Here is a 41178-nt window from a genome sequence, read left to right as displayed (position 1 = left end):
ATAAATATCAAGAACCGTGGGACGCACGGTCTTAAAGCTCAATTAATGTCCTCATAGAGGAGTCGTTGAGAAGCCCACACTCACCTGAAAGGGAGTGTGTGGAGTATGTCACGTCAATCTAGGTTAACAGGTGGATAGTTCATAATAGAGAAGGGCAAAGAGAATAAAATTCCCTAAATATTGTTGTGACCTTATCTGCTCAAACGCTACCACTGGTGAAAGATCCAGAACGACTGGAAAATCGCCTCGCCGAAATTCCACCGGAACCGGGGGTTTATTTGATGCGGGACAATTGCGATCGCATTATGTATATAGGTAAATCGCGAAAATTGCGATCGCGTGTTCGTTCCTATTTCCGAGACGCGCACAATAAAACAGAACGCATCAAAACAATGGTCAAGCTGGTGAGTGAAATTGAATTCATCGTCACCGATACCGAATCTGAAGCCTTGGCCCTAGAAGCTAATTTAATCAAACAACACCAGCCATATTTCAACGTCCTACTCAAGGATGATAAAAAATATCCCTATCTCTGCATCAGTTGGTCAGAAGATTATCCGCGAATTTTCATCACCCGTAAACGCCAATTTGGCAAAGAAAAGGATAAATTTTACGGGCCATATACCGATTCTGGTCTATTGCGAGAAATAGTAGGCTTATGCAAGCGCATCTTCCCCTTGCGACAACGACCTAAACCACTATTTCAAGACCGTCCTTGCTTAAATTATGATTTAGGCATGTGTCCGGGTGTCTGTCAAAAATTGATTTCCCCAGCAGAATATCGCCAAATCGTCCAAAAAGTGGCGATGGTGTTCCAAGGTAGAACTCAGGAACTAATTGATATTTTGACAGAACAAATGCAAACAGCCGCAGAATCCCTCAATTTCGAGTCAGCGGCGCGAATTCGCGATCAAATTTCTGGGTTAAAGTCCCTGACAGCAAATCAAAAAGTTTCCCTACCAGATGACACAGTGTCACGGGATACAGTAGCACTCGCCGCTAACGAACAAAACGCCTGTATTCAATTATTCCAGATTCGCGCTGGACAATTAGTTGGACGCTTGGCATTTGTAGCGGATGCTCAAGCCGAACCTGGAGCTATTTTACAACGAGTTTTAGAAGAACATTACCAAACCGCCGACGGGGTGGAAATTCCCACAGAGATTTTAGTGCAGCATGAGTTACCAGATGGGGAGATATTGGCAGATATCTTAACTCAACGCAAAGGTAGAAAAGTGACAATTCTCACTCCCCAACGCCAAACTAAGGCAGAATTAATCGAGATGGTGGAGCGAAATGCCGAGTATGAATTGCAGAGAATGGAGAAATTAGGCAATGTCTGCGACGGGCTACGCCAACGCAATCTCCAAGCAATGGAAGATTTAACCGCCATTCTCGATTTACCCGACTCACCCCACCGCATCGAAGGTTACGATATTTCTCACATCCAAGGTGCAAATGCAGTAGCTTCTCAAGTCGTGTTTATTGATGGTTTACCCGCAAAGCAACACTATCGCCACTACAAAATCAAAAATCCCACAGTCACAGCCGGACATTCTGATGATTTTGCGAGTTTAGCGGAAGTTATCCAGCGGCGTTTTCGCAAGTATGCAGAAGATCCACAATTAACAAGGGTGGGTAATTCTGACTGGCCTGATTTAATTATGATTGATGGCGGCAAAGGTCAGTTATCCTCAGTTGTTGGTGTTTTGCAAGAGATGAATTTATTAGAAGACTTACGCGTCGTCAGTTTGGCGAAGCAGCGAGAAGAGATTTTTTTACCGGGAGAATCTCAACCTTTAGAGACAGATGCAGAACAACCAGGAGTGCAGTTGTTGCGGCGGTTGCGGGATGAAGCACACCGATTTGCTGTGAGTTTTCATCGTCAGCAACGCAGTGATCAATTAAAGCGATCGCGTTTAGATGAAATTCCCGGTTTAGGACACCATCGCCAAAAGCAGCTTTTAGGGCATTTTCGCTCAGTCGATTATATTCGCCAAGCCACACCAACACAACTAGCTGAGGTAGCAGGAATTGGCCCACATTTAGCTCAAGAAATTTATGACTATTTTCATCCCTCTTGAGGTAGAAAGAGCCATGGCGCTCAATTTTTTTGTTTAAACCCGGTGTTGTTTCGTTTGAGCAAGGCCTGGGTAGCTGCTTGTCTGCGAAGGGTGTCATATAGGCTAACTCCCTGGCGTAAAGTAGCAGACTGACTTGACATCCGGTGTTTTGGCGCCTGGGCGTCAATCCAATCGCGCTGTGCGATCGCCGCTTCTTCCACAGCCTTTAGACGAGACTCGTCGCCAATCTCTTGGGCATAGTGCAGGGCGGCATACAAAGCATGGTAAGCCGTTTCGTAATGTGCCTCCTCAATAGCCTCTTGGCTAATCGCCATCAACTTTGAGTAAATATCGTCATCTTTTTGAGCTTCTTTGACAAAATCTGGCAAATTAATCATTGTTCATCCTTAAAGTAGCAATAGCTAACGTTCTAGCTGAGACAAAATTTGCTATCTCTGATTTATCTATGAGGTGACTCAGCACGGGCTACGCTAACAGCACCCATGAAACTACTCCCACGGGGATAGCTATATGGTGGAAATTTATCTTTTCTGCCAAGTTTTTTTATCCATCTAAGGAAGGTTTTTTTCCAATCCCCAATCCCAGCCCGCATCAGTTTTGTCTAAATTAAATCTGGACTAGCTGATCAAGGGTCATTAAATATTAATTAAACCTTAAGATAAATATTTTGTTACTTAAATTACAGTTTTTCTCAGCTTTTGGCTATTGAATACAGAAGTAAGTATTGTTTGAAGATAGTTATAAACAAGGTTATCTCAAAGGGTTAATTACAGGGATCAGTCTAAATCTAAGCGATATTCATTGCTAGGATGAATTTATATCTCTAAAGTATGATATTAATTTACCCTAGGTGCTACTATCATAAGTAAGTGAAAAACAAAAAATTTTCAATGCTTAAAGTTTTTACAACATAATTAGTAGCTCATCTTGTGACTTGTTGTTAAAGTTTTGCAAACCAGAATATTTGCTGGTTAAATTTAAAGTTTCAATTTAAAGTTTTTTTCCAAAACAATCATTACAACCAGGGGATTTAAAATGCAAGTAATACAAAAGGTTTGCTGTCCAAACTGTGGCAGTGCAGCTGAACGTCACTACATTTCTGATAATCAATTAACCCGGACACAGTGCCCAACTTGTGACTACTTAATGATCACCTGCACCCTTACTGGAAAAGTGATTGAGGCTTATGCCCCAGGTATTTACGCCAAAAGGTAAATTAGTGCTGACGCGATTTGCATTTGAACAGGCCATATTGTAGAAATGACAAATCAATCGTCTCTACAATGGTTTTAATTACCAATATCTAGCCCATTCAAAGAATGTAGGACAGGCATCTTGCCTGTCATTAACTCATTAATATTAATTAAAACCTCAAAACTCAGATTTGCTTGTTCTTAGTTGTCCACAAGCAGCGTCAGCTTCTAAACCGCGGGAGTAGCGGACACTAACGGCAGTGTTTTGTTGCTGGAGGATTTTCACGAAGGCATCAATGCGATCGCGGTTAGGGCGTTTATAGTCTACTTCCTGGATGGGATTGTAGGGAATCAAATTTACATGACTTTGAAATCCCCGCAGACATTTTGCCAGTTGTAAAGCGTGTTCTGGCAAATCGTTTACCCCAGCCAGGAGGACGTATTCAAAGCTAACACGGCGTCCAGTAATTTCCACATATTCCCGACATTCAGCCAGCAAATCTTCTAGAGGATAGGGTTTAGCGCTGGGGATCAGTTTTTCTCGTAAGGCTTGGTTAGGTGCGTGCAGACTAACAGCGAGAGTGACTTGCAAATTATGTTGCGCTAACTGACGGATGCGATCGGGAATACCCACAGTAGAAACAGTAAGCGATCGCTGTCCTATGCCCACATCTTGATTCAGGGATCTAAGAGATGCCAGGACACTCTCCGTATTCAACAACGGTTCACCCATCCCCATAAACACGACATGACTCACCCGTTGCTGAAAATCTTCTTGGACAGTCAACACCTGATCTACAATCTCCGAGCGGGTAAGGTTGCGTTTGTAGCCACCCTTACCAGTAGCGCAGAAATCACAGGCCATTGGACAACCCACCTGAGTAGAGACGCATACCGTTAAACGCTTATCGCTGGGGATACCAACAGTTTCCACAATTAGCCCATCTGCAAGTTGCAGCAGATACTTAACAGTGCCATCGGGGGCAACTGAGCGGTAATGTAGAGTAGAGCGCCCGATGGGGACTGCTGCCACTTCTGCCCGCCAATTTTTAGAAAAGACAGAAATATCAGCAAGCGATCGCACCCCCTTTTGATAAATCCACTCATGCAATTGCTTTCCTCTATAAGCTGGTTGTCCCTGCTGCTGCACCCAAGCGGTTAACTCCGCAACAGAAGCACCTAGTAGGGGAGGAATGAGTTCTGATTTTTTGGGGATGGGTGAGTTAACCTGAGACACAAGCGGCGTAGCAGACATAAAAAATCACGAGTTGATGCTGGATCTCTATCCTACACCCGCCATATCAACTTGTCTTGGCTGTGGTGCTGTATTCCATAGGAATTTCCATCACAAACTCTGCCCCCTGTCCTGGTTCAGAAATGCAATCTATCCTACCTTGATGTTTATCCACAACAATTTGATAGCTGATAGATAATCCTAAACCAGTGCCTTCTCCCACAGGTTTAGTAGTAAAAAAAGGATCAAATATTCGTTGCTTAACCGCTTCAGTCATCCCACATCCATTATCTTTAATAGAAATTCTTACCCAATCACTATTGATAACTTGAGTGTGAATTGTAATTGTGCTCAAATAATTTTTTCTTTCTGCTGGCGACAATTCCTTGTTATGCTTGCGCAAAGCATCAATCGCATTATTAAGGACATTCATAAACACTTGATTCAGTTGAGAAGCATAACAATTTACCAAGGGTAAATGAGCATATTCTTTAATAACTACAATTTTTAAATCTCCTGATTTATCTTTTAACCGCGGCTGTAAAAGCATTACTGTATTTTCTATACCCTCGTGGATATCTACAGCCTTTAAATCAGCTTCATCAAGGCGTGAGAAATTCCGTAAACCCAGAACAATTTGGCGTATTCGCGCTGCTCCCAACTGCATAGAACGGATAATTTTGTTCAAGTCTTTTCCCAGAAAATCTAGGTCTATTTGTTCTGTAACTTGCTGAACTATAGGCGTAGATTCAGGGTATTCTTGCTGATAGACATCTATCAAATGCAGTAAAGATTCAATAGAATTTTTAGCAGGTTCAATATTTGCGTAAATGAAATTTATAGGATTATTTATTTCGTGAGCAATACCTGCAACCATCTGCCCAAGACTAGACATTTTCTCTGTTTGAACCAGTTGAGTTTGGGTAACTTTGAGTTCATGTAGTGTTTGTTGTAATCGTAAATTTTTATCATTTAATTCCTGAGTTCTTGCAGCTACTTTACCTTCTAAATTGGCATAGAGTTGGGCATTTTCTAGAGAGATAGCCGCTTGGGAAGATAGGAGCTTTAATATTTGCAACCTCTCAGCAGTAAAAGCTCCAACAGTCAGGGTATTTTCTAAATAAAAAATACCAATGAGTTTACCTTGATTAAGTATAGGTGTACATAATATAGATTTAGGCTGATATTGAATAACATAAGTATCGGCAGCAAAATTTGTTTCAGTGGTAGCATCATTAAGCAGTAGATATTCTCTAGTATGGGCAACATAATTAATTAAGCTAACTGGAATATCTTGACTACTAGTAACCGGGGTAGATTGCAACTCACACTGTTGCTTATCTTGGGATTGAGCTACAAGTATTAAATTCTCGTCTTGTTGTAGAATCAATGAAGCTTTTTCGGCTCCTACATTCTCTAAAATCACTTGCATCAGAGTATGCAGTAATTTATCAACTTGAATTTCTGAAGAAATCGCTAAAGATGCCTTAGTAACAGTTTCCAAATCCAACATAGCCAAAATATCTGTACTGCTGGAGTCATTTACAACAGTACTGATTAAAGCAACCGAATCACTTTCATAATTACCGATTATTGTTGGATTAAGGATTGGTGCAAGTAACTGAGCATAGCATTCTTCTAAATCTTCAACTTTTGCCTTAGCTCCCCAATGACTATAACAATAGTAAGCATCAATCAAGTAGATTTGAGCAATTTTTTGTTTACCGCAGACAATATAAAACTCAGCAGCAAGTTCATTTGCCAGGGCTTCTTCTTGAATGTATTTATTTTCTTTAGCTCCTCTAATTGCTTGGTCATAAAGCTCAATAGCCTCCCAATTATTCCCTAAAACCCTGGCTTTTTCAGCTTCTATTAAATCCAACTTATGTTGATAATTATTGGGCGCATTAACAGCCCAATAATTCATTATTTCTTGATTTTCAACAACTTGTTTTAAATATTGTTCTTGCTTACTGCTATCCTGGTTATTATATTCAGCCAAAAGAGCAAGAGAATAGTAAAAATTGTGTTGACTGACAACTATTTGTCCACTAACAGAATCTATATATTGTTTTGCCAAACTAGCACTGTCAACCGCACTCTTTCTTTGTTTAAACAAGTAAAAAAGTATAGTTTTAACTAGATACACAGAAAATAAAATGTTATAATTATTTGTTTCTATCAAGCTTGGTATCGCTTGAGACTGGTTGAAGTAACTTCCATTTAATTCGTATTTATCAGCAGTAACTTCCAACAAATTAAATACCATCTGCTTCCATAAGCTCTGAACATTAATAGTCCATTGTTGCTTCAGATTATGCATTAAAATACTATACTGATCTATATCTTTAAATACAGATACTAAATTGTCTCCAGTAAACAGAATATTATAGATATGATTAACAGAACAATAGCCAACATATTCTATATCGCCAACTTCTAAGCCACATCGGATATTTTCTCGTAAAGGTTCTATTGATTGTCTAATGTGCAGTTTCCAACATTTAATACTAGAATTCCAAAAAATCAGTACCCTGAATTTGATTTCTGGCGCCACCAATTTATCTAATAACTTCAAAGCAAGTTTGCCGTAGCGATATCCAGAATCAATATCAGAAAGCAAACCGCACAGCAGCATACCGTAGAAAACATACCCGTAAGCAGAAGCCGAAGAATTTCCATATTTAATAGATAGATTTATCATTGTAACTACGATCGGCATCAATAAGGCTGGATTTGCAAAATATGCCGCAGAAGATATGCTAATTAAAACCCGCATAGCGGCAATTTTATCAGGAGCCGTCATTGTGGATAAATAGATTAAATCATCAATATTCAAATCTTGAGGAAGTGCTTGCTCTAAGCTAACTCCCAACATATCCAGTAATTTCAGCCCTGTATCAATAGCCAATTGCATCTGGACTTGAGCTATATAAATCTGTATTTCAGCTTCATAAACCTTCACCTGGTCAATTAAAGTTCTTGCTTGTTGCTGAACTATTTTTATGTAGGTTATTGCTTGTTCAAAGTTAATGTTTAAGTATTCTGCTTCCACTAATTCTACATAAATATTAAGTGTCAGGTAATACTCTTGCTGCCAACTATCTGCTGCTAGCAGCCCTAAACCCAAATTCAAATACCTGACAGCAGCATCATAAGCTGTAGCTAATTTGGCTTTTTGACCTGCAAGCAAATTGAGTTTAGCCAGTTGATATTTTTCTGACTGACTGATGATTAAATCAACCCCGATATTCAACTGGTTAACTATCTCAAAAATATTTTCTTCCAGTTCTGCTGAAGTGGTATTTTGTAAAATCAGCCGACCAATTTTCAAATGAGTCGCTTGTTTATCGACTGCTGGAATCAGATAATAGGCTGCCTGCTGTACTCGATCATGGATAAATTTGTAGTTAACTGTCAGTTGTTTATTATCTGTTATCCAGCGTTGATCATCTTTACTTACTGACTCATTTTGATAAAGCTTGTAAACTTCATCTTTTGGTAAAATCAGCCCTTTTTGTAATGCTTTCCACAAATCAGATGCTGTTTCTACTTCTGATTTTTGACAGACGATTGACAAGGTATGTAAATCAAATTCGTTACCAATACAAGCTGCTATCTTTAAGGTGTTCTGGATACTCTCTGCTAATTTTTGCAATTGTATTGCTAGTAATTCGACAACATTATTTTTGATATAAATATTTTGTTCTTCGCTAATATTATACTGCCAATATCTAGCATCCAAATTAAAGGTTATTAACCCATCATCACGCAAAAATTTTAGTAACTGACTAGTAAAAAATGGGTTTCCTTGAGTTTTAGATAACACCAATTTAGTTAAAGATACTGCTTCATATTCTGGACAATTAAGAGTATCAGCTATTAAACGATTTAGATTAACTTCATCCAGCGGCTTTAGGGTAATTTGATTGACTGTTACCTGAGATTGAAGAAGATCATCTAGAGTTATTTTGAAAGGATGTCCGGGATTAACTTCATTATCCCGATAAGCGCCGATTAACAACAAATACTTGACATCTGCTTCAGTCATTAGCAATTGAATTAACTTCAAAGAAGCGGAGTCTGCCCATTGTAAGTCATCCAAGAAAATTACTAGTGGATGTTCTTTTGTTGCCAATACCTGGATGAATTTGCTAAAAAGCAGATTGAAGCGATTTTGGGAAGCACTACTTGTGAGTTCTACTACTTCTGGTTGCTTGCCAATAATCAGTTCTAATTTGGGGATGATATCAATCATCACCCTTCCTTGTTCTCCTAATGCTGATAAAATCTTAGCTTTCCAATCTAGCAACTCGGCTGTACTTTCCGTTAGTAATTGCTCCATGAGACTGTGGAAGGCTTGCACTAATGCCGAAAACGGTATGTCCCGCTGAAATTGGTCAAATTTACCAGAGATGAAATAACCTTTTTGTCGAACAATTGGTTTATGAACTTCATTGACAACAGCGGTTTTACCAATGCCAGAAAAACCAGCAATTAACATGAATTCTATGTTGCCAGTACTGACGCGATCAAAGGCATTTAATAATGTGGCAACTTCTTCTTCTCTACCATAAAGCTTTTCTGGAATCAGGAAGCGATCGCATATATCTCTTTTTCCTAATTCAAAGGATTTAATCTCACCTTGATTTAACAACATCTGCTGACAAACTTCTAAATCATATCTAATACCACTAGCTGTTTGATATCTCTTTTCAGCCGTTTTCGCCATTAACTTCATGATGATTTTAGCCACATTTTGGGGAATCTGGGGATTAATTTCCCTCGGACTAATAGGTTCCTTGGCAAGATGGCAATGCACTAACTCTAGAGGATTAGTACTCTTAAACGGTAATTGTCCTGTGAGTAGTTCATAAAAAGTCACACCGAGGGAATAAAAGTCGGTGCGGTAGTCAATCCCTCGATTCATTCTTCCCGTTTGTTCTGGAGACATATAGGCCAGTGTGCCTGATAAAACATTCGGGTTTTTAATCTCGGCATTTTCTTTAGGCAAAATGGAAGAAATACTAAAATCTATCAGCTTAATTTGCTTGCTTAGTGGATTGATTAATATATTTCTAGGTTTGATATCTTGATGAATAATTCTATTTTGATAGAGAAATTCTAGGGCATCAGTAATAGCAATAGCAATGGAGAAAAACTCCTCTAATTCGAGAGGTTGGAAGTTGGCATATTGACTCAAAAAGATGCCCCCAAAGTCTTCTAAAATTAATGCATAACTGTTGCCGTATGGTTCTAGGCTGTAGCATTTTATAATATTGGCATGGTCAATGTGCTGGGCAATCGCAAACTGATTTCTAAACAAAATCAGGTCACGAAATTGGGGATACTCTGCGTTAAGAATTTTAATGATGACTGGCATCTGCGTCTTCTCTTGGTAAGCGCGATAAACAGTGGTTCTCGCACCAACATAGATCAGTTCAGTAATTCTATACCCAGGAATCGCGATCGCAGAGATGGAATTATTAATCATAAGGCTACTTGACTGATTTTTTTTGGATCTACATAAGTAGTATTCCCAGTAACATAACTAATATAACAGTCACTGATCTAGTTAAGTAGAATTTCAGGCATGGGATGTTAAATCCAGTTCCCTTATGTGTAATCAAAGAACCCCACCCATTAATCAACGTATTTCAGACACCATCTCTGCTTTCTACCTACTTTTGTTGGTTAAATATCTGCCGATTGCTTCTGGTAAAGAGGGATCTGAATTAAAAACTCTGCCCCCTGTCCAGGTTCAGAGACACATTCTATCTTGCCACCATGTTTTTCCACCACAATATGATAGCTGATTGATAATCCTAACCCTGTGCCTTTACCTACAGGCTTAGTAGTAAAAAATGGGTCAAACAATCTTGACCTAACTTCCTCTGTTATTCCGGGCCCATTATCTTTAATACTAATTTTTGCCCACTGCTCATTTTCTAGTTCAGTACAGATGAAAATCTGACCATTTTTTTTAGTAATTTCTTCTTTTAAGCCGGACTGAAGCGGCGATTGTAAAGCATCAATTGCATTACTAAGGATATTCATAAATACCTGATTCAATTGCCCCATATAACATTGAATCAAAGGCAAATCGCCATATTTTTTGATAATTTCAATTGACGGAGTATTAAGTTTATCCTGGAGACGATGCTGTAAAATCAACAGTGTGCTATCAATACCTTGATGAATATCAACGAATTTCATTGCTGTTTCATCAATGCGTGAAAAATTCTGCAAAGTTCGCACAATTTCACGGATGCGATTAGAACCAAGTTCTATCGAAGATAAGATTTTTGGTAAATCCTTGATGATAAATTCTAGGTCATTCTTCTTGAGTAGTTCTTCGATTTGTGGGTGAGGTTGAGAATTATGCTTCTGGTACAAGTCGATTAAACTCAGTAAATACTGAGCGTATTCTCTAATATATTTGATGTTGCCATAAATGAAGTTAATCGGGTTATTAATTTCGTGGGCAACACCAGCGACTAATTGACCCAGACTAGACATTTTTTCAGTTTGAATTAATTGAGATTGGGTATGCTGCAACTCCTTGAGAGTATGTTCTAACTTTTTGGCTTGTGCTTCAGCAGTGTTAGCGAGATTTTTTTGAACTGCTAAGGCTTCTTGTAACTGTGCCTGTTTCTGAGTCAGTTCATTTGTTAAATTTTGAATATCCTCCAAAGCTGTATTTTTTCCTTGTTGTAAAAAAATTAAGTCAACAGTCTGGTCGTGAATTGCAAAGTCGTTTAGTTTCAAACCATAGGAAGCTAGACTAGTTGTATCTTGTACCCAAACAGAGCAAAGAAAAAACATAATGTCTTGCTCCTGCTTATATATCATTTGTCCTTTAAAATTCATCCCATTATGCAGGCATTTAAACAGAAACAAAGAGTTTATCCGTTTAGTGATGGCTGTAAATTCAATCTGAATTTTGGGACGTAGAATCTGGAAGTGTTGCTCAATTAAACTGCCTACTAAAGGATGTGGGTGAATACGTTGTAAAACCTCTCCAACTTGTACAATCGTTCTGTCTCGATTAAACACAATATGAAATGGAAAGGCTTTGACAAATGACTGTGGTGGAAGATTAAACTGTGGGGAAGTCATGAGGTGGTCAGTTAGGTTTATACTCGATCACAAAAGCATCATGTTCGGCGCCCTCTTCTCGATTTTGAGTCTGGGTAATCTTAACTGCTGTATTAAACCTTGTCCCTAAACCCTTAATCAGTCCCGTAACCATTGGAGCTAGTCCCTGACGCTGTGAATGGTAGTGCAATTTCAAGGAGTTATCCTCTACTTGATTACACTCAAAGGAAGGGGGATTGTATTGTGGGAAAATTACACCCAAACGAGTATGAATATCATCTAAATTATCCAAAAAATCGGGCAGCGTATCACCGCCCATGTCCATGATTTCACCATACCCTGCCTTGCCAGTATACTGTATCCAATACTCTCCAAAGGCTTCCATAACTTCCACTGTCGATAAGCCCACAATTTCACTTGTGACCTTGACTAATCTGTGAGTCAGGTCATCAGGATATTTTTCCATCCTTAAAAAGGAATCTACTTGAACTTCAGCCTTTTGTTTAATTGCCTGCCAAGTTTCTTTACCAAAGCGTTCGCATACCATATCCTGAATAGCTTTGTTTATTAAGCCGTACATCTGTGTATCCTATAAGTTATGTAGCTTTCATTTCATAGTACCCTGTCGGTCTATTCAATAAACATTTTTTATTGAGAGATTATGTCAAATTAACAATAAAATAAAGTCAACTACCCACAGAGAGATTTACCTCGCTAAAAAATCAAACCTAGAATGTTTGAAATATCTAACAATATCGACTATGGACTTTAATTATTTTCGGTCAGTGCGTAGGTCTTACTCACTTAAACCATATTTATTTTTGTTGGTTGGTTTTGCTGAATGGGAATCTCAATCACAAACTCTGCTCCTTGTCCTAGGGTCGAAACACACTTGATTTTTCCGCCATGCTGATTCACGACGATCTGATAGCTGATAGATAATCCCAATCCTGTGCCTTTGCCTACAGTCTTAGTAGTAAAGAAGGGGTCAAACAATCGCGACTTGACGAATTCTGTCATTCCGGAACCATTATCTTTAATTTTGATTGTCACCCATTGTTGGTTGTTTAGTTGTGTGCTGATAGTAATGACGCTTTTGTGTTTTAGCCTTTCTTGTTTTGAGCGTTGCTGATCCTGCTGTTCCAAAGCATCAATTGCATTACTGAGGATATTCATAAACACCTGATTTAATTGTCCTGCATAACACTCAATCAGAGGCAATTTGCCATATTGTTTGATAACTTCAATTGATGGATAGTGAAGTTTATCCTGGAGACGATGATTTAAAATCAAGAGTGTGCTATCAATGCCCTGATGGATATCAACAGGTTTCATATCTGCTTCATCAAGCCGCGAAAAATTACGCAAAGTTAGCACAATTTCGCGAATCCGAACAGCACCAACTTTGATAGAAGACAAGGTTTTAGGTAAATCCTCAATGAGAAAGTTAAGTTGGATATTTTCAATCCAGTCTTGAATTTCTCTGTTGGTCTGAGGATAGTTTTGCTGATATAAATTGACTAAAGTTAGTAAATCCTGAGTATAGTGATCAACGTGGCTGAGGTTCCCATAAATAAAACTAACTGGGTTGTTAATCTCATGAGCAACACCAGCAACTATTTGACCTAGACTAGACATTTTTTCAGTTTGAATTAATTGAGATTGGGTAATTTTTAAATTCTGCAAAGCGACTTTTAGCTGCTGTGCTTGTGCAGTAGCCGTGACTGCGAGTTCTTCCTGATTTCGCAAGGCTTGTTGGAGTTGTACCTCTGCCTGTTTGCGCTCAGTCACGTCTCGCAAGATGACAATATATTGTTTGAGAAACTGCTGGCGGTGTTGGGAAATTGTCGCTTCGATGGTGCGTAAGCTTTGACGCCATTCTAAGGTTTGTTCACTGCGGTTTTGCCAGGTTGCGGGATTTTCTGGCAGTCCTGGCAGAAAATTGTTCAGTCTTTGCCCCAACAGAGTGTATTTGTTGATGCCCAAGAGTAACTCAGCTGCTGGATTTGCCTGATTAATTACTCCGTCTTCATCAACTACCAAAATAGTATCCAAAACGGTGTCAAGGGCTGTGATAAAAAGATTTTCTGCTTTTTGGCGAGCTTCATCAATAGCCGCAACCTGTGGCAAGCTAGTCCAGCAAGCAACCGCCACACTCACAAAAGCGATCGCGATCAGCAAGACAACAAATAGATCCTTGCTAGCACGACTGAGGGTCTCATCTAATATACCCTTGACTACCCAAGTGACGGTGACAGCAGTACAGACAAGCAGCAGTAGGACTACCACCTGAGTTGCTACAAAATCTTTTTTAGGATTATGGGCTTGTATGCGATCGCGTTCTATCCACCAATTGGGATGGAAGGGCGCCCAGGGAAGACGACGAATCGCAACATCTACAAATATAATCACTATGGGCAAAAGCATCCCTACAGTCCAATCTTGCCAGCCCCAAGCCCAGCCACCCACAACTAATACAACAGCCTCCATCAAAAAAATACCCAGTGACCACCAGGGAGCTAGTGCTTCTGGGTGTCGCCGGCGCAGCCACATTCCTAGATGGATTGCCATCATCGCCACCACGTAGCTAGTACCAGCCACCATCACTATGCGAGATACATCGCCCCAAGCTAAACAGATGAGGCTGAGTAAAAGGGTAAACACCAGACTGGGTACAAGTACACCCCGATGAGACAAAACTGCAAACACAGGGGACAAGTAGCCGTCAATCGCCAGTTGGTAAAATATTCGGGGAGAGTTAGATACTGCTGTCGCTGAACTCAGGAATGCTCCACAGACGATCAGAAAAGTCACCAAAACTGAAGCCGACTCACCCCAAAATGGCATAGCTGCTGCTAACAGGTTGGAGAAAGTATCGTCTCCAAGTTGTAAACCCGTATTTAAACGCATCATCACCCAAGAGCCACCCAAATAAACGATGGGGATGAGACTTGCTGTCAACTTCAGAAAACGCAAAGTTTCCCCAGGCTTTTTGCTATCGGCGATAAATGAGGAAGCAGATTCCCCAGCGTAGGTTCCATAGATAGCGATGAAAAACCACTTCGCCCAATCTACAAAATGCAGAGATGTTGGATTGAACATCTCTAAGGGTGGGAAAAAACCAGGACTGGCTGGAGAGTATGCTAACCAGCCCAAACCTTGAACGCAAAAAACTACTAAAAAGCCGATTGCCGGCAGAACAAAAAATAAGTGCAGGATGCTTGAGGCGCGAATACTGCTAAAAGCTAAAATAAAGGGGATTAATGTAAAACCAATTTTCAGTAAAGTCTCTGGACAAGCAATATTTAAAGATGCTAGCTGAATCTTGATTAAATTAGTTAATATAATAGCGTTGATTGGTGGTACAGATACCCAACCCATCAAATAGCCGATTGCTCCATAAGTAGCTAAATATGGATAGTCTTTCAGCAATTTAGTGATATAGTTGGGCGTACCTCCAGCCGTGTCTGGATAATGTATTCCCAAGCGGTATACCTGTAGGTTCAGCAGCATAGACACTATTGCAGCTGGCAACCAGACCAACATAGCTTGAGTCCCAAGGGCTATGTGGATACTGGGTGCAACTCCCAACCACAACAGCAAGCCACTCAGACTAAATCCTCCTGTTTCCAGCGCACTTAAAGTTCTCTCTAGCCTCAATGGCTGCTGATTTCTCCGCTCGCTCAAACTAAAATGACGATGTTCTGAAGTATTCCCATTCATCAGCGATATTTCAGCTAAATAAACTACAATTCAACTAAGTAAAAATCCGTCTACTTAATTTAAGTAATAAGCCAGATATATACCTGATGAATGTATTAATCACAATTCCTTACACAGAATTATTATTTTCAAACAAATTAATCATCATACCTTCATATAACTGTTAGTTTCAAACAGGATTCATCTAGGGTTATCTTAAGCTGCCAGTATTTTGTGTAACTATTTGAAACACTAGCACTGGCGATTGTGTAAGGCAATTTTCTAGAGAAATTAACCAAACGTTGTGCCGTTCCAACCCCACATCGCACCCTTGGCATCTGCAAACTCTATGTAAATGCGATTTTTGGGTACACCTAGCGCCTGGTTAATCTGTTGGCAGAAGTCCTGACTCATAGCCTGGGTTTGCTCTGGTTTCATAGTGCCGATGCTCTTAATTTCTATATAGCAAACTGGGTCAGTAGTGCCAGCAAAGGTCATCGGGATTTCCGGTTCAAAAGCTGTCATGACATAAGATTCTGGTTTGCCTGTATGCTTGGCTAACTTGGCTGATAGGCTTTTGAGCATAGCCTCAACCTCAGCTTTTTCAGGAGCAGATACAGAAGTTTGCACTTTAACTAATGGCATAATAATAAATTCAAAATTGCTAACTTTGATGGTGGTAATCACTATGTTAAGTTTATCGAATTACGGCGGTAAGTAGGCGAGAATAAATAAAAATCAATTAGCTCGTAGTGAGGACTTTAGTCCTCAAGACAGGACTAAAGTCCTTACTACAAACTTTTAATTATTGACGTTGCACTACTTACAGAGGGGGAGATGAAGCCTTAAAAATTAAGTATTTATCTCCCACTTCTCCAATTTTTACTGATGAGACGAACGAAACAGATGACTATGTTCGGGATGATATAAACGCGATCGCGTCCCTTTTGCTGGCAAGAGTGCTGGACTAATTACATAAAGTGTAGTCCGATGCAGTTGTTCTTCATGAGTACAATCTGCCAATTGGTTGAGAGGAACAACCCTGATTTTTTCATCGGGCCAACCGATGCGAAAGCAAATCGCCACTTGGGTTTCGGCTGGATAGTGTTCCAGTAATTTAGCTTGGGCATCTTCGACGTGACGCGCACTCAGATATAAGCAAAGACTAGCTTGGTGTGCTGCTAAAGAAGCTAATTCTTCCCTTGGGGGGACTTCTGTGCGGCCACTGATTCGCGTCAAAATAATAGTTTGGACTAAACCGGGGACAGTCAGTTCTATTTTGAGTTTAGCAGCTGCAGCTTGAAAGGCACTGATACCGGGTATGACTTCAAAGGGAATGTCTGCCTCTGCCAAGAGGTGCATTTGCTCGTGGATAGCACTGTAGAGACTAGGATCGCCAGAATGGAGACGAACTACAGATTTATGCGATCGCACCCCTTCAATCATGATCGGCAAAATCTCCTCTAAAGTCTTATTCGCAGTCTGAATTATCTGGGCATCTTGGCGACAGAGATCCAAAATCTCTTCTGGTACTAAAGAATCAGCAAACAAAATCACATCGGCAACAGCCAGCAGTTTCTGCGCCTTGACTGTTAATAAATCTGGATCTCCCGGGCCTGCGCCCACAATATACACCCCTGGGTTGACAGGATTTAGATAGCTCCTATCACAGAAAATATCCGTATTTACACTCATGAACGCCTACACAGCAACTCTGCAAAAAAAAACTTTTTGGCATTTTGTCAGTATCTTTCCGGATTTACCCCCATTGCCCAGTAGATAGAAATGGTAGATGCACCCTGGTTAAGCCCTAGAGAAAACTCTGGGGCATTTTTTATTTTTGGTAATGGGTAATTGGTAATGGGTAATTGGTAATGGGTAATTGGTAATGGGTAATGGGTAATTGGTAATGGGTAATTGGTAATGGGTAATGGGTAATGGGTAATGGGTAATGGGTAATGGGTAAGAGTTTTTCCCAATCCCCAGTTCCCAGTAAAGAGTCCCCAGTAAAGAGTCCCCGTCACTCCAGCGCCCCATCCCCTTTTAAGGGAGATACTACATCAGGCAAAGGGCGTCTTAGTAAGTACAGCCAAGCTAACCCGGCTAATCCCAAGCTAATTCCCATTAAACTCACTACCTGTGCCATGCGCAGTGGCCCCAACATCAAGCTGTCTGTGCGAAAGCCTTCGATCCAAAAGCGTCCTAAACTGTAGGCTACCCAGTAAACTAGAAACAAAGTACCTAACTTTAGGCGTGGCCTACCGGATAAAGCACGAAAAAACAAAACGATTAGCAGGGCAAACACCATTAAATCCCACAAAGATTCGTAGAGAAAAGTGGGATGGAAATACTCAAAATTAGCCAAGTTAGGGGGACGACGTTCCCAGGGAATATAAAGCTTCCACGGTAAATTGGTGGGACGGCCAAAAGCTTCAGAATTAAAGAAATTCCCCCAACGTCCGATCGCTTGTCCTAAAATCAGCGAAGGAGCAACTAAATCTGTTAGTTGCCAAAAAGAAATTTGCTTGAGTTTGGCAAAGATTAACGCTGCCACAACCCCACCGAGAATTGCTCCGTGAATGGCAATGCCTCCTTGCCATATAGCAATGATCCGCTCTGGATGCTGGGCGTATTCCGACCACTGAAACAAAACGTAATATAGCCGCGCTGCGGGAATCGCCCCAATCACGAGCCAAATTGACAAATCACTCAGCAACTCCGGATTAACGTGACGACGCTTTGCCAAGTACTGGGAAAGGCTGACGCCAATTAACACGGCTGAGGCAATTAACAAGCCATACCAGCGGATAATTATTGGCCCTATTTTCACCAGAATCGGTCCTGGAGAAGTAAATTGAAACGCCAAGGGCAAGGCGGGAAAATCCAGTGCCATGGAAAATTACCTAGAAGAATTGAAGGAACCAACGCCCCATTAGAGATACGACATCTCCAATGTCCATGCTAGTTCCTAATGCGCCGTTGAGCATAACTTATACCACTACAACAATTGAACTTAGCACCCTTGAACAGGAGCGGGAGATGTTAAATTTGAGTAAGTTAAAATAAAGTGCTTTGGATATAATCACGGAAAATAAGTTTGATCTATCTAAAATTGTGATTGCTATTTATCCCGGTAGCTTCGACCCCATCACCTTGGGACACCTTGACATCATTCAGCGCGGCTGTCGGCTGTTTGACCAGGTGATAGTCGCAGTACTGCGAAATCCTAACAAAATGCCACTGTTTACAGTCCAGCAACGGCTAGAACAGATTCGCTTAACTACAAAACATCTACCAAATGTAGAAGTTGACAGCTTTGACGGTCTGACTGTCAACTATGCCCAAATGCGACAGGCACAAGTTTTAATCAGGGGATTACGAGCGGTTTCGGACTTTGAAATCGAGCTACAAATGGCGCACACTAATAAAACACTTTCAACTCAAATAGAGACAGTCTTTCTGGCTACCTCGAATGAGTATAGTTTTTTAAGTAGTAGTGTGGTAAGAGAGATTGCAAGGTTTGGTGGCTCTGTCGATCATCTTGTTCCTCCACACATTGCCCTAGAGATATACCAATGCTACGACCACAATTCTCCCAAGTCGAATCCAATCATCACGGAAACAATCTCCCCCCTCAAGACTATGCCAATGGAAACTCCCCCGGAGAAGCTTTGCGAACAGGAGGGGTAGACATTCAGCAGGAACTCAACCGCCTAGAAGAAATTATTCTTTGTAGTCTACGGATTCCACTGACGGGGCGCACATTGGTAGATGAAGAGAAGCTGTTGGAACAGCTTGATTTTATTCGGCTTTCTTTACCATCAGTTTTTCAGGAAGCGGCAGTGATTCTGGAACAAAAGGAAGAAATTCTTCTGGAAGCAGAAGAGTATGGACAGCAAGTGGTTGATGCTGCTCAAGCAAAAAGAGCACAAATTTTGGCTGAAAGCGATATTATCAGACAGGCAGAACGGGAAGCTGAACAACTGCGGCGACAGGTGAAGCAAGAGTGTGACGCTATGATGCAAGACACCCTGGTGGAAATTGAACGCAAGCAGCGTGTCTGTCTGCAAGAATTGGAGGAAATGCGACAAACTGCTTTAGCCCAAGCTGAACAAATCGAAGATGGCGCTGACGAATACGCTGATGGCATCTTGGGAAATATTGAGCAGGATCTCCAGGATATGCTGCGAATTGTTACCAACGGACGGCAACAACTGCAACGAGATACGCCACCGCCGAAAAATTCATCTAATTCTAAGAAGAGATAAGCTGAAAGTAATTCAAAATTCAAAATTCAAAAAGCCAGTACCGGAGAGTATCCTGGTTGATAGATGTATGCAAATTTAATTTGCCACAGCTTAAGTAATTAAGTGAGAATCAATCAATCAAAGTATACCGAGTAATGTGAAAAATATTAAAATCGGCTCGTAGTCAGGACTTTAGTCCTATTTTCTTCCTCTAAGAATCGCTCACTACAAACCTTTAATTCTTTACGCCGACCTACTTGGTTCGGGAAGTTACTACTTATTTTGATCTGATTTTTCTTTGATTCGCGACCACAGTAAACGACATAATGAGGTTTTATGGTTCAAGCTTTACCGAAAAACATCACCTTTGCGAAATTTCTGGACTGGAAGCCAGAGGGTGAACGCTATGAACTGCGCGACGGCGAAATTATTGAGATGCAGCCAGACGAGATACATGAAAAAATTACTGGTTTTTTGGCTACAGAACTGGCCGCAGAGTTTGGGCGGCTGAATCTCCCTTATTTTATGCCCCAGCAAGCATTGGTGAAAGTACCAAGCAGAGAAACCGGCTATTCGCCAGATGTGCTGATCTTAAATCGCCCTGCCTTAACAGCGGAACCTTTATGGGAAAAATCCTCAACCGTGACTCAAGGGGCATCAATTCCCTTAGTGATTGAAGTTATCAGTATCAAATGGCGAGTTGATTACCTTGATAAGGTCAGGGACTATGAAGCAATTAATATTCCTGAATACTGGATTGTTGATTATCTCAGCTTGGGAGGTAGGCGCTATATCGGTAACTCTATAGAACCGACTATCTGTGTCTACTTTTTGGTGGATGGGGAGTATGAGGTTAACCATTTTAAGGGCTCAGACCTCATTAAATCACCAACGTTCCCAGATTTGAATTTGACGGCTCAACAGGTGTTTCAGGCTGGGGGGAGTAGTAAGTTAGTGTAGTCGGTGAATAAGTATATTTCACGGATATGAGTATTAGTTCCAAAAATTACAATTAATACTGTCGCTTTGCCAGAGGTATACCCAAGCAGACAAAAATCTCTCAGGTTCTACAGTCACAATAGATAAGAGAGGTTTAATCTGTTTGTGTGAGCCAGGTCTGCTTGGCACATTTACATTTTTTGCCAACAGAGGAATATTTATGCTGACTAGATTAAAAGTTTCTGGTTTTAAGAACCTTGTCGATGTTGATGTCCGCTTTGGGCCATTTACCTGTGTAGCTGGTGCTAACGGTGTCGGCAAGTCTAACTTATTTGATGCTATTAGATTTTTGAGTGCGATCGCAGATCGTCCCTTAATTGATGCTGCCTTATCTGTGCGCGATGGAAAAGGCCGAACCGCTGATGTACATCTTCAATTCGATTCATTTGGGGACTATAGGGAGGGAGAAAAAAGACGTATAAACCTTGTTGTTGCCAACGTTGGTGCTGCTGGCGAGCCAAATAGCTTTTATGGACAGAGGCATTATCATGAATGATCACGGTGATTTGTCCAGTTTCAAGTAAGCGATGAGCAGCAGTTTGAGCCTGCCAGTCCATAAGTTGGACATAGGTTGGGGTTTTGAGCTAGAAGAGAATTAATTAAAGCAGGAAGATTACAATTAGAAAATCAAATCTTTAGATTAATCTCACGCAAAGGCGAGGCAGCGCGGTCTTGGGGGTTTCCACGCCACGTGCTTTAAGCCGGGGAACCCGTCCAACGCAGTGGCTCCCCATGAGCAACTGCCGTCGCAAAGGCGCAAAGGGTTAAATTAGCATCTTTGCGCGGGATGATTACAAAGTATAGGTGAAATCGTTTACCAACATACCGGGAACTAAAGAACCGCCTAATTGGCGACTTTCGTAAGTTCCGACTTCGGGAATAAATTCTTGAAAGTTGGTTAAATCAATTAGATTTTCTTCACCCCAGAAGCGATAGAGACTTTCGTCAAAACGCAGGTTTTCGATGGGGGCGATTATTTCGCCGTTTTCTACCCAAAAACAGGCGTAACGGGTCATACCTGTAATTCTACCACTGGGGCGATCGCTCCAATTCAAGTAATGCAAATTTGAGAGATATAATCCTGTATCTAAACTTGGCAGAATCTGCTCAAATGCTAAATTACCAAAACTCACTTCCGGCGCACGTAAAGTTTCTGAGCCGTTAGCGCCATTGGCAATTTTACCATATTCCTTAGCGGTGCGAGAATTCACTAAGGTATTTACTAAAATTCCTTTATCTATTAAGGGTAACTCTGGTGCAGCCATTTCTCCCAATTCATTAAATCGCGGGACTAAACCCCGCTGAAAGTTTTCTTTTAAACTAAATTTTGGCGAAAGTTGTTTTTCTTGACGCCATAAAGCAGCTAAAGCACTATTTCCTTGTTGGATATCTGCTTGGCTGATAGCCCCCCAAGAAAGCATAGTTAATAAATCGGCAACTGCGGCGGGTGCAAAATAGGTTTTGTATTGTCCCCTTGGCAATTCTTTAGGAGTACGAGAAAGCAGTTCTAATTGTTTCTTGGCTTCGCTGATTTTGGCTATATAAGCAGGTTCATTCCAATCGCTGCCGGCAAATGTGCCTTTAACGGCTTGCCCAGAATTGCTAAATAGAGAATAATCCAAGGTGAAACAATCGGTAGCAAACCAGTGTTTTTGTCCGCTGGAATCACCGTAAGCTTTAACTACCAATCCCCCAGCATAGATACCAGTGAAATCTAATTCTGTCACCAGTTCTAGCAAGGTGGGAACTACTGCTTCTGCTGCTAATAATTTCCCTGGATTAACTTCCCGACTGGTATTGGTTCCTGTGGGTAAAACTAAATAAGGATCAACGGGTAATAGGCTAATTTCTGCCCGGAGTTCTTGCAAAGCTGTGTATGCTACTTGCCAATCTATTTCCCAATTGCCAGTAAAGGGAAACTGCTGATAAGCGCTGCGCTGATCTTCCATCAAAGTCAGTTTAATCCAACCGTCAGCGACGCAACCAGTTTGGCGGACTTTGGCATGATTGAACCGGGTAAATTGACTTTTTTCGCTGCTGAGTCTGACGGTGAATTGTTCGCTTTCTGCTTTTTTGATCAGTAGAGTTTCAATTAGTTGATTAAAACTAACTTCTAAAGCAGATAATTCCTCAATCTTCATGGTTATCGTATGGGTTAAATATTGAAAGTGGGATAAATATAAGGTTAAATGTAGAGCAGGCGTCTGGCCTGCTGCTAAATGACAGGCTTTTCGGCTTGTCCTACATTGATGAAAGGCAAGATGCTTGTTTTACGAGTTTAATTTCCGCCGCCGAAAACTTCGACATTAGTAAATAGACAAACTGGTGAACCATGTCCTACAGTAATTGCTTGATTTGGTTCACCTTTGCCACAGAAAGGTGTGCCGTACATTTGCCAATTGGCAGCATTTCCGACTTTGGTTAAGCTGTGCCAAAATTCTGGTGTGGTGGCGCGATAGTTGGGATTGCGGAGGGTTTTGGTGAGTTTACCGTTTTCTATTAATTTGGCGTATTCGCAACCAAACTGAAATTTATAACGGCGATCGTCAATTGACCAAGATCGGTTAGATTCCATGTAAACGCCATGTTCTATTTCGGCGATGATTTCGTTAAAGGTGGCGTTTCCTGGCTCTAAATTCAAGTTGGCCATGCGGTCAATGGCTGGTCGATTCCATGAGCAAGCACGGGCACAGGCAACCCCTGGTATACCTGCTCTAGCTTGACTTTCCAGGCTCCCTAAACCTCTTTGGAGTACGCCGGCTTTGATTACATATTCCCGTGTCGCTACAGCGCCTGTATCATCAAATCCGTAGCTGGCAAATTCACCGGATACGGTGGGATCAAAGGTGATGTTTAGTTTTTCTGAGCCATATACTAAGTTGCCAAAATCACTTTTATTCACAAAGCTGCCGCCGGCGTAGTTGCGCTCATCTCCTAAAATCCGGTCAATTTCTAGGGGATGTCCGATGCTTTCGTGAATTTGCAGCATCATTTGGTCTGGGGCTAAAACTAAGTTGGTGCGGGTGGTTGGGCATTCGTCGGCTGTTAGTAGTTCTATTGCTTGTTCGCCTACTTGCTGGACTTGATGCCATAAGTCATCTTGTTTTAATAGTTCCCATCCGCCTTGGTAACAGTTTGCGTGGGGGCCGTTGTTGGTGCGTTGCTGGACTGTTGCACCATTTTGAGCGATCGCACCATAATGCGTTCCCAATGAGATAAATTTTTGATATACCTGTGAGCCGTTGCTGCTGACAAACCAAGTCTCTTTCTCGCTGGTGCTAGCGCTGGCTGTGGTTTGCACAATCTTTTCGTCAACTTTCAGCTTCTGGCAAATGCGAACGAGTAAATCGTTGATTTCCCCCGGACTGAAGGCATCTAATGGCTCTAAAAACGGCGAGTTGTACTCCCCCACGACTTTCGGACGTGTACTTTCACTGAAGGGATAAATCCACCATTCCCTGGCTGCTAATGCCTGGTTGTAGGCTGTTTGAGCAGCAGATTGTAGGGCTGAAAGTTCTAGGGAATTGGTAGCGGCATAACCCAAACAGCCATTTACCAAAACTTCTAGCATAGCTCCCACTGTGGAGGATTTGCCGTTAGCTTTGGGTAAGCCATCACGAACATAACGGGTTGAGTTCTTTTCTTTGACGGCTCTAATCCCAATCCAATCAGCGGGAATATCAAAATGAGCGATCGCATTTGTGAGTTCAGAAAACATGATTACAATTCAAAATTCAAAATTATTAATTCCTGTGCCAGCGGGTTCCTTCTCGGCTATCTATTAAGGTAATACCTTTGACTAAAAGTTCGTCACGAATGCGATCGCTTTCTGAAAAATTCTTCGCTTTTCTCGCTTCTTGCCGTTTTTGAATAAAATCCTCAATTTCCCCATCACTTAAACCATCTTTTACAGGTGTTTCTACTTCTGGCTTGGCTTCTAAACCTAAAACATCAGCTAAAGTAACGAGTGTTCGCCATGTTTTGAGTAACTCATCTGCTGGTGTGTCGGTTTTTCCTTGATGTACAAGAATATTTCCCTCGCGGATTAATTCCTTGGCTAATTCAAAGATTACTGCTAACCCACCAGGAAAATTAAAGTCATCATTCACAGCTTCTGTAAAGCGTTCAAAGTAGGAATTAGAAATTGGCTGATTCCCAGTCCCTATTACCTTACTGTGTTGATAACCGAAGAGTAATCCTTCTCTGAGAGTATGCCAACCGTTGGTTGCGGCGGCGATCGCCTCATCGGTAAAATCAATAGGCTTGCGATATTGTGCCATCAACACAAACAACCGTACCGCCATCGGCTCAACACCGCGATCTAGCAATTCGCGAATAGTGATAAAGTTGCCCAAAGACTTGGACATTTTCTCACCATCTACTTTTACCATGCCATTGTGCAGCCAGTAATTAGCTAATGGTTTACCTGTCACCGCTTCCGATTGGGCGATTTCATTTTCATGGTGAGGGAAAATTAAGTCAGCACCGCCAGCGTGAATATCAATGGTATCACCCAGGCGATCGCGCACCATAGCCGAGCATTCTATATGCCATCCCGGACGGCCTTTTCCCCAAGGTGACTCCCAAGCAGGTTCCCCCGGTTTTGCAGCCTTCCACAGGGCAAAATCAAAGGGGTCTTTCTTTTTTTGATATTCTGGATCTTGGACATTGACGCGATCGCTAGCACCGACTTGCAAATCATCTAGCTTACGTCCTGAAAGCTTGCCATACTCATCAAAATGCCGCACTGCATAATAAACATCGCCATCAGCCGGATAAGCAAAGCCTTTGTTTTCCAACTCATGAATTAACCGCTGAATCCCATTCATCGTATGGGTAGCACGGGGATATTCATCAGCTTCTTTAATTCCCAACCGCCCCATATCTTCAAAATATGCTTGAATATAGCGATCGGCTACCGCTTCCATCGTTGAATGTTCTTCACGGGCGCGTCGGAGAATCTTGTCATCAATATCGGTAAAATTTTGGATATAGCGGACTTCATAGCCGATAAACTGGAGATAGCGACGCACTACATCCCAGACAATACAAGCTCTAGCATGACCCAAATGGCAGTAATCGTACACTGTCACGCCGCAGTAATACATCCTAACCTTTCCAGGTTCGACGGTTGTAAACGGTTCCTGACGACGGGTGAGAGTATTGTAAAGGGTTAGGGTCATAGCAATTCAAAATTCGCGGATTCAAAATTCACAATGAAAAATCCAGTATTGGCAAGTATTCTGGCTATTGACTGTAAGCAAACTAAATATGGGACAGCTTAACAGAGTAATGCCGAAGAAGATACGCAATAATAGGGTAAAGCAACTGGGATGACAGTCCAGCATCCCTATGCTAGTACAGCAGAGCGAAAATAAACCAATTATTCAAAATAACCGCGAAGCTGGTTTCATCAGCTTTTTGAATTTTGCCGAAAGTGGGCGGTGTCGGTTTCCGTCCCGCCCAATTTTCCCAGATGAATTTTGAATTTCGCTTTCGTGGTGCTAGTGTTTTCTGGACTATCTGCGCTACACTTTGCAACTTCTGATTTGGTTCCAGCAGCCGATTAGAGTTCTCTCATATTATTTGACTTTTTTTCATAACTGCGATATGCAATCAGTAGTCACTTCCCAATCTCAAGCAATGGACGCGCCAAAACAAGGCTTACCAGTAACAATTATTACGGGTTTTCTTGGTAGCGGCAAAACCACCTTACTCAATCATATTCTGACCAATCAGCAAGGTCTAAAAACCGCTGTGCTAGTCAATGAATTTGGCGAAATTGGCATCGATAACGAGTTAATCGTTTCCACTGATGAGAACATGGTGGAACTGAGCAACGGTTGTATCTGCTGCACAATTAATAATGATTTGGTCGATGCCGTTTACAAAGTCTTAGAACGGGAAGAAAAGCTAGATTATCTAGTTGTAGAAACAACTGGACTCGCAGATCCCCTACCAGTAGCCATGACATTTCTTGGCTCGGAATTGCGAGATTTAACCCGTCTAGATTCGATTATCACTGTGGTAGATGCGGCTAACTACAGCCTGGATTTATTCAACTCTCAGGCAGCATATAGCCAAATTGCTTATGGTGATATAATTATTCTTAACAAGGCAGATTTGGTTGAAGAAGCTACTCTGAATGAAGTAGAAAGAAAAATTTGCGAAATTAAGGAAGATTCACGAATTATTCGCACCAAGCGATCGCAAGTGCCACTACCTTTAATTCTCAGTGTTGGTCTGTTTGAGTCTGACAAATATTTTGAAACAGCGGCAGATGACCACGACCATCATGAGCACCACGACCACCATGACCACGACGATCATGACCATTCTACCTGCGGTCATGACCACCACGATCATGCTCATGATCATCACGATCATCACCACCATGACCACGATCATTCCAACCACTTAGAAAATGATGGTTTTACCTCGATATCTTTTCAGAGTGACAAGCCTCTTGCTATTAGGAAATTTCAATATTTCTTAGATAATCAGCTTCCTGCTACTGTCTTCCGGGCTAAGGGGATTATGTGGTTTGATGAAAGTCCCAATCGTCATATTTTCCACCTGTGCGGCAAACGCTTCACTATGGATAATGATGATTGGAAAGGTACACCAAAAAACCAGCTAGTGTTGATTGGTCAAAATCTGGATAGTGAGACTTTACTCACTCAAATCGAAAATTGCGTTTGTTCACCTTCCCTCACTCGCGGTAAAGGCTTCGGGAAATAGTCATTAGTCATTAGTCATTAGTCATTAGTTATTAAAATGGCAAAGGACTAATGACTAATAAAGATTATGCGCGTTATCATTCAGCGAGTTAAATCATCTCAAGTTACCGTTAACGGAGAAATTGTTGGCAAAATTGGGCGGGGGTTAAACTTGCTTGTTGGCATTGCCGATACTGATACTGATGCTGAACTCGACTGGATGGTACGGAAGTGTTTGGAATTGCGGCTGTTTCCCGATGATGATGGGGGGGAACGTTGGCAAAAATCTGTGCAAGAAATTGGCGGACAGCTACTAGTAGTCAGTCAGTTCACTCTTTACGGTGAATGTCGTAAAGGTCGCCGTCCTTCCTTTGACCGTTCAGCCGAACCCAAATTAGCAAGGAATTTGTACGATCGCTTTGTTTCTAAGCTACGCGCCAGCGGTTTGCAGGTACAAACCGGCGAATTTGGGGCAATGATGGAAGTAGTGATTGAAAATGACGGGCCTGTGACTTTAATACTTGAAAAATAATTTCCTTAAGTAATATCACTTAAAAATAAATATCCATAGCCTCTAGTACACTGGAGTTCTAAATGATGAGAGAATATTAAATTAACCATTACAAAACTTTAAACTCTCTGATCATGGCAAAAATCCAATTTTCAAGAGGTATTGACGAAGAAGTAGTTCCAGACGTGCGCCTAACGCGATCGCGCAGTGGTGACCAAGGCACAGCGACGTTTATTTTTACCAATCCAACGATTTTGGGGCAAAACAGCACCGAAGATGTTACCGGGATGTACATGATTGATGAAGAAGGCGAAATCATCACCCGCGAAGTTAAGGCTAAATTTATCAACGGCAAACCGGAAGCATTAGAAGCAATTCACCTCATGAGAACCCCCGAAGAATGGGAGCGCTTTATGCGCTTTATGGAGCGGTATGCTAAGGAAAACGGTCTCGGATTGAGTAAATCTTAAGCGGTCATTAGTCATTAGTCATTAGTCATTAGTCATTAGCTAAAGACTAAAGACTAAGGACTCTATATAGCAGCTTAATAACTTGCCTATGACACTACAACCCCACCCAGATAAACCAGGAATAGCGGTAACTTGCGCTGTTGTTACCGTCAGCGATACCCGTTCCCCGGAAACAGATAAGAGTGGTCAACTGATTCAGCAATTACTCCTTGGCGCGAACAGCGGGCGTTTCGCCATCGCCACCTACACAATTATTAAAGATGAACCAGCCCAGATTCAAGAACACATAGAACTCCTGGGTAAAAGTGCAAATTTAGATGCTGTGATTTTCAATGGTGGGACGGGGATTGCACCGAGAGATACCACCTATGATGCCATTGAGAAGTTGCTAGAGAAGACTTTGCCGGGATTTGGTGAGTTGTTTCGCTTTTTAAGTTATCAAGAAATTGGTTCAAGAGCGATCGCATCTCGCGCTGTTGCTGGCGTTTATCAAAATAAATTAATCTTCTCCCTTCCCGGTTCTAGTAACGCTGTGCAACTGGCGATGTCCAAGCTAATTTTGCCAGAACTCCCCCACTTAGTCAGCCAGATGGGAAAGCGCTCATCGTCAACAATTAAAAATTAAAAATTGTTCGTGTAGCTTGCGCGTAGTGAAGACTGTTACATCAGGGGATGTAAACCTCGACTGAAACACAAGCTACATATAGACGAATGGGTATTCGACCATAACATCCTGATAAATAGGGTTCCTGTTACACAAATTGCAACAAGGACTTTAGTCCTAAGTCCTATTTCCTCAAGCCAAGAGAGGGCACAGAGCCGCTAACTACAAACCTTGAATGACTTACTCCTCAGCAATAAAAAACCCCCTGTAGAGGCGGGGGTTACTAATCGTTCTTCGACTATTTGTTTAAAAGTTCAGAATTTACCACCCACCAAACAGATGGTAGCCAAAATAGTGGCGATTAAATAAAATACGGCAACAACTTGCAATTCTGACCAGCCAGTGAGTTCTAAGTGATGGTGTAGGGGAGCCATTTTAAATAGGCGTTTACCTTTACCATCGGGGCCCTTAGTGGCTTTGTAATAACTCACTTGAGCCATTACAGAAAGGGTTTCTACGAAGAAGATACCGCTGAGAATGAACAGGGCTACTAAGCTATTAGCCAGCAGTGCTACAGCAGCCAAAGCTCCTCCCAGCGCTAGAGAACCAGTATCTCCCATAAAAACCCGGGCTGGGTTGCGGTTATGAGCTAAGAAGCCTAAGCAACTACCACTCAAAGCTGTACAAAAAACCATCAATTCTGGTGAGGTGGGTGCAATTAGAACACCTAAGGCAAAAAGTGCGATCGCCACTGTTCCAGCCGCCAAGCCATCAATCCCATCTGTTAAATTAGTAGCATTACTTTCTGCCACTAACACAAAGCCAGCTATAGGCCAAAAGAGTAATCCTAAAGGTAGAGAAAAACTCACCCAAGGTATGGCGATATTTGTTATACTTGAGTCTTGGGTAAACATCAACCACAGACAAAATACTGCTGCAAAAATAATCTGCAAAGCCAGTTTCATCCGGGGCGATATACCTTTATTGGACTTACGGCGGAGAATTTGCCAATCATCAATCCAGCCAATCAAACCGTAGCTTAGTGTTAAAGCGGAAACGGCAAGTACATTTGTTGCCCAGTTAGAGCAAATACAGGCAACTACTAAGGCAACAGGTATAAAGAAGATACCACCCATCGTCGGTGTACCTGCTTTTTTGAGATGGGCTTGAGGCCCATCCTCGCGGATTATTTGCCCAGTTTTGAGTGCTTGTAGCAGGGGTATTACCCAGTGTCCCACGACCGCTGAACCCATAGCACACAATAAAAGGGGCATGGTTAGCGACGTAGTGTGCCAGGGTAACCTATTCCCCATCCAATCTAAAATCAATGCTGCCACACTCAGCCCTAAAGCCAACAAAGAGGCTAGACCGATCCCAGAAACGTTTAATTCTTGGTCAGGAGATAATTTAGCGTCCACAGAAAACTTCCCTTCACTCCACACTTAAAAAAGCTGAACAGCAGTCTGTTAGGGATAAAACAGAGTCCCTAAGACTGCAAGAGGCTAATCCTCACCTATCTTGATCTCGTCGTCATCATCATCATAGTCAAGGTCGGCAATTCCGTCATTTCCACCCAGAAACTCAGATATTTCTTCTTCCTGATCGGAAAAATCTGGTTCGTGAACGTTACGCGCTATGATGCGACCGCTAGACTCTAACCAGTTCAAGAGAGAGGTCTCTTGCTTTAAAGGAATTACAGATGCTCGCTGGTTACGGGGTTCTTCACGTAGGGGAGAATTCAACATATCCACGAAAACAGGAAGAGGTTTATGTAACTAGACATTAAGAGTCTATCATTTGATACGAGATAATTTAGTTATTCATTCAAGTCTTTGATTGCCAAATCCGAATCAAACAAATTTTTTTTATTTAATAGCAGTATGGCATACCAGAAGACAATCTTAATCAGCTGTATGGCTATATACATGGGGCATTAATCAAATATTAATGCCGATTTTGTGCGAATATTTTTTGAGGTGACAGGCGATGATAGGAAAAGCGGCTCTTTTAAATGTAATCGCTGGTACAAATCGCGGTTTGCTGGCCACTGAGCCACAGAAACAAGCTATCTTAGCAGCGATCGCTAATTTAGAAGACTTCAACCCGACACCACGGCCACTATCAGCGAGTGACTTGCTGGATGGTAATTCGCAACTACTATACACCACCAGTAAAGCTTTATTAAATTTAGATCGCGTACCCCTAAATAAACTTGGTCAAATTTACCAATGTATTCGGGTACAGACTAGCACTGTTTATAACATAGCCGAGATTTCTGGTCTACCAACTCTAGAAGGATTAGTCAGCGTTGCTGCTAAATTTGAACCCTGTTCAGAACGTCGCTTACTTGTGAAGTTTCAGCGTTCTATTATTGGTTTGCAACGGTTAATCGGCTACAAATCGCCAGCAGATTTTATCCAACAAATTGAAGCTGGCAAAAAATTTACAGCGATTGATTTTCCTATTAAAAGTGGTCAACAACAAGGCTGGTTGGACATAACTTATATAGATAACAATCTGCGGATTGGTAGAGGCAATGAGGGGAGCGTGTTTGTTTTGAGCAAAGCATGAGATTTTTTGCAAGGACTGTTTGCGAACGAACTTACTCTATTACGTAGGCTTTGTCAAGAGCCGTCTAGCTACCTATTGGTTTTGGTACATGGGGATGGGGGGTGGTAAGAAATTACAACCGAAAACTGACCACTGACAACTGACTAAGTAGACAAATAACTTAATAAAGCTTCTAGCGGCGACCTACAGGTTGTAAAGTGAAATCAATTAGCCCTATTCCTTGACGATTGATTATTAAAAGGGAAGATCCTCATGGTTCAACGTGGTTCTAAAGTACGTATTCTCCGCCCGGAATCCTACTGGTTTCAGGATTTAGGAACCGTGGCGACTATTGACCAAAGCGGCATCAAGTATCCGGTAATTGTCCGGTTTGAGAAGGTCAATTACGCTGGTATCAACACCAATAACTTTGCTTTGGATGAATTGGTAGAGGTGGCACCTCCAGCAGTGAAGGCGAAAAAGTAAGCAGTTAAGCTACAAAGGGCTAGTTTGATGGGATTATAGAAGAAAGTGTGGAGCCTGGAGTCTGAAGTCTGAAGTCTGAAATTTTCAGTGCCTTCATGCTTGGTTCTTGCCCATGTCGGAATTTTATATTCCAAAAACATTAAATTGCTCGCTTAATCAGCTTAAATGCCTGAATTGCCTGAAGTTGAAACAGTGCGGCGGGGTCTAAATCAATTGACCCTCAGCCAAAAAATCACGGGTGGAGATGTGTTGCGCGATCGCACCATCGCCTACCCGTTTTCTGTCGGTGAGTTTGTCGAGAACGTTAAGGGTAGTACTATTGCTTCTTGGCATCGTCGCGGCAAATATCTCCTGGCTGAACTCTCCCCCCTCTCTTCATCTCCCCCCACTTGGTTAGGGGTTCACCTGCGAATGACTGGTCAATTACTGTGGCTAGATCAAGATGAACCATTACACAAGCACACGCGGGTAAGATTATTTTTTGGCGAACGCCTAGAATTGCGTTTTGTAGATCAGCGCACTTTCGGGCAAATGTGGTGGGTTCCCCCCGGTGTGGCGGTCGAAAGCATTATTACTGGTTTAGCGAAACTGGCAATAGACCCATTTGCACCAGAATTCACCGTAGATTATTTAGCAGATCAACTGGAAAAGCGCCGCCGTCCCATCAAAACAGCCCTACTAGATCAATCAGTGGTAGCGGGATTAGGCAATATTTACGCTGATGAAGCCCTGTTTAAGAGTGGTGTACTACCCCAAACCCTCTGTACAGATTTGCAGTGTCAACAAATTCAGCGTTTGCAAGCTGCAATTATTCAAGTGTTATCAGCTAGTATTGCAGCTGGTGGCACGACTTTTAGCAATTTTCTCAATGTTAAAGGCGTTAACGGTAACTATGGCGGTGAGGCCTGGGTTTACAACCGTGCCGGTGAACCCTGTAGAGTTTGCGGTAATTTGATTCAGCGCATTAAGCTAGGTGGGCGATCTAGCCATTTTTGTTGCCAATGTCAGAAGTAGATCCCCCCAATCGGCTTTGAGTTTGTAGGATAGACGTTTCCCATCCTTGGGTTATGAAAGAATACCTTTGGTATTACAGCAGTTTTCATCTATTTGAACCACATCTGTCCTAGGGGCATAGCATTGCTGTGCCCCTACCGCTTTCGTGACGCCTATTCTAAGTTAAAATCCTGATTAAAAGCATTTTTAAACTTGAGAGGGGAAGTTATGGCAGTTAAAAAGGGTGATATGGTTCGCGCTGTTCGCGAGAAGTTGGAGAATAGTTTAGAAGCAAAAGCTAGTGATTCTCGCTTTCCATCTTATTTGTTTGAAACTCAGGGCGAAGTTGTAGATATCAAAGGTGATTACGCCCTGGTTAAGTTTGGGAAAGTAGCAACACCAAATATTTGGTTAAATATGGAACAACTGGAAGAATTTAAATAATTGGGAATTGGGTTCGCCAATTTTAAATTTTAGATTGGGGTTTGGTAAATATAGGCAGAAAATTCTGCCTAATTATCGAAATCTCAATTGAAATCCAAAATCCAAAATCCAAAATTGAATACCCATTACCTCTTAACCTTAAATTATGGTTTCTTCGCCGTCCTCTTCAATTTTGTGTAATTCTCCCCGTGTCACTATTGTAGGTGCGGGTAGGGTTGGCAGTACTTTAGCCCAACGGATTACTGAGAAAAACTTGGCAGATGTGGTGTTGTTGGATATTGTTGCTGGTATGCCTCAAGGACTGGCGTTGGATTTGATGGAGGCGAGGGGAATTGAGTTACATAATCGCCAGATTATCGGCACAAATAACTATGCTGATACATCTGGTTCGTCAATTGTGGTGATTACGGCAGGATTTCCCCGCAAACCGGGGATGAGTCGGGATGATTTGCTGAAAACCAATGCCAAGATTGTGGTAGAAGCAGCGAAGAATGCGATCGCCTATTCTCCCAATGCTATTTTTATTGTCGTCACTAATCCCTTGGATGTGATGACCTATTTAACTTGGCAGGCTACAGGTTTACCACGCGATCGCATTATGGGTATGGCTGGGGTGCTAGATTCCGCCCGTTTTGAAGCCTTTATCGCTTTAGAATTGGGGGTTTTACCCGCTGATGTCAAAGCGATGGTGTTGGGTAGCCACGGGGATTTGATGGTACCTTTACCCCGTTATGCCACTGTTAACGGCATTCCCATTACAGAATTGCTGGATGCAGAGACAATTGAACGCTTGCTAGCAAGAACCCGCAACGGTGGTGCGGAAATTGTCGAATTAATGCAGACTGGAGGGGCTTTTTTTGCCCCTGCTTCCGCTACTTCTGTGATGGTGGAATCAATTTTGCTGAATCAGTCGCGGTTGTTGCCGGTGGCGACATATCTGCAAGGTGAATATGGTTTAGAAAATGTTGTGATTGGCGTCCCCTGTCGCTTGGGATGCGGCGGTATTGAGTCTGTGTTGGAATTGAGTCTCAGCGATGGGGAAAGGGCGGCTTTGCGGGCGTCGGCGCAATCTGTGCGTAAAAATATTGACCGGGCCCAGGAAATTTTGGTTGCTATTCAGGGGTAGTTTTTTGTCCCCTTAATTAACCGCAATTTCCCGGAACCCCGCCCCTAAATCCTCCCCGCTTGCCAGGAGGGGAATTATTTTGGTTAGGATTTAAAGGACAGAAAATAGCAAATATGGGGTATGGTTTGAGTCCTAATTCGTGGGTTAGGGAACCCACGCTACGGGTAGGATGTGTTCCCTAACGCCTCAGAAAAGCCTGAAAAGAGGGTAAATTTGTAGGGTGCGTAAGTCCTATTAGTTTAACGGCGGTATTCCTCATCTGCGGGGTCGCCATAGGGGTCTTCGCTGGCTGGGCGCACATCACCGTAAGATGCGGGGTCTGCGGGGTCGCCATAAGGATCTTCGCTGGCTGGGCGCACATCACCGTAGGAGGCGGGGTCTGCGGGGTCACCATAAGGGTCTTCGCTGGCTGGTCGTACTTTGCCGCGATATTCGGCATCTTGGTCAACTTCAGAGTCCTTTGTTCCTAAGAACAAATCCTTCGCCTTTCGCAAAAAGTTATCTACCATCATTTATCTCCTGATTTAATTTTCCCTGTGCCAATACTTTTCGGTTATTGATCAAAAGCGGAAGAAGATCCCCCGAAGCCCGCTTTTTAAGGCAGGGGGATCGAGTTTTAACTGAGAAGTATGGTTTCGTGTTCCATCTGTGCGATCTGCTGAAAGCCACTTTGGGTTTACACACAGGCTTCAGTTAGCTAAAGTGCTGGGGCGGGGCTGGAAGTTAAGTTAGTTAGATCGCGACCTGTGGGACGGTTGTTATAGCCTTGAAAGTCCCGGTACTTTTGCGCTTCAGATTCAGGAACTTGTATTCCTTCTGGTGGTGGAGTTACCCAGTGAGCTTGCCCTTTAGCATCACGGTAATATACGCGCCCATTTTTGGAGAGGTAATACTTGCCCTGCGCTCCTTCTGCTTGAGAATTCTTATGCTGGTTGTAGAGGTAGTAAAGTGCCGCTGCTCCCGCCAAAAGCGCTACTTTCTGCCCAGTGCCTAACCCCTTTTTAGCTTCGGGTTGGGTTGCGGGGTTATTATTACTGACTGTTCTACCGATGGAATCGTCAACAGGTGGCGGCGGTGTTGCGGTTCGGGTTCCTCCACCGCAGCTACTCAGTAAGGGTACCATGAGGAGTGCTGAAAGTAGCACCGCTAAGAGACGGGAAGCTGTTTTACGTTCTCGGTATATTGCATTCATCAGATTTTGTCCTCACACTGGGTTTGCTAAAAGGCGTACTGTGGCAAAAACAGGGTGGTAATTCCTGCTATTTTTTCTGCAATTGAATAAGCATTTGCCGCTGTTTTACAACAGCACTGATAAAGAGTTTCTCTTGGCATGATGAAGCAATTTCTCAAGTTTTCCATCCTGCTGTTGATATAGGCTGGATTACTTATCTCCTGGGGAATATGACAAAAGATTAACCTCAAATAGTCCTGACGGACATCCCTCTCTATGCGTTGGAGAGGGAGAGGTAAAGCGAATAGCAGAACCAGGGTGAGGTTTTAACCCTAAATTGCATCGAGAGAGACTTGTGTGTAAACCGTAGGCTTACGGGGTGGTGTATGTAATTGAAAAGTCCTCTAATTGTTGCAATTTTTGTAAAATTTAAACAAACAAAATACGTGTAATCTCTGGATTTATCCTTTGAGTAAATATCTGAATTTCTTTATGAAATATATAGAAAATAACAAAAGTTTTTTCTCTGGCTAAGGGAAAAAAGAAAACTATTATAATTATTATTCGTCAAATAAGGCACATAGTATGGTTACTAAACAAAATATTTTACAGGCTAATGCAGCTACAACTCGTTTGTTGCTGGCTTTATGGGATTTGGGAGGGAGAGAGAAGGAAGTAGCTAAAGGTCAACTCACTAAGCGAATTATATCTAAGGGTAAGAAGGTTGCAGATTTTCAGGAGATATTTGCGGAGTTAGAAAAGCAGGGTGCGATCGCAATTTCCAAAAAAGGATACTCTCTCACATCTCCCAAGGGTTTAGAGGTGTTGGGTGCGGGTTTGCGACATAGCGAGTTTAAGTTTGAGGGAACTATTGTCGGTACTTGGGTTGCGAATGCGTTGCTGAAGTGGATTAGTCAGATTGATGTAGCGGTGGTTGCGTCTGGGGATGGGGTGAAGAGTGCAAGCATTGCTTCTTACGACGAGTTTAAGTCTGTAGCGCTAGAAGTCTACGACAAGTTGAACTATGAATACAACTTTAATCATCTAGTGCCAATTTACCGCATTAGGAGAGAAATAGGCGATCGCATAAGTCGTACTGAATTTAATGATTTTCTGCTAGAAATGCAAGCTGACGATATTTTCCAACTTCAAGGGGGAACTATAGAAGATAATGCCAGCGACAAAGTAGAAGATTCTATTAGTACAAAACTTGATGGACTACGCTGCTACGCCATACGTTTATAACCTTAAATCTTGTTTCAACTTCTCACACCTTAACTTCACAATACTATGAGTACTAACGGATCTACCATTGACGAACTGATTAGAAATCACAACCCATTTGCAGGACATATCGTTGTCAGATCCCAACAAGTATGGGGTAAAAGCTTTCCTGATGTTCCTTCAATTAATGCTCATGCTTCTGATGCAGTTTTTGAAGCAATTGAAAAAATTAGTAAGGGAAAACGTGAAATTGTAGGTATCACAATTGCATCTCCAAAAGGCGCAGGTAAAAGCCATATTATTAGTCGTATTCGCCACCGTCTACAGGCTGACAATAGCAGCTTATTTATCTATGTGAGTAAATACGATAACTTGAATTGCATTAAGTCTCAGTTTCTGCAAAGTGTTGCCTCTAGTCTCAGAGCTTTTGGAAGTCAGAAAGTAATGCAGTGGCAAGAAATTGCAGCAGCTTTAATCAACGAAGCAAAATCATGGAAATTTACACCACAACAGTATATTAATCAATATCCAAATTGGTTAAATCAATATTCAACTAAATTTCTTGATAACTTGACAGAACTTATTCAGCAAATCAAGCCTGAAATCACTAATCCTTACATAGTCAAAGCGATTTTGTGGACACTTTCTCCAGCCCATGCGAATTTTGCAAATTTTTGGCTATCGGGCTTGGAACTAACACAGGCTCAGGCTGAAGCAATGGGTTTACCAAATCCTAAAACTGAAGATAGAGAGGTTGAGGCATTAAATACTGTTCGCCAAATTCTCGATATAACTAGCAATTACAAAATACCAGTAATTTGCTTTGATGAATTAGATAATTCGGAAGTTTCAGGCTCAGGTTTTACAACAGCCCAGGTTATTGCAAACTTGGTTAAGGATATGTATAACAGTCTGAAGAAAGGTGTTTTTCTGCTGACAATGTACCGTGAAACTTGGGAAGATCAAATCAGGCTTTTACCACAAGCTGAAGCTGTTATGGATAGATTAGTCAGCAATCAAGTTGATAGACTACCAATCCGACTGAAATTTTTAAATCCTGATGATGTTATTGCCATAGTTAGTCAATGGTTGCAAGAGTTTTATAAAGAACATCAACAGACACCTCCTCATCCTCTTTATCCATTTGATGAAAATGAACTCCGAGAACTTGGGAAACAAAGACCGACCGTGAGAGCAGTTTTAAAATGGTGCGCGGATAATTTTAATGGAAAAACCCTACCAAAGAAAGATGATCCACCCAAACCAAAAGACATCCATCCCCATCTAGTTAAACCGTATTTTCTGAGTGAATTAGTACACCTACGAGCTTCTATCAATTTACTGCTAGATGATGAAGTAATAATTGCCAAGGCACTTAAATTTTCTTTTGATAGGTTAATAGGTGAAACTATAGAAGGTGTGACAATTGAAAAAATTGAAGAAGTACCTAATCAACAACATATTGATTTTAAAATTATTGGGAATAAACAACAAGTAAAAATTGGGGTAGATGTCATACAGCAACCAAATGGTAGTAGTATCGCAGCAGCGTTGAGTAGATTAATTGATTATCATAAATATGATTTAACTCGCGGTTGCTTGGTGCGTTCAAAGGAAATTTCTACTACTGCTAAATTAGCTAGAGAAAACTTGAGAATACTGTTAAAACAAAAGGGTGGAGAATGGGTAGGGTTGCAAAGCCAAGATATTAAACCTCTTTTAGCTATCTTGTATGTTTGGGACAATCGTAAGAGTTATGAATTGACAGAGGAGCAGATTTTTGAATTTATAAAACAGAAACAAATCGCTATCAACAATCCTCTAATTCGAGAAATTTTAAGTGATCCTTCTGGTCAAGAACCGACTAAATTAACTCCTGATGGATTACCTGTTAGTATTCCTCAAAGTGCTGCAAATGCTGAAAATATTCAAATGAGTGAACCCATAACTAAATAGAAATGACTCAGCAGTTTTCACTTCCAACAGCACTGTGTCTACCCGTCCCTGATATTGAAGCCTTAATACAGGGACGAACAGTTGCAGCTTTACCCAGAATGTTTCTTCGTCCAGGACAGAGATTTGCACTTTATCCTGTTGATGTTTCAGCAAATCAGCTTTCAATTGAAAAATACTACCGCCCAAATTTTTTACCAAATGCTCAAACTGCTATCAAACAAGTTAATTCTGAGATAGTTTCAATTAAAGGTTGGGCTAAATGTGAACTTTGCCAAATTCTAGATAAATCTAAACCGTTAGATATTTTGTCTCAATTGACAATATGGGCACCAGAAGCATTTGAAGCAATAATACAGAAACAACAAAATATTTTTCTCGCTTACTTGCGCGTTTATCATTTGTCTCAGTTCTGTAAAGTTCCAGTTAATGCAAATATTCAAGATAAATTAGGTAAATTTGTGGGTTTATCTAATATTGCTTCTTCTGAAGCTAAACCTGTATTAAGTGAGCAAATATTTACCCAACGCAAACGCCAATTAGAAAATCTAGAACCTCCTCAAAATCGTGAATTAGAAGAATTGCAGAGTACTTTATCGCAAATATCCTACACCAACCCAGCAGCACAGCAATTAGAAAATGATATTAAAGTCTTTTTGGGTTGGGGTAGTGAGCAAAGTGCAAATAAACTAGATTCAGATTTAGCTTGGGTTAGAAAAATTGCTAAAGTTGGTAATTCTAGTGATGGTAACGAGTTTGAAAAACTCGTTCGTAAAAGCTTTGTCACACTAGGCTTTTCTTGTTCTAATACGAATTCTCAAGCTAACCTAGATCCTGATAAACTAGGTGGTGCTGGTGGGTTAGATTTTTATTGTGAGTATCCTTATCGAATCGTTGGAGAATGTAAAGCTACTAAAACAGAAAAAGTTCCTGATGGTACAGCGGCACAACTTGTAAAACTGGGATACAAGCATTTACAACAGCAATATAATAGTTGTATCAAAATCATTATGGCTGCTGGTGAATTAACAAAACCTGCTGAATCAACTGCGAGTGGAAATCAAATGAACGTTATTCGTCCTGAAACCTTACAAAAATTAGTTGAATTAAAAGCAAAACACCCAGGTTCAATAGATTTATTAAACTTAAAACCATGCTTAGAAAACGAACCTTTTGGTGAAGCAGCCGATGATAAAATAAATCGCTATATTGATAACCTCTGGCAAGGTATTAAATTGCGTTCAAACATTATCAAAACAGTTAAAGAACTCTCTAAGCAACAGAGTGAAATTTCGTCAGCTATACATCAACAGGTTACAGTTACAGAAATTCGTGTTCATTACAACGTGACTCATAACCCCAAACTAACAGATGAAATAGCTTATGATTTACTGATAGAACTATCATCACCCCTAACCGGCTACTTAGGACGTGAAAGATTAAGTGATGGGAAAAACGATAAATTTTACTACCTGCGCGACCTACCAATAAACTAAAAATAACGAATTTTCTCTTCTTTTCTTTCTTACCTTAGCGCTCTTTGCGCCCTTTGCGGTTCGTTTCATCCCAAAGTTAAAATACCCGCTTGAAAATTCACCACTAAAGGCAGAAACCTCAACCATTCCGAACCTAATAAAATCTCTGTGATTTTATTCCCTGCAAATACTGGAATTTCATACTCTTCTCCATCCAATATCACCTTACCTAAATACAAATCAAATATTTTTTCTCCCTGTGCTGTAATCAGTTCTTGCTCACGAACAAATTGCCAGTCTAGAGCATCTAAATCTTGTTTGTTTATAGCCATAAATCCTGTAAAGCCAGTATCTAACATTATCTCCACAGGTAAATTTAATCTATCATTAGTAATCAATTCAATTTCAAAAAATAGTTGCCCCTCATCACCAAAATAACCCTGTATCATATTCTGCCAGTGGCTCCAGTTTCATTTAGGCGAAATGCACAATGTACAGCATTTGGGTGTTTTTCTCGTGCTTTCTGACTAGCTACTTCAATGTCTTTATCAATAAAGTAATCACCGCTATCTGGCTCCACTGCAATATACCAGCCATAGTGGTTCTCGATATATTCAGGAAGGACACGCTCAAAAATTGCCCGACAACGTTTATGAAAAACTTCTCTTTCAGCTTCGCGTTTAGCTAGTTCTTCCGGTGATAAAGTCAATTCGGGGAAAATTCGACCTCTACGTGTAGGTGACTTTGGTGTTGATTGAGTCATAACTATTTACCTAACTGTAACTATTAGTTTAACTTAAAATAATCTTTTATATTCTGCCAGTTGCTCCAGTTTCGTTCAAGCAAAAAACACAGTGATCACTATTTGGATATTTCTCATGGGCTTTTTTATGTG

The 41178-nt window shown here is 41.4% G+C and carries 38 protein-coding genes and 1 pseudogene (1 of these 39 cut by a window edge); 18 read left to right on the top strand and 21 right to left on the bottom strand.

Translation table 11 applies throughout. The annotated features are described in order from the left end of the window. The first annotated feature begins 185 nt into the window (after positions 1-185). Complete coding sequence (gene uvrC / locus H6G32_RS12190) at positions 186-2084, top strand: excinuclease ABC subunit UvrC (protein ID WP_190458502.1); 1899 nt, start codon at positions 186-188, stop codon at positions 2082-2084. 20 nt (positions 2085-2104) lie between these two features. Here uvrC and H6G32_RS12185 read toward each other — a convergent pair whose 3' ends face one another. Next, complete coding sequence (locus tag H6G32_RS12185; protein ID WP_190458500.1) at positions 2105-2461, bottom strand: hypothetical protein; 357 nt, start codon at positions 2459-2461, stop codon at positions 2105-2107. Between the two features lie 658 nt (positions 2462-3119). On the opposite strand from H6G32_RS12185, the gene H6G32_RS26770 reads away from it, so the two are divergent. Then, the gene (locus H6G32_RS26770) at positions 3120-3299 is read left to right on the top strand and encodes a replication restart DNA helicase PriA (protein WP_242046570.1); all 180 of its coding nucleotides are present in this window, start codon (positions 3120-3122) and stop codon (positions 3297-3299) included. A 156-nt stretch (positions 3300-3455) separates the two neighbouring features. On the opposite strand, the gene rlmN is transcribed toward H6G32_RS26770, so the two are convergent. From rlmN to lgt, 9 genes are all read right to left on the bottom strand, one after another. After that, complete coding sequence (rlmN, locus tag H6G32_RS12180) at positions 3456-4532, bottom strand: 23S rRNA (adenine(2503)-C(2))-methyltransferase RlmN (protein WP_190458498.1); 1077 nt, start codon at positions 4530-4532, stop codon at positions 3456-3458. Positions 4533-4578: 46 nt separating this feature from the next. Then, positions 4579-10005: a trifunctional serine/threonine-protein kinase/ATP-binding protein/sensor histidine kinase gene (locus tag H6G32_RS12175; RefSeq protein ID WP_190458496.1), complete on the bottom strand. Its 5427-nt coding sequence runs from the start codon at positions 10003-10005 to the stop codon at positions 4579-4581. Positions 10006-10205: 200 nt separating this feature from the next. Beyond that, entirely contained in the window at positions 10206-11630 is a 1425-nt protein-coding gene (locus H6G32_RS12170) for an ATP-binding protein (protein WP_190458494.1), read from the bottom strand. A 7-nt stretch (positions 11631-11637) separates the two neighbouring features. Then, entirely contained in the window at positions 11638-12189 is a 552-nt protein-coding gene (locus H6G32_RS12165) for a heme NO-binding domain-containing protein (protein WP_190458492.1), read from the bottom strand. A 224-nt stretch (positions 12190-12413) separates the two neighbouring features. After that, positions 12414-15332, bottom strand: coding sequence for an ATP-binding protein (locus H6G32_RS12160; RefSeq protein ID WP_190458490.1), 2919 nt, complete (start codon positions 15330-15332; stop codon positions 12414-12416). A 270-nt stretch (positions 15333-15602) separates the two neighbouring features. Beyond that, the gene (locus H6G32_RS12155; RefSeq protein WP_190458488.1) at positions 15603-15956 is read right to left on the bottom strand and encodes a phenylpyruvate tautomerase MIF-related protein; all 354 of its coding nucleotides are present in this window, start codon (positions 15954-15956) and stop codon (positions 15603-15605) included. Positions 15957-16193: 237 nt separating this feature from the next. Next, positions 16194-17006 (bottom strand): precorrin-4 C(11)-methyltransferase, encoded by an 813-nt coding sequence (cobM, locus tag H6G32_RS12150; protein ID WP_190458486.1) that lies wholly within the window; start codon positions 17004-17006, stop codon positions 16194-16196. Between the two features lie 47 nt (positions 17007-17053). Further along, on the bottom strand, positions 17054-17335 hold the full coding sequence (locus H6G32_RS12145) for a hypothetical protein (protein WP_190458484.1): 282 nt from the start codon (positions 17333-17335) through the stop codon (positions 17054-17056). After that, on the bottom strand, positions 17332-18204 hold the full coding sequence (gene lgt, locus H6G32_RS12140) for a prolipoprotein diacylglyceryl transferase (protein WP_190458482.1): 873 nt from the start codon (positions 18202-18204) through the stop codon (positions 17332-17334). The genes H6G32_RS12145 and lgt overlap by 4 nt, the downstream gene beginning before the upstream one ends. A gap of 221 nt (positions 18205-18425) precedes the next feature. On the opposite strand from lgt, the gene coaD reads away from it, so the two are divergent. The 4 genes and pseudogenes from coaD to H6G32_RS26765 all read left to right on the top strand — a co-directional run. Continuing rightward, entirely contained in the window at positions 18426-19001 is a 576-nt protein-coding gene (coaD, locus tag H6G32_RS12135; protein WP_190458510.1) for a pantetheine-phosphate adenylyltransferase, read from the top strand. Next, on the top strand, positions 18887-19579 hold the full coding sequence (locus H6G32_RS12130; RefSeq protein ID WP_190458480.1) for a DivIVA domain-containing protein: 693 nt from the start codon (positions 18887-18889) through the stop codon (positions 19577-19579). The genes coaD and H6G32_RS12130 overlap by 115 nt, the downstream gene beginning before the upstream one ends. Positions 19580-19894: 315 nt before the next feature. Continuing rightward, positions 19895-20518: a Uma2 family endonuclease gene (locus tag H6G32_RS12125; protein WP_190458477.1), complete on the top strand. Its 624-nt coding sequence runs from the start codon at positions 19895-19897 to the stop codon at positions 20516-20518. Between the two features lie 199 nt (positions 20519-20717). Then, positions 20718-20945, top strand: a pseudogene (locus H6G32_RS26765) (AAA family ATPase); the annotation flags it as partial. On the opposite strand, the gene H6G32_RS27400 reads toward H6G32_RS26765, so the two are convergent. The 4 genes from H6G32_RS27400 to cysS all read right to left on the bottom strand — a co-directional run bounded on the left by H6G32_RS27400 (position 20839) and on the right by cysS (position 25740). Further along, entirely contained in the window at positions 20839-21114 is a 276-nt protein-coding gene (locus H6G32_RS27400) for a transposase (RefSeq protein ID WP_190458508.1), read from the bottom strand. The pseudogene H6G32_RS26765 and the gene H6G32_RS27400 sit on opposite strands and share 107 nt — an antisense overlap. A 234-nt stretch (positions 21115-21348) precedes the next feature. Next, positions 21349-22698, bottom strand: a complete 1350-nt coding sequence (locus H6G32_RS12110; RefSeq protein ID WP_190458475.1) for a TldD/PmbA family protein — start codon at positions 22696-22698, stop codon at positions 21349-21351. Between the two features lie 137 nt (positions 22699-22835). Then, complete coding sequence (locus H6G32_RS12105) at positions 22836-24275, bottom strand: TldD/PmbA family protein (RefSeq protein ID WP_190458473.1); 1440 nt, start codon at positions 24273-24275, stop codon at positions 22836-22838. A gap of 25 nt (positions 24276-24300) precedes the next feature. Beyond that, positions 24301-25740 (bottom strand): cysteine--tRNA ligase, encoded by a 1440-nt coding sequence (cysS, locus tag H6G32_RS12100; protein WP_190458471.1) that lies wholly within the window; start codon positions 25738-25740, stop codon positions 24301-24303. Positions 25741-26167: 427 nt separating this feature from the next. Here cysS and H6G32_RS12095 point away from each other — a divergent pair, with 427 nt between their 5' ends. From H6G32_RS12095 to H6G32_RS12080, 4 genes are all read left to right on the top strand, one after another. Beyond that, positions 26168-27298 carry a CobW family GTP-binding protein gene (locus H6G32_RS12095; protein ID WP_190458469.1) on the top strand — a complete coding sequence of 377 codons (1131 nt, stop codon included), beginning with the start codon at positions 26168-26170 and terminating at the stop codon, positions 27296-27298. A 66-nt stretch (positions 27299-27364) separates the two neighbouring features. Then, positions 27365-27808 carry a D-aminoacyl-tRNA deacylase gene (dtd, locus tag H6G32_RS12090; protein ID WP_190458467.1) on the top strand — a complete coding sequence of 148 codons (444 nt, stop codon included), beginning with the start codon at positions 27365-27367 and terminating at the stop codon, positions 27806-27808. Positions 27809-27921: 113 nt separating this feature from the next. Further along, complete coding sequence (gene psb28, locus H6G32_RS12085; protein WP_190458465.1) at positions 27922-28257, top strand: photosystem II reaction center protein Psb28; 336 nt, start codon at positions 27922-27924, stop codon at positions 28255-28257. Between the two features lie 88 nt (positions 28258-28345). Continuing rightward, on the top strand, positions 28346-28882 hold the full coding sequence (locus tag H6G32_RS12080) for a MogA/MoaB family molybdenum cofactor biosynthesis protein (RefSeq protein ID WP_190458463.1): 537 nt from the start codon (positions 28346-28348) through the stop codon (positions 28880-28882). 293 nt (positions 28883-29175) lie between these two features. Here the strand turns inward: H6G32_RS12080 and mraY are convergent, their stop codons facing one another. Both mraY and H6G32_RS12070 read right to left on the bottom strand, forming a co-directional pair. Next, positions 29176-30279 (bottom strand): phospho-N-acetylmuramoyl-pentapeptide-transferase, encoded by a 1104-nt coding sequence (gene mraY, locus H6G32_RS12075; protein ID WP_190458460.1) that lies wholly within the window; start codon positions 30277-30279, stop codon positions 29176-29178. Positions 30280-30363: 84 nt separating this feature from the next. Then, on the bottom strand, positions 30364-30606 hold the full coding sequence (locus H6G32_RS12070; protein ID WP_190458458.1) for a DUF3134 domain-containing protein: 243 nt from the start codon (positions 30604-30606) through the stop codon (positions 30364-30366). A gap of 241 nt (positions 30607-30847) precedes the next feature. Here H6G32_RS12070 and H6G32_RS12065 point away from each other — a divergent pair, with 241 nt between their 5' ends. From H6G32_RS12065 to mdh, 5 genes are all read left to right on the top strand, one after another. Continuing rightward, positions 30848-31432, top strand: a complete 585-nt coding sequence (locus H6G32_RS12065; RefSeq protein ID WP_190458456.1) for a PAP/fibrillin family protein — start codon at positions 30848-30850, stop codon at positions 31430-31432. Positions 31433-31684: 252 nt separating this feature from the next. Then, on the top strand, positions 31685-31897 hold the full coding sequence (locus H6G32_RS12060) for a photosystem I reaction center subunit IV (protein ID WP_190458454.1): 213 nt from the start codon (positions 31685-31687) through the stop codon (positions 31895-31897). A 165-nt stretch (positions 31898-32062) separates the two neighbouring features. Then, a complete protein-coding gene (locus H6G32_RS12055; protein WP_190458453.1) occupies positions 32063-32911 on the top strand; it encodes a DNA-formamidopyrimidine glycosylase in 849 nt (282 codons plus the stop codon). Between the two features lie 207 nt (positions 32912-33118). After that, on the top strand, positions 33119-33334 hold the full coding sequence (locus H6G32_RS12050) for an NAD(P)H-quinone oxidoreductase subunit O (protein ID WP_190458451.1): 216 nt from the start codon (positions 33119-33121) through the stop codon (positions 33332-33334). A gap of 145 nt (positions 33335-33479) precedes the next feature. Beyond that, positions 33480-34460 (top strand): malate dehydrogenase, encoded by a 981-nt coding sequence (mdh, locus tag H6G32_RS12045; protein WP_190458449.1) that lies wholly within the window; start codon positions 33480-33482, stop codon positions 34458-34460. Positions 34461-34699: 239 nt separating this feature from the next. Here mdh and H6G32_RS12040 read toward each other — a convergent pair whose 3' ends face one another. Beyond that, complete coding sequence (locus H6G32_RS12040; RefSeq protein WP_242046568.1) at positions 34700-34972, bottom strand: translation initiation factor; 273 nt, start codon at positions 34970-34972, stop codon at positions 34700-34702. Between the two features lie 185 nt (positions 34973-35157). Beyond that, positions 35158-35652, bottom strand: a complete 495-nt coding sequence (locus tag H6G32_RS12035) for a hypothetical protein (protein ID WP_190458447.1) — start codon at positions 35650-35652, stop codon at positions 35158-35160. 564 nt (positions 35653-36216) lie between these two features. Between H6G32_RS12035 and H6G32_RS12030 the strand changes: the two genes are divergently transcribed. From H6G32_RS12030 to H6G32_RS12020, 3 genes are read left to right on the top strand one after another with little or no spacing between them, the layout of a single operon-like run. Then, entirely contained in the window at positions 36217-36876 is a 660-nt protein-coding gene (locus tag H6G32_RS12030) for a hypothetical protein (protein ID WP_190458445.1), read from the top strand. A 45-nt stretch (positions 36877-36921) separates the two neighbouring features. Continuing rightward, complete coding sequence (locus H6G32_RS12025; protein ID WP_190458443.1) at positions 36922-38811, top strand: hypothetical protein; 1890 nt, start codon at positions 36922-36924, stop codon at positions 38809-38811. Positions 38812-38813: 2 nt separating this feature from the next. Beyond that, positions 38814-40304: a DUF1802 family protein gene (locus tag H6G32_RS12020; RefSeq protein ID WP_190458440.1), complete on the top strand. Its 1491-nt coding sequence runs from the start codon at positions 38814-38816 to the stop codon at positions 40302-40304. Between the two features lie 65 nt (positions 40305-40369). Here the strand turns inward: H6G32_RS12020 and H6G32_RS12015 are convergent, their stop codons facing one another. The 3 genes in view from H6G32_RS12015 to H6G32_RS12005 are tightly spaced (at most 46 nt apart) and all read right to left on the bottom strand, a layout consistent with a single transcriptional unit that may run on beyond the window. Next, entirely contained in the window at positions 40370-40732 is a 363-nt protein-coding gene (locus tag H6G32_RS12015; RefSeq protein WP_190458438.1) for an aspartyl protease, read from the bottom strand. After that, positions 40729-41046 (bottom strand): hypothetical protein, encoded by a 318-nt coding sequence (locus tag H6G32_RS12010; RefSeq protein ID WP_190458436.1) that lies wholly within the window; start codon positions 41044-41046, stop codon positions 40729-40731. The genes H6G32_RS12015 and H6G32_RS12010 overlap by 4 nt, the downstream gene beginning before the upstream one ends. A 46-nt stretch (positions 41047-41092) precedes the next feature. Further along, on the bottom strand, positions 41093-41178 hold the 3' portion of the coding sequence (locus H6G32_RS12005) for a hypothetical protein (RefSeq protein WP_190458434.1). Its footprint extends 232 nt past the window's final position; the window shows 86 of its 318 coding nt (coding positions 233-318); its start codon lies off the right edge, out of view; the stop codon is at positions 41093-41095.

It is taken from the genome of Cylindrospermum sp. FACHB-282 (assembly GCF_014697195.1).
In the GTDB taxonomy this organism is placed as follows: Bacteria; Cyanobacteriota; Cyanobacteriia; order Cyanobacteriales; family Nostocaceae; genus Cylindrospermum.
The sequence above is the reverse complement of the archived record's forward strand: the minus strand, read 5'-3'. Positions and strand labels throughout refer to the sequence as shown.

Coding starts and splice junctions, on each gene's coding strand:
- H6G32_RS12185 (WP_190458500.1), bottom strand. CDS start 2,461: ATGATTAATTTGCCAGATTTTGTCAAAGAAGCTCAAAAAGATGACGAT.
- H6G32_RS26770 (WP_242046570.1), top strand. CDS start 3,120: ATGCAAGTAATACAAAAGGTTTGCTGTCCAAACTGTGGCAGTGCAGCT.
- rlmN (WP_190458498.1), bottom strand. CDS start 4,532: ATGTCTGCTACGCCGCTTGTGTCTCAGGTTAACTCACCCATCCCCAAA.
- H6G32_RS12175 (WP_190458496.1), bottom strand. CDS start 10,005: ATGATTAATAATTCCATCTCTGCGATCGCGATTCCTGGGTATAGAATT.
- H6G32_RS12170 (WP_190458494.1), bottom strand. CDS start 11,630: ATGACTTCCCCACAGTTTAATCTTCCACCACAGTCATTTGTCAAAGCC.
- H6G32_RS12165 (WP_190458492.1), bottom strand. CDS start 12,189: ATGTACGGCTTAATAAACAAAGCTATTCAGGATATGGTATGCGAACGC.
- H6G32_RS12160 (WP_190458490.1), bottom strand. CDS start 15,332: ATGAATGGGAATACTTCAGAACATCGTCATTTTAGTTTGAGCGAGCGG.
- H6G32_RS12155 (WP_190458488.1), bottom strand. CDS start 15,956: ATGCCATTAGTTAAAGTGCAAACTTCTGTATCTGCTCCTGAAAAAGCT.
- cobM (WP_190458486.1), bottom strand. CDS start 17,006: ATGAGTGTAAATACGGATATTTTCTGTGATAGGAGCTATCTAAATCCT.
- lgt (WP_190458482.1), bottom strand. CDS start 18,204: ATGGCACTGGATTTTCCCGCCTTGCCCTTGGCGTTTCAATTTACTTCT.
- H6G32_RS12130 (WP_190458480.1), top strand. CDS start 18,887: ATGCTACGACCACAATTCTCCCAAGTCGAATCCAATCATCACGGAAAC.
- H6G32_RS12125 (WP_190458477.1), top strand. CDS start 19,895: ATGGTTCAAGCTTTACCGAAAAACATCACCTTTGCGAAATTTCTGGAC.
- H6G32_RS27400 (WP_190458508.1), bottom strand. CDS start 21,114: ATGGACTGGCAGGCTCAAACTGCTGCTCATCGCTTACTTGAAACTGGA.
- H6G32_RS12110 (WP_190458475.1), bottom strand. CDS start 22,698: ATGAAGATTGAGGAATTATCTGCTTTAGAAGTTAGTTTTAATCAACTA.
- H6G32_RS12105 (WP_190458473.1), bottom strand. CDS start 24,275: ATGTTTTCTGAACTCACAAATGCGATCGCTCATTTTGATATTCCCGCT.
- cysS (WP_190458471.1), bottom strand. CDS start 25,740: ATGACCCTAACCCTTTACAATACTCTCACCCGTCGTCAGGAACCGTTT.
- H6G32_RS12095 (WP_190458469.1), top strand. CDS start 26,168: ATGCAATCAGTAGTCACTTCCCAATCTCAAGCAATGGACGCGCCAAAA.
- dtd (WP_190458467.1), top strand. CDS start 27,365: ATGCGCGTTATCATTCAGCGAGTTAAATCATCTCAAGTTACCGTTAAC.
- psb28 (WP_190458465.1), top strand. CDS start 27,922: ATGGCAAAAATCCAATTTTCAAGAGGTATTGACGAAGAAGTAGTTCCA.
- H6G32_RS12080 (WP_190458463.1), top strand. CDS start 28,346: ATGACACTACAACCCCACCCAGATAAACCAGGAATAGCGGTAACTTGC.
- H6G32_RS12070 (WP_190458458.1), bottom strand. CDS start 30,606: ATGTTGAATTCTCCCCTACGTGAAGAACCCCGTAACCAGCGAGCATCT.
- H6G32_RS12065 (WP_190458456.1), top strand. CDS start 30,848: ATGATAGGAAAAGCGGCTCTTTTAAATGTAATCGCTGGTACAAATCGC.
- H6G32_RS12060 (WP_190458454.1), top strand. CDS start 31,685: ATGGTTCAACGTGGTTCTAAAGTACGTATTCTCCGCCCGGAATCCTAC.
- H6G32_RS12055 (WP_190458453.1), top strand. CDS start 32,063: ATGCCTGAATTGCCTGAAGTTGAAACAGTGCGGCGGGGTCTAAATCAA.
- H6G32_RS12050 (WP_190458451.1), top strand. CDS start 33,119: ATGGCAGTTAAAAAGGGTGATATGGTTCGCGCTGTTCGCGAGAAGTTG.
- mdh (WP_190458449.1), top strand. CDS start 33,480: ATGGTTTCTTCGCCGTCCTCTTCAATTTTGTGTAATTCTCCCCGTGTC.
- H6G32_RS12040 (WP_242046568.1), bottom strand. CDS start 34,972: ATGATGGTAGATAACTTTTTGCGAAAGGCGAAGGATTTGTTCTTAGGA.
- H6G32_RS12035 (WP_190458447.1), bottom strand. CDS start 35,652: ATGAATGCAATATACCGAGAACGTAAAACAGCTTCCCGTCTCTTAGCG.
- H6G32_RS12030 (WP_190458445.1), top strand. CDS start 36,217: ATGGTTACTAAACAAAATATTTTACAGGCTAATGCAGCTACAACTCGT.
- H6G32_RS12025 (WP_190458443.1), top strand. CDS start 36,922: ATGAGTACTAACGGATCTACCATTGACGAACTGATTAGAAATCACAAC.
- H6G32_RS12020 (WP_190458440.1), top strand. CDS start 38,814: ATGACTCAGCAGTTTTCACTTCCAACAGCACTGTGTCTACCCGTCCCT.
- H6G32_RS12015 (WP_190458438.1), bottom strand. CDS start 40,732: ATGATACAGGGTTATTTTGGTGATGAGGGGCAACTATTTTTTGAAATT.
- H6G32_RS12010 (WP_190458436.1), bottom strand. CDS start 41,046: ATGACTCAATCAACACCAAAGTCACCTACACGTAGAGGTCGAATTTTC.